At 63.1% G+C, this 56,335-nt stretch carries 50 protein-coding genes and 4 tRNA genes (2 of these 54 running past the window's edge); 25 read left to right on the top strand and 29 right to left on the bottom strand.

The annotated features are described in order from the left end of the window. From NFX52_RS00835 to NFX52_RS00860, 6 genes are all read right to left on the bottom strand, one after another. On the bottom strand, positions 1–596 hold the 5' portion of the coding sequence (locus NFX52_RS00835) for a 50S ribosomal protein L25/general stress protein Ctc (protein WP_055399069.1). 40 nt of this gene lie to the left of the window's left edge; 596 of the gene's 636 nt are visible here — the first part of the coding sequence; its start codon is at positions 594–596; its stop codon lies beyond the left edge, outside the window. A 171-nt stretch (positions 597–767) separates the two neighbouring features. Beyond that, the gene (locus tag NFX52_RS00840; RefSeq protein ID WP_055399067.1) at positions 768–1,742 is read right to left on the bottom strand and encodes a ribose-phosphate pyrophosphokinase; all 975 of its coding nucleotides are present in this window, start codon (positions 1,740–1,742) and stop codon (positions 768–770) included. Positions 1,743–1,788: 46 nt separating this feature from the next. Continuing rightward, positions 1,789–1,865 (bottom strand) — tRNA-Gln (locus NFX52_RS00845). 30 nt (positions 1,866–1,895) lie between these two features. Continuing rightward, entirely contained in the window at positions 1,896–2,753 is an 858-nt protein-coding gene (ispE, locus tag NFX52_RS00850) for a 4-(cytidine 5'-diphospho)-2-C-methyl-D-erythritol kinase (RefSeq protein WP_055399064.1), read from the bottom strand. Positions 2,754–2,783: 30 nt separating this feature from the next. Beyond that, entirely contained in the window at positions 2,784–3,275 is a 492-nt protein-coding gene (locus NFX52_RS00855) for a lipoprotein insertase outer membrane protein LolB (protein ID WP_055399062.1), read from the bottom strand. Between the two features lie 44 nt (positions 3,276–3,319). Next, entirely contained in the window at positions 3,320–5,098 is a 1,779-nt protein-coding gene (locus NFX52_RS00860; protein ID WP_055399060.1) for a tetratricopeptide repeat protein, read from the bottom strand. A 29-nt stretch (positions 5,099–5,127) separates the two neighbouring features. Between NFX52_RS00860 and mutM the strand changes: the two genes are divergently transcribed. From mutM to mutY, 3 genes are all read left to right on the top strand, one after another. After that, a complete protein-coding gene (gene mutM, locus NFX52_RS00865; RefSeq protein WP_055399058.1) occupies positions 5,128–5,943 on the top strand; it encodes a bifunctional DNA-formamidopyrimidine glycosylase/DNA-(apurinic or apyrimidinic site) lyase in 816 nt (271 codons plus the stop codon). 193 nt (positions 5,944–6,136) lie between these two features. Further along, positions 6,137–8,011 carry a dynamin family protein gene (locus NFX52_RS00870; protein WP_242701024.1) on the top strand — a complete coding sequence of 625 codons (1,875 nt, stop codon included), beginning with the start codon at positions 6,137–6,139 and terminating at the stop codon, positions 8,009–8,011. Next, positions 8,008–9,078, top strand: a complete 1,071-nt coding sequence (mutY, locus tag NFX52_RS00875) for an A/G-specific adenine glycosylase (RefSeq protein WP_055399055.1) — start codon at positions 8,008–8,010, stop codon at positions 9,076–9,078. The genes NFX52_RS00870 and mutY overlap by 4 nt, the downstream gene beginning before the upstream one ends. 27 nt (positions 9,079–9,105) lie before the next feature. Here the strand turns inward: mutY and rapZ are convergent, their stop codons facing one another. The 3 genes from rapZ to NFX52_RS00890 are packed head-to-tail and all read right to left on the bottom strand — an operon-like array spanning position 9,106 to position 12,538. Continuing rightward, positions 9,106–9,969, bottom strand: a complete 864-nt coding sequence (gene rapZ / locus NFX52_RS00880) for an RNase adapter RapZ (protein WP_055399053.1) — start codon at positions 9,967–9,969, stop codon at positions 9,106–9,108. Continuing rightward, entirely contained in the window at positions 9,969–11,639 is a 1,671-nt protein-coding gene (gene recN / locus NFX52_RS00885) for a DNA repair protein RecN (protein WP_055399051.1), read from the bottom strand. The genes rapZ and recN overlap by 1 nt, the downstream gene beginning before the upstream one ends. Positions 11,640–11,641: 2 nt before the next feature. Beyond that, positions 11,642–12,538 (bottom strand): NAD kinase, encoded by an 897-nt coding sequence (locus NFX52_RS00890; protein ID WP_055399049.1) that lies wholly within the window; start codon positions 12,536–12,538, stop codon positions 11,642–11,644. A 28-nt stretch (positions 12,539–12,566) separates the two neighbouring features. Here NFX52_RS00890 and hrcA point away from each other — a divergent pair, with 28 nt between their 5' ends. The 4 genes from hrcA to greB all read left to right on the top strand — a co-directional run bounded on the left by hrcA (position 12,567) and on the right by greB (position 14,627). Then, a complete protein-coding gene (gene hrcA / locus NFX52_RS00895) occupies positions 12,567–13,571 on the top strand; it encodes a heat-inducible transcriptional repressor HrcA (RefSeq protein ID WP_055399047.1) in 1,005 nt (334 codons plus the stop codon). A gap of 51 nt (positions 13,572–13,622) precedes the next feature. Beyond that, positions 13,623–13,699: transfer RNA gene (locus NFX52_RS00900), tRNA-Ile, on the top strand. 206 nt (positions 13,700–13,905) lie between these two features. Continuing rightward, positions 13,906–13,982: transfer RNA gene (locus NFX52_RS00905), tRNA-Arg, on the top strand. A 78-nt stretch (positions 13,983–14,060) separates the two neighbouring features. Next, a complete protein-coding gene (gene greB, locus NFX52_RS00910) occupies positions 14,061–14,627 on the top strand; it encodes a transcription elongation factor GreB (protein WP_055399045.1) in 567 nt (188 codons plus the stop codon). 71 nt (positions 14,628–14,698) lie between these two features. Here the strand turns inward: greB and NFX52_RS00915 are convergent, their stop codons facing one another. From NFX52_RS00915 to NFX52_RS00930, 4 genes are all read right to left on the bottom strand, one after another. After that, positions 14,699–16,981 (bottom strand): RelA/SpoT family protein, encoded by a 2,283-nt coding sequence (locus NFX52_RS00915; protein ID WP_055399042.1) that lies wholly within the window; start codon positions 16,979–16,981, stop codon positions 14,699–14,701. A gap of 96 nt (positions 16,982–17,077) precedes the next feature. Next, positions 17,078–17,281 carry a DNA-directed RNA polymerase subunit omega gene (rpoZ, locus tag NFX52_RS00920; RefSeq protein WP_005794722.1) on the bottom strand — a complete coding sequence of 68 codons (204 nt, stop codon included), beginning with the start codon at positions 17,279–17,281 and terminating at the stop codon, positions 17,078–17,080. A gap of 17 nt (positions 17,282–17,298) precedes the next feature. Further along, on the bottom strand, positions 17,299–17,919 hold the full coding sequence (gmk, locus tag NFX52_RS00925; protein WP_055399040.1) for a guanylate kinase: 621 nt from the start codon (positions 17,917–17,919) through the stop codon (positions 17,299–17,301). A 36-nt stretch (positions 17,920–17,955) separates the two neighbouring features. Then, positions 17,956–18,873, bottom strand: coding sequence for a YicC/YloC family endoribonuclease (locus NFX52_RS00930; RefSeq protein WP_082437490.1), 918 nt, complete (start codon positions 18,871–18,873; stop codon positions 17,956–17,958). A 75-nt stretch (positions 18,874–18,948) separates the two neighbouring features. Here NFX52_RS00930 and NFX52_RS00935 point away from each other — a divergent pair, with 75 nt between their 5' ends. The 5 genes from NFX52_RS00935 (at position 18,949) to hemW (ending at position 23,766) form a co-directional block, all read left to right on the top strand. Then, complete coding sequence (locus NFX52_RS00935) at positions 18,949–19,965, top strand: serine/threonine protein kinase (RefSeq protein WP_008905072.1); 1,017 nt, start codon at positions 18,949–18,951, stop codon at positions 19,963–19,965. Positions 19,966–19,993: 28 nt separating this feature from the next. Further along, positions 19,994–20,896, top strand: a complete 903-nt coding sequence (locus NFX52_RS00940) for a PP2C family protein-serine/threonine phosphatase (RefSeq protein WP_055399036.1) — start codon at positions 19,994–19,996, stop codon at positions 20,894–20,896. Between the two features lie 192 nt (positions 20,897–21,088). Beyond that, the gene (rph, locus tag NFX52_RS00945) at positions 21,089–21,823 is read left to right on the top strand and encodes a ribonuclease PH (RefSeq protein ID WP_055399034.1); all 735 of its coding nucleotides are present in this window, start codon (positions 21,089–21,091) and stop codon (positions 21,821–21,823) included. 76 nt (positions 21,824–21,899) lie between these two features. Beyond that, on the top strand, positions 21,900–22,499 hold the full coding sequence (gene rdgB / locus NFX52_RS00950; RefSeq protein ID WP_055399032.1) for an RdgB/HAM1 family non-canonical purine NTP pyrophosphatase: 600 nt from the start codon (positions 21,900–21,902) through the stop codon (positions 22,497–22,499). A 16-nt stretch (positions 22,500–22,515) separates the two neighbouring features. Continuing rightward, positions 22,516–23,766, top strand: coding sequence for a radical SAM family heme chaperone HemW (hemW, locus tag NFX52_RS00955; RefSeq protein ID WP_055399030.1), 1,251 nt, complete (start codon positions 22,516–22,518; stop codon positions 23,764–23,766). A gap of 80 nt (positions 23,767–23,846) precedes the next feature. Here the strand turns inward: hemW and NFX52_RS00960 are convergent, their stop codons facing one another. Continuing rightward, complete coding sequence (locus NFX52_RS00960) at positions 23,847–24,176, bottom strand: I78 family peptidase inhibitor (protein ID WP_082437489.1); 330 nt, start codon at positions 24,174–24,176, stop codon at positions 23,847–23,849. Positions 24,177–24,493: 317 nt separating this feature from the next. On the opposite strand from NFX52_RS00960, the gene NFX52_RS00965 reads away from it, so the two are divergent. Continuing rightward, positions 24,494–26,245 carry a GGDEF domain-containing protein gene (locus NFX52_RS00965; RefSeq protein ID WP_055399028.1) on the top strand — a complete coding sequence of 584 codons (1,752 nt, stop codon included), beginning with the start codon at positions 24,494–24,496 and terminating at the stop codon, positions 26,243–26,245. A 357-nt stretch (positions 26,246–26,602) separates the two neighbouring features. Next, positions 26,603–26,785: a hypothetical protein gene (locus NFX52_RS00970; RefSeq protein ID WP_082437488.1), complete on the top strand. Its 183-nt coding sequence runs from the start codon at positions 26,603–26,605 to the stop codon at positions 26,783–26,785. Between the two features lie 63 nt (positions 26,786–26,848). Here NFX52_RS00970 and NFX52_RS00975 read toward each other — a convergent pair. The 9 genes from NFX52_RS00975 to NFX52_RS01015 form a co-directional block, all read right to left on the bottom strand. Further along, a tRNA-Ser gene (locus tag NFX52_RS00975) sits at positions 26,849–26,936 on the bottom strand. A gap of 19 nt (positions 26,937–26,955) precedes the next feature. After that, complete coding sequence (ureG, locus tag NFX52_RS00980; RefSeq protein ID WP_055399026.1) at positions 26,956–27,636, bottom strand: urease accessory protein UreG; 681 nt, start codon at positions 27,634–27,636, stop codon at positions 26,956–26,958. Further along, entirely contained in the window at positions 27,633–28,343 is a 711-nt protein-coding gene (locus NFX52_RS00985; protein WP_055399024.1) for an urease accessory protein UreF, read from the bottom strand. Before NFX52_RS00985 ends, ureG begins: the two co-directional genes overlap by 4 nt. Before the next feature lie 11 nt (positions 28,344–28,354). Further along, positions 28,355–28,993 (bottom strand): urease accessory protein UreE, encoded by a 639-nt coding sequence (gene ureE / locus NFX52_RS00990; protein ID WP_055399022.1) that lies wholly within the window; start codon positions 28,991–28,993, stop codon positions 28,355–28,357. A gap of 70 nt (positions 28,994–29,063) precedes the next feature. Then, on the bottom strand, positions 29,064–29,552 hold the full coding sequence (locus tag NFX52_RS00995) for a GNAT family N-acetyltransferase (protein WP_055399020.1): 489 nt from the start codon (positions 29,550–29,552) through the stop codon (positions 29,064–29,066). 12 nt (positions 29,553–29,564) lie between these two features. Next, positions 29,565–31,283, bottom strand: coding sequence for an urease subunit alpha (gene ureC / locus NFX52_RS01000; protein WP_055399018.1), 1,719 nt, complete (start codon positions 31,281–31,283; stop codon positions 29,565–29,567). A 112-nt stretch (positions 31,284–31,395) separates the two neighbouring features. After that, complete coding sequence (locus tag NFX52_RS01005; RefSeq protein ID WP_055399016.1) at positions 31,396–31,701, bottom strand: urease subunit beta; 306 nt, start codon at positions 31,699–31,701, stop codon at positions 31,396–31,398. A gap of 25 nt (positions 31,702–31,726) precedes the next feature. Next, entirely contained in the window at positions 31,727–32,341 is a 615-nt protein-coding gene (locus NFX52_RS01010; protein ID WP_055399015.1) for a HupE/UreJ family protein, read from the bottom strand. Positions 32,342–32,382: 41 nt separating this feature from the next. Continuing rightward, positions 32,383–32,685 carry an urease subunit gamma gene (locus tag NFX52_RS01015; protein ID WP_055399013.1) on the bottom strand — a complete coding sequence of 101 codons (303 nt, stop codon included), beginning with the start codon at positions 32,683–32,685 and terminating at the stop codon, positions 32,383–32,385. Positions 32,686–32,971: 286 nt separating this feature from the next. On the opposite strand from NFX52_RS01015, the gene NFX52_RS01020 reads away from it, so the two are divergent. After that, positions 32,972–36,613 carry a hybrid sensor histidine kinase/response regulator gene (locus NFX52_RS01020; RefSeq protein WP_238385644.1) on the top strand — a complete coding sequence of 1,214 codons (3,642 nt, stop codon included), beginning with the start codon at positions 32,972–32,974 and terminating at the stop codon, positions 36,611–36,613. Then, positions 36,613–37,683, top strand: a complete 1,071-nt coding sequence (locus tag NFX52_RS01025; protein WP_055399009.1) for a response regulator — start codon at positions 36,613–36,615, stop codon at positions 37,681–37,683. The genes NFX52_RS01020 and NFX52_RS01025 overlap by 1 nt, the downstream gene beginning before the upstream one ends. A 91-nt stretch (positions 37,684–37,774) precedes the next feature. Here the strand turns inward: NFX52_RS01025 and NFX52_RS01030 are convergent, their stop codons facing one another. Continuing rightward, positions 37,775–38,101 carry a hypothetical protein gene (locus NFX52_RS01030; protein ID WP_055399007.1) on the bottom strand — a complete coding sequence of 109 codons (327 nt, stop codon included), beginning with the start codon at positions 38,099–38,101 and terminating at the stop codon, positions 37,775–37,777. Between the two features lie 361 nt (positions 38,102–38,462). Continuing rightward, positions 38,463–39,149, bottom strand: coding sequence for a DUF3334 family protein (locus NFX52_RS01035; protein ID WP_055399351.1), 687 nt, complete (start codon positions 39,147–39,149; stop codon positions 38,463–38,465). 268 nt (positions 39,150–39,417) lie between these two features. On the opposite strand from NFX52_RS01035, the gene NFX52_RS01040 reads away from it, so the two are divergent. Together NFX52_RS01040 and NFX52_RS01045 are read left to right on the top strand one after the other, a co-directional pair. Beyond that, positions 39,418–40,602 carry an S-methyl thiohydantoin desulfurase domain-containing protein gene (locus NFX52_RS01040; protein ID WP_055399005.1) on the top strand — a complete coding sequence of 395 codons (1,185 nt, stop codon included), beginning with the start codon at positions 39,418–39,420 and terminating at the stop codon, positions 40,600–40,602. A gap of 22 nt (positions 40,603–40,624) precedes the next feature. Continuing rightward, entirely contained in the window at positions 40,625–41,689 is a 1,065-nt protein-coding gene (locus NFX52_RS01045; RefSeq protein ID WP_055399003.1) for a sensor domain-containing diguanylate cyclase, read from the top strand. Between the two features lie 14 nt (positions 41,690–41,703). On the opposite strand, the gene NFX52_RS01050 is transcribed toward NFX52_RS01045, so the two are convergent. Further along, positions 41,704–43,005 carry a UDP-N-acetylglucosamine 1-carboxyvinyltransferase gene (locus tag NFX52_RS01050; protein WP_055399001.1) on the bottom strand — a complete coding sequence of 434 codons (1,302 nt, stop codon included), beginning with the start codon at positions 43,003–43,005 and terminating at the stop codon, positions 41,704–41,706. Positions 43,006–43,224: 219 nt separating this feature from the next. Between NFX52_RS01050 and NFX52_RS01055 the strand changes: the two genes are divergently transcribed. Continuing rightward, the gene (locus NFX52_RS01055; RefSeq protein ID WP_082437487.1) at positions 43,225–44,319 is read left to right on the top strand and encodes an IS5 family transposase; all 1,095 of its coding nucleotides are present in this window, start codon (positions 43,225–43,227) and stop codon (positions 44,317–44,319) included. Positions 44,320–44,435: 116 nt separating this feature from the next. On the opposite strand, the gene NFX52_RS01060 is transcribed toward NFX52_RS01055, so the two are convergent. Continuing rightward, a complete protein-coding gene (locus tag NFX52_RS01060; RefSeq protein WP_055398999.1) occupies positions 44,436–44,894 on the bottom strand; it encodes a (2Fe-2S)-binding protein in 459 nt (152 codons plus the stop codon). 13 nt (positions 44,895–44,907) lie between these two features. Continuing rightward, complete coding sequence (locus tag NFX52_RS01065; protein ID WP_055398997.1) at positions 44,908–47,178, bottom strand: xanthine dehydrogenase family protein molybdopterin-binding subunit; 2,271 nt, start codon at positions 47,176–47,178, stop codon at positions 44,908–44,910. A 337-nt stretch (positions 47,179–47,515) separates the two neighbouring features. On the opposite strand from NFX52_RS01065, the gene urtA reads away from it, so the two are divergent. The 5 genes from urtA to urtE all read left to right on the top strand — a co-directional run bounded on the left by urtA (position 47,516) and on the right by urtE (position 54,179). Next, positions 47,516–48,787: an urea ABC transporter substrate-binding protein gene (urtA, locus tag NFX52_RS01070; protein ID WP_055398995.1), complete on the top strand. Its 1,272-nt coding sequence runs from the start codon at positions 47,516–47,518 to the stop codon at positions 48,785–48,787. A 176-nt stretch (positions 48,788–48,963) separates the two neighbouring features. After that, positions 48,964–50,544 (top strand): urea ABC transporter permease subunit UrtB, encoded by a 1,581-nt coding sequence (gene urtB / locus NFX52_RS01075; protein WP_055398993.1) that lies wholly within the window; start codon positions 48,964–48,966, stop codon positions 50,542–50,544. A 15-nt stretch (positions 50,545–50,559) separates the two neighbouring features. After that, the gene (gene urtC, locus NFX52_RS01080; protein WP_055398991.1) at positions 50,560–51,708 is read left to right on the top strand and encodes an urea ABC transporter permease subunit UrtC; all 1,149 of its coding nucleotides are present in this window, start codon (positions 50,560–50,562) and stop codon (positions 51,706–51,708) included. Continuing rightward, entirely contained in the window at positions 51,705–52,580 is an 876-nt protein-coding gene (gene urtD, locus NFX52_RS01085; protein ID WP_055398989.1) for an urea ABC transporter ATP-binding protein UrtD, read from the top strand. Before urtC ends, urtD begins: the two co-directional genes overlap by 4 nt. 906 nt (positions 52,581–53,486) lie before the next feature. Continuing rightward, on the top strand, positions 53,487–54,179 hold the full coding sequence (gene urtE / locus NFX52_RS01090) for an urea ABC transporter ATP-binding subunit UrtE (RefSeq protein WP_055398987.1): 693 nt from the start codon (positions 53,487–53,489) through the stop codon (positions 54,177–54,179). An 18-nt stretch (positions 54,180–54,197) separates the two neighbouring features. Here urtE and NFX52_RS01095 read toward each other — a convergent pair whose 3' ends face one another. Continuing rightward, the gene (locus NFX52_RS01095; RefSeq protein WP_238385642.1) at positions 54,198–55,058 is read right to left on the bottom strand and encodes a phosphatase PAP2 family protein; all 861 of its coding nucleotides are present in this window, start codon (positions 55,056–55,058) and stop codon (positions 54,198–54,200) included. Positions 55,059–55,348: 290 nt separating this feature from the next. Here NFX52_RS01095 and NFX52_RS31460 point away from each other — a divergent pair, with 290 nt between their 5' ends. Further along, a protein-coding gene (locus NFX52_RS31460; protein ID WP_242701019.1) for a diacylglycerol/lipid kinase family protein crosses the window boundary here: on the top strand, positions 55,349–56,335 show its 5' portion. 81 nt of this gene lie beyond the right edge of the window; 987 of the gene's 1,068 nt are visible here — the first part of the coding sequence; it begins with the start codon at positions 55,349–55,351; its stop codon lies beyond the right edge, outside the window.

The raw sequence follows: 56,335 nt of genomic DNA on the forward strand, positions 1-56,335 counted from the left end.
GGAGCTGCTTCGGCAGGGGTCTCAACGACCACCACTGGAGGCACCACGGACACCAGCACGGGGTTGTTGTTCTGACCGCCACGGATCTTGGCCGTCACGCCCTTGGGCAGCTTGATGTCCTTCAGGTGCAGGGATGCGCCCTTTTCCAGCTTGGACAGGTCCACAGCGATGAACTCAGGCAGGTCCGAAGGCATGCAGGTCACGTCCAGCTCGTTCACGATCGGGTTGACCATGCACTTGTCGACCTTGACGGCGTTGGACTCGTCAGCACCGCTGTAGTGCAGTGGCACCTTCATGTGCAGCTTGGTCTTTTCGTCCACGCGCTGGAAGTCGATGTGCAGCACGAGTTGCTTGTAGGGGTGGTATTGCACGTCACGCAGCAGAACCTTGGAGGTCGTGCCGGCAACTTCCATGTCCAGCACGCTGGAGTGGAAAGCTTCCTTCTTGAGGGCGTGCCACAGTGCATTGTGGTCCACCTCGATGAGTTGGGGTTCGGCGGTGCCACCGTAGACGATGCCAGGCGTCTTGCCCGAATTGCGCAGACGGCGGCTCGCACCCGTACCTTGCTTGGCGCGCTCAAAAGCGACGAAGTTCATAACTAGCTCCTGAAAAGGACAGACCGCGACCAGTCTTGCCCTGTTTTAAAAAGGCCTGCGATAGCAGGCCACACTTCGTTCCCGAACCAACAGACAAGCCTCCCGAAGGAGGCTTGGTGTCCTGTTCAACCGTCTTTCCAAGCCGAAGGCCTCTTGCGAGCCCCGCGTTTGTCAGAACAGGTTGTCTTGGTCCGAGAACAGACTCATCACCGACTCACCCTTGGCAATGCGCTGGATCGTCTCTGCGATCAGCGGGGCCACGGAAAGTTGGCGAATCTTGGCGCATCCCCGGGCGTTGTCGCTCAGCGGGATGGTGTTGGTCACCACCACTTCATCGAGGGCCGAGCCCTTGGCGATGCGTTCGATGGCAGGACCCGAAAAAATAGGGTGCGTACAGTAGGCGTACACCTTCTTGGCCCCACGCTCCTTGAGCACTTCAGCGGCCTTTACCAGCGTGCCGGCGGTGTCGATCATGTCGTCCATGATCACGCAGTTGCGGCCTTCGATTTCGCCGATCACGTGCATGACTTCGGACACGTTGGCTTTGGGGCGGCGCTTGTCGATGATGGCCAGGTCGCAGTTGAGCTGCTTGGCCAGTGCACGGGCGCGCACCACGCCACCCACGTCGGGCGAGACCACAATCAGGTCTTCATAGTTCTTCTGACGCAGGTCGCCCAGCAGCACGGGCGACGCGTAGATGTTGTCCACCGGGATGTCGAAAAAGCCCTGGATCTGGTCGGCATGCAAGTCCATGGTCAGCACGCGTGCCACGCCCACGGCTTGCAGCATGTTGGCCACCACCTTGGCGGTGATAGGCACGCGCGTCGAACGCGGGCGGCGGTCCTGGCGGGCATAGCCGAAGTAAGGGATCACGGCGCTGATGCGCTCAGCCGATGCACGCTTGAGCGCATCAACCATGATCAGCAGTTCCATGAGGTTTTCGTTGGTGGGGGCGCAGGTGGACTGCACCACGAAAACATCGCGTGCGCGCACGTTTTGCTTGATTTCAACGGTGACTTCACCGTCGGAGAATCGACCCACATCAGCCGCACCGAGGGTGGTGCCGAGGTGTTGGGCAATTTCAGCTGCCATGCCAGGATTGGCATTGCCGGTGAAAACCATGAAGTCGGGGTGGTTGGCTTGCATGAGCGTCCCAGCAGTCTGAAATAAAAGCCCGTACGCGGAAAGCGTTTGGCAGGGGAAGAAGGATTCGAACCTTCGCATGCCGGAATCAAAATCCGGTGCCTTAACCAGCTTGGCGACTCCCCTACACAGGTCAACTACCGAAGGCAGCTAACCTTAATTCTTGCCTGATGCCCAACCTGCCAGAGGATGGACCATCAGATTTTCACATTCCTTGACTTGCCAGCCCTGTGGGGCTCCACTCAAGTCAACTGCATGTGACATATGCGCAAACACTGCACTTCCTGAGCCTGTCATCCTGCCTTGCAATCCTCGGACATCGAGCCATTCAATGGCTTCGGTAACCTCGGTGCAAAGTGCCTGGGCAACTGGCTGCAAGTCGTTTCGACCGAAGTCAAAGTGTGCTGCAGCAAAGCCTAAGATTGTAGCACTATCTGAATCGCGTTTCAAACTTGGTGACGAAAAAATTGCTTTTGTCTCCAAACCTGCAGCGGGCTTCACTATGGCAAAGCGCGCTTGCGGTAGTTGCTGTGCTTTCTCAAGCGGCGTGATTGTCTCACCAATTCCTTCGACCCAGGCGTTGTGGCCGCGTAAAAAAAATGGAATGTCTGCACCGAGCTTCAGGCCAATAGCTTCCAGTGCCGATTGCGACAGGTTCAGACCCCACAACCTGTTAAGGGCAAGCAGGGTGCTGGCTGCATCGGAAGAGCCACCACCCATGCCCGCCTGGGAGGGGATGGTTTTCACGACGCCAATGTGTGCACCCTGGGTGCAGCCGGTGGCTTGCTGCAGTGCGAGCGCGGCCTTGATCGTCAGGTCTAGCTCTGGCAGTGCCGTGCCCAGGTCTTCGCGTGTGATAGCGCCACCGGCGCGGCGCTCGAAATGGAGGGTGTCGCACCAGTCGATCAACATGAAGACCGACTGCAGCAGGTGGTACCCGTCCGCGCGTTGGCCTGTGATGTGAAGGAACAGGTTGAGCTTTGCCGGAGCCGGCACGTCATACAGGGATTGCATGGCAACGAATAGGGCGCGTGAGGAGGGCGGCTAGCGGGTCAGTGCAATGCGCAAAGTGGCCTGGGGGGCGGGGTCGTCGCGGTGTGCCACCAGCCGCCCCTGTTCCAGGGCCGAAAGATCGGCCCTCCAGCCTGGCACGGTGGTTTGTACACCCTTGAGCCAGGCGAACAGGGCGGCCACGGGGATGCGCGTGCCCGTCACATCCTGCAGCAGTGCGTCGAGTGAATCAGAGGTCCGCGATTCCTGCGCGCTGGTCAGCTGTGCATGGCCATCTTTCCATTCCAGCTGTGCGATGCGGCTGCCGAGCGGGCTGATCAGTGCAAGCCCCCCGGCCTGCGCATTGCCCCGCAGTTCAAATATTGCAGAGAACGACTGCGATGCCTGTCCTTCCACCTGCAGGGCGATACGCCCATTCCAGGCATCTTCTTCGCCTGCAGGTACCTGTGGCGGCTGCGCGCAGCCGATCAGCCACAGTGCGCAGGCCACCCACAGCAGCAGCCCGGCGACACGTGGGCCGACCATGAGGCGCGCAACGCGTTGAAAAGGAGTTCCTGAAACTCCGTACATCAAAGGCTCACCCCAAGGCGCTTCAGCGTTTCTTTCAGCGTTTCATTGTCAGGGCTTGTCCGTGCGCCTTCTTTCCAGACCTTGAGGGCAGCTTCCTTGTCACCCAGGTTCCAAAGCACCTCACCGAGATGCGCTGCGATTTCTACATCCGGGCGAGCTTTGTAGGCGGTTTCCAGGTGCCGCTTGGCCTCTGCCTTGTTGCCCATGCGAAATTCCACCCAGCCCAGACTGTCGGTAATGAAGGGATCGGAGGGGGCGAACTCCAGTGCTTTCAGAATCAGCTGTTTGGCTTCGTCCAGTCGCACGCCCCGGTCTGCCAATGAATAACCGAGGGCGTTGTAAGCATGGTGGTATTGAGGCTTCTGGGAAATCACCTGCCTCAGCAGCTTCTCCATAGTCTCCGGGTGACCCGCTTTTTCGGCCAGCATGGCTTGGTCATACACCAGTTCGGCGTCATCAGGTGCGAGCGCCACAAGCTCGCTCTGGACTTGGTAGGCTTCCTGGTAAAGCCGCAGGTCACGCAGTAGCTGCACCTCGGCCAGCAGCTTCATGCGTTTGTCGTCAGCAGAGGTTCCTGGCAGGTTTCGCAGCAGTTCCCGCGCCTGGGCCACTTTGCCCTGCCGTGCCAGCAGGGACGCGCGGCGGCTTTGCGCACTGAAGGCTTCGTCCACGTTGTCGATGCGGTTGAGCCACGCTTCTGCAGCGGCAAAATCGCCCTTCTTCTCTGCGAGCTGTGCGGACAGCAAATAGGCTTGCGTAAGCCCTTTCTGACGCACTTCAGGATCGGTCGCGGCGGAGGTGAGCTCCATGAAGCGCTGCAGCGCATTCTCTGCAGCGGAGAGCCTGTTGTCTTGCAACTGCAGGGTGGCCAGCACCAGCCAGGCCTCTACCAAGTCCGGTTTCTCTTTGGTGACGTATTCCAGTTGACGGGCAGCATCGGGGTAGCGCTGCAAACCCAAAAGAACCCGCGCATAGCCCATCCGCAACTCTGGCACGGGTTGTTTGGCAAGTGCTTGTGTTACCAGTGGTTCGGCCTCGGGCGTGTTCTCTTCCATCAGCTCCAGCGCCAGCCTGGCGGCCCCCTCGTTAGCGTCGTCAAGAGCCTGCGCGCGCCGAGCGGCATCCAGTGCCCCCGATTTATCGCCCGCCGCGAGGCGAAGGCGACCCAGGGATACCCAGGCCACAGGGCCGGTGGCAGGGTGGGAAAGCTCGTCCACGAGGGCGGCTTCCACCACCTTCGCCGCCAGCGCCTTGTCGCTGGCACGCCCGTACATCTGGGGCAGTGCAGACAGGGTCGAAGCCTTTGCGCGGGGGGATGATTGGGCGAGTTCCTGGCGCAGCAGATCGGGTGTTTCGCCAATACGGTTCAGTGCAACAAGAATTTGCAGTACATAGCGATTCGCCTCGCGCGACTGTGGCAGGGCCTCTTTCCATGCCTTGGCAGCTGCCAGTGCATATTCACCCGATCGTGACTGCAAGGCGATATCTGCGGCCCTTTGGTAGAGTTGGCCATCTGCACTGCGGCGTGCAGCCTCCAGCATGAAGGCATAACCAGCACCGGGGTCGCCTGTTCGGGCGCTGATTTCGCCCAGGAAAATCTCGTAGAACAATTCAGCATCCAGTGCCGGGTTGGATACCACTGGAGATTCATCTGTGGCGGGGCGGCTGTCACTGCCGGTCTGTTGTGCCCATGCTGAGTGGGCGGATACCGCGATCACGGTCGTCAATGCGGCAATCCGAAAGCTGTGAAATAGCACCATTGGGTCATAATAATCCATGCCTGTTAACCCATTGCCGGGGTCTTTGTATGCCTGAGTTGCCCGAAGTGGAAGTGACCCGCCGCAGTTTGGTTCAGGCCATCACTGGCGCCCGCATTGAGGCGGTCACGCTCGGCAAACCCTTGCGCTGGCCTCTGGGGTGTGCGCCACAGACTTTGGTGGGGCAGCAGGTGATGGGCCTGCGCCGCCGCGGAAAATATTTGCTGGCCGATACCAGTCGAGGAGTTCTGCTCGTGCATCTTGGGATGTCGGGCAGCCTGCGCTTCAGCCAGGGGTTACCAGCGGCCGGAGTCCACGATCACTTTGACATGCTGACAAGCCAGGGAACGCTGCGGCTGCACGATCCGCGCCGATTCGGTGCCGTGGTGTACGTTCATGGGGAACAAGACCCTGTTGCAACCAAGCTTCTGGGCGGGCTGGGAATGGAGCCGCTGTCTGACGGATTCTCTCTTGCTGTTTTCCAGGCTGGTCTGAAAAAGAGCCAGATGCCCATCAAACAGTTGCTCCTGGCTGGCCGAGTGGTGGTGGGGGTTGGCAATATCTATGCGTCAGAAGTGCTTTTTCTGGCTGGAATCCGTCCCACAACGAGTGCGTCTCGTATCGGGCCTGCGCGGGTGCTCAAATTGCACGCTGCCATTCGGTCTGTATTGGCGCGGGCCGTGGATATGGGGGGCAGCACGTTACGCGATTTTTCCAATGCAGATGGAATGGCAGGCCACTTTCAGACCCAGACCAACGTTTATGGACGCGATGGAGCGCCGTGCCATGTTTGTGGCACTTCGGTAAAGGTGCTGCGCCAGGGGCAGCGGAGCAGCTATTTTTGCCCTATGTGCCAGCGGCCTTGAATCAGGTCAAGCACCAATTCGCCGTGGCATGACGGCCCGCGAGCGGTCGATGCTATATTTTGTGTATGCCTGCCCTGCAGGCCATTCTTAGATCTCTGGGAGCAAAGTGGGACCTTCATTCAACGAACAGTTCGACCAGCATGGTGCCTGGCGGCGTGAGTTCGCCCAGCAACTCAAGCGGCTGGCCGAGTGGATGTCCTCGCACGAACTCATGGACGCAGCAGTTCAGGAGCGGCTGCAACGCCTGGAGGAGCAGGTTCGCAGCGACAAGGTCATGGTGGCGTTTGTTGCCGAATTTTCGCGCGGCAAATCTGAGTTGATCAACGCGATCTTCTTTGCAGACTATGGCCGCCGCATCATGCCTGCGAGTGCAGGGCGCACCACCATGTGCCCCACCGAACTTGGGTACGACGCCAGCGTGGCGCCCAGCCTTCGTCTGCTGCCCATTGAAACCCGACTGCAGATGCAGAGCTTGGCGGAGTGGCGGGTTAAAACGGACCGGTGGCAGGAGATCCCCCTGGATGTCGGAAACGCGGACCAGATTGCCAAGGCGCTCGAAAAGGTGGCCGAAGTACGAAAGGTCAGCCTGGACAATGCGCGGGCATTGGGCTTTTGGCACGATGATCTGACCGATGAAAACCCTGTGCCTGATGCCCAGGGCTTGGTGGAGGTGCCCATGTGGCGCCACGCCCTCATCAATATTCCCCATCCTTTGCTGAAACAGGGGCTGGTGATTCTGGACACGCCAGGGCTGAATGCCGTGGGCGCTGAGCCTGAACTGACCGTCAACCTGATTCCGCAGGCGCATGCGGTGGTCTTCATTCTGAGCGCTGATACCGGAGTTACCCGCTCTGATTTGTCCATCTGGCGCGAGCACCTGGCCATTTCGGCGGACAGCATGGATGCCCGGCTGGTGGTGCTCAACAAGATAGACACCTTGTGGGACACGCTCAATTCTGCAGAGCAGGTGCAGGCGCAGATGGAGCGCCAGTGCAGTACGTCTGCAGAAATGTTGGGTGTTCCGTTGGATAGGGTTGTGCCCGTGTCTGCGCAGAAAGGGCTGGTCGCCAAGATCACTGCTGATGATCTGCTGCTGGAGACCAGCGGCCTGCCTGTTCTGGAAGAGGCGCTGGCCAAAGGAATCATGGGGCGGCGGCAGTCTATTTTGCGGGCGGCTGTGGCCAACGGCGTGGCCAGTTTGCGCACTGAGACTTCTCGGGTCATCAATATCCGGCGCCGAGATCTTGACGACCAGATGGCCGAATTGCGAAGCCTGCGCGGCAAGAATGCGTCTGTGATCGAATCGATGCGGCACCGCATTGAGCAGGAACAGCGGGAGTTTGACCTGAGCACTTCCAAAATCCAGGCAGTGCGTGCGGTCCACCTGAAGCTGCTTCGAGATGTATTTCAGCAGTTGGGCGCCAAGGCGCTCAAAGTCGAGCTTTCTGAATTGGCGCAGACCCTGCAGCAAAAAGGGCTCAAGCTGGGTGTGAAGAAAATCTATCTTCAGACTTTTGACAAGTTGCGCGGTACGCTGGACAAAGCACAAGCGTCAGGCACTGAGATTCAGGCCATGTTGGGTGGCACCTTCAGGCAACTCAATGCCGAGTTTGGCTTTTCTCTGCAGGTCCCTTCGCCTCCGCAACTGGAGCACTTTACGCACGATCTGAATCAGATCGAACAGAGCCATCTCCAATACCTCGGCATGGGTAACGCGCTCAAGCTGGCCCAGCCCGAGTTTGCGGAACGTCTGGTCCGGGCCCTGGCCATGCGTTTGCGTACCGTGTATGAATCGGCCGCGAACGATCTTGAACTGTGGAGCAAATCTGCTACGGCCCAACTGGATGCGCAGCTGCGTGAGCGTCGCCGTAGTTTTGCGCGTCGCATCGAGGCTGTGGATCGCATTCAGCAGGCTGCCAGCGGTTTGGTGGAGCGCATTGCGGAAATTGAAGCGAGTGAGGATGAGTTGGTCCAACTGGAGCAAAGGCTGCAGGAGCTGACCTCCCAGCTTGTTGCTCTGCCCGGTCTTGACTCCGTGACCTCGGGTAGCCATCTGGTATCTGCATGAGCGACGGTGGGCGGGAGGATGTGGCTGGGCTCGTGGTCGCATGGCAGGCGTCTCATGGCCGCAATCACCTGCCTTGGCAACAGACGCGCGATCCGTACCGGGTCTGGCTGTCCGAGATCATGCTGCAGCAAACGCAGGTTACGACGGTGCTTGACTACTACGGGCGCTTTCTGGAGCGTTTTCCCGACGTAGTGGCCTTGTCGCTGGCAGAGCAGGACGAAGTGATGGGTCTCTGGAGCGGGCTGGGCTACTACACCCGGGCCCGCAACCTGCATCGCTGCGCCCAGCAGGTTGTGGCAGAGCACGGAGGCACCTTTCCTCGCACCGCCGAGATGCTGGCTACCTTGCCGGGGATTGGTCGCTCCACCGCTGGAGCGATTGCCGCATTCTGTTTCTCTGAACGCGTGCCTATTCTTGATGCCAACGTGCGCAGGGTTTTGACGCGTTTGCTCGGCTTTGAAAAGGACCTCGCGTCGTCGGGAAACGAGCGTCTGCTCTGGAAGGAGGCGGAGTCACTGCTGCCGCAGAAAAATCTGCTTACGGCCATGCCCCGCTATACCCAGGGACTCATGGATCTGGGAGCGTCGATTTGTACGCCACGATTGCCACGCTGCGACCGGTGTCCTTTGGCGGGCCGCTGTGTGGCATTCAAAGACGGAGATCCACAACGCTACCCTGTCAAGACGCGCAAGCTGGCACGCCGGTCTGAATCCTGGCAGCTTCTGGTTCTTCGAAATCCTGCTGGGCAGGTGTGGTTGCAACGTCGCCCCTCTGCTGGGATATGGGCTGGCATGCATTGTGTGCCGGTCTTCGCCGACGGCGCCTCTTTGAACGGATATGTCAAATTCCTAGGTGATGCTTCTCGCATTGCCTGCAACGAGCTCCAGCCTTTTCTCCATGTGCTGACACACAGGGATTTGCATCTTCACCCCGTGTTGGTCACGGGGGAGGTTCCGGATCAGCCCACTGAAGAAGGGGCGTGGTTTGGGGTCAATGAGTGGTCCTCTATCGGCCTGCCTGCTCCCATCCGCAAGCTGCTTGATTCGACCCAAGCTCAGTTGTGGTGAGCGTACCAGGGCTTTGTTGCGTAGATATCAACGTCCATCCAGCTCTCGGTGTCTCTTCAGGGTTGCCCAACGGCTGCTCAAAACATCGGCAAGTCGTTCCACCAAGTAGACCGAGCGGTGCTGGCCGCCAGTGCAGCCCACCGCGACCGTGACATAACTGCGGTGGTTCCGGTCAAGCATTTCCAGCCAGTGCGCGAGAAATTGCTCAATATGCGCCTGCATCAGCGACACATCGGGTTGCTGGCGCAGGAAATGGGCTACAGGTTCGTCCAGCCCCGTCAGATCCCGCAGCGCAGGTTCATAGTGTGGGTTCGGCAACATTCGCACATCAAAGACGTAGTCAGCGTCCATCGGTATGCCACGCTTGAATGCAAAAGACTGGAATACCAGGGTCATCTGTCCCCGGGTGGTGACAAGCAAACTCTTCACGTAGCTTTGGAGCTGTGAAGCCCGTATGGTGCTTGTGTCGATCACATGCGAATGTTCTCGCAGTTCCGCCAGCAGCTCGCGCTCCAACTCGATAATCTGCACGAGCGCTTTTCGACCCTGTTGGAGATCGTCGTGCGACAGCGGGTGGCGTCTGCGTGTTTCTGAGAAACGCCTGACAAGCGTATCGATGGTGGCGTCGAGGAAAACCGATTGCACCGAAACGCCCTCGCTCCTTAGCCGACTCAGCTCCTGTGGAACCTGATGCAATGAGGTGGCACTTCGAACGTCCATCGCGATAGCAACGCGGTTGCCGTGGTGACGGTGTTCCAGCGCCACAAAAGCTGGCAGCAGTTCTGGGGGCAGGTTGTCTACGCAGTAATACCCTGCGTCCTCCAGCGCATGCAGCGCCACGGACTTTCCTGATCCCGACATACCCGTGATCAAAACGATTTCAAGTGCCATCAGCCATGTCCTTCTCGTGCAACGGCCGCGAGATCCAGCATCTCGCTCGCGTGGGCGAGCGTAGTCTGGGTGGATCGTTCGCCGCCCAGCATGCGGGCAATTTCTGCCACACGGTTCTCGCCCTGTACCGTCGATACGGCGCTGGTGGTGCCATTCGGGCTCTTGCGTTTGGCCACCTTGAGGTGGTGGTGTGCGCAAGCCGCCACCTGCGGCAGGTGGGTGACCGCGAGCACCTGACGGTCGCTGCCAAGCTGCTGCATCAGCCGCCCCACTGTTTCAGCCACCGCCCCACCTACGCCAGAGTCCACTTCATCAAAGATGAGCGTGGGAGCCATACCCAATTCACTGGTTGTTACAGCGATGGCCAGCGAAATGCGGGAGAGTTCGCCGCCCGATGCGACTTTGCCGATGGGTTTGGGTGTCATCCCGGGATGGCCCGCGACGAGGAATACCACGTCATCGATACCGTGGTGCGAGGGCTCTGAGGCCTTGGTCATGGAAACCTCGAATTTTCCTCCCTCCATGCCCAGGCCCTGCATGGCTTGGGTAATGGCGTGAGACAGTTTCGGGGCGGCTTTGGCGCGACCCAGAGACAGCACGCGTGCCGACGCGTGGTAGGCCTTGGCACTGGCGGCCTCGGCGGCCTCCAGTCGTTCCAGATCTGTCGCTGCGTCCAGCCGGCGCATCTCCTCCTTCCAGCTCTGGTGTAGAGCCGGCAGCTCTGCTGGCGTGCGCTTGTAACGGCGTGCCAAGGTCATCCAGAGCGAAATGCGGGTGTCGAGTTCGGCCAGGCGCTGTGGATCTATTTCCACGTGCCTCAAATACAGCTGCAGCGAGTGGAGCACGTCGCTGGCTTGTGCGAGGCTGGAAGAAAGTATGTCTGCGAGCGGTGCGAACTCGGGCTCAATATGCTCATGGCTTTGGAGAAGATCGTGCGCGCGTGCAAGCCCAGTCAGTGCACCAGCATCTTCATCTTGGAGGGCTTGGATGGCGCCCTCGGCCCCTTCCAGCAGCGCCTGTGCATGTGAGAGGCGTTTGTGTTGTGCGTCGAGTTCTTCCCATTCGCCATCAATGGGTGCGAGCTTGTCCACCTCGTTGATCTGCCATTGCAGACGCTCACTTTCCTGCTGCAAATTAGCCTGGGCCAGGCGTGCTTGCTCCAGGGCTTTTTGATCCTTTCGCCATTGGGTCCAGAGCGCTGCGGTTTCTGCTGTGTGCACCCCTGCAAATGCGTCCAGCAGGCCGCGTACCGAGTCTGGTCTTGTAAGGCTTTGCCAAGCATGCTGCCCGTGGATGTCTAGCAGGCTGTCTCCTAATGCCCGCAGCTGGGCAGCAGTGGCTGGGGTGCCATTGATCCAAGCCCTGCTTTTGCCCTGAGAGTCCACGGTCCGACGCAAAAGCAACAGCTCATCAATGTCAAAACCCGCTTCCTCCAGCCATGGCTGGAGATGGGGTGGGCAATCGAACTCAGCGCAAAGATCCGCTTTGTCAGCGCCTTCGCGAACCACACCTGCATCGGAGCGTGCGCCCAGAACGAGTTGCAGTGCATCAATCAGGATGGATTTTCCAGCGCCTGTTTCTCCCGTCAGCACGGTGAAACCGGAGCTTAGTTCAAGTTCAAGCGCTTGAACGATCACAAAATCGCGCAGGGTAATCCGCCGGAGCGCCATGGTCAGGAGCCCCCTTCATTCCAGCGCAGCTTTTTGCGCAGGGTGGCAAAGTAGTTCCAGCCTTGAGGATGGAGAAACCGCACGCAGTGCTCTGACCTTTTCACCAGAATGCGGTCGCCATGCAGCAGTGAGGCCAGTGACTGCATGTCAAAGTTGGCACTGACATCCCGACCACTCACAACCTCAACCGCCACCTCGGTGGCATCCGACAGAACAATCGGTCGGTTGGAGAGCGTATGAGGGGCGATGGGCACCAGCACCCATCCGGGAATGGAGGGGTGAAGCATGGGACCACCGGCTGACAGCGAATACGCCGTTGACCCTGTGGGTGAGGCGATGATGAGTCCGTCTGCGCGTTGGTTCGCCACAAATCGGCCGCCGACCTCGACCCGCAATTCCACCATGCCTGAAGTCGCGCCTCGGTTCACAACGACATCGTTCATCGCGAGGGCTTCGAAGACGACGCGCTCGTCGCGCACGACCGTAGCGTGCATCAGCGGTCGCAAGTCTTCCTCGTATTCGCCCTGAAGCATGGGGGGAAGAGTGGCCTGATAGGTATCGAAAGGAATGTCGGTGATGAAGCCAAGCCGTCCCTGGTTGATGCCGATCAGGGGCGTCCCAAACCGGGCGAGCCGCCGACCTATGCCCAGCATGGTGCCGTCACCCCCGACCACCAGGCCCAGATCGCATCGACTGCCTATCTCGTCTACATTCAGGACTGGATAGTGTGTGAGCCCGGTGTTGCTTGCGGTCTCAGCTTCCAGCATCACTTCGCAACCCTGGCGTTCAAGAAAATGGGCGATGTCTTCCAGGGCCTGGCGGGAGCTTTCACCGATGGAGCCCGCCGAAGAAGCTTGGTACTTGCCTATCAGTGCGACATGGCGGAAATTGGACGTCATCGCGAAATTACATCATTAAAATCATTCCATGCTCGATGACCGTGCCAAGTTGTTGCTCAAAGCGCTGGTCGAGCGCTACATCGCCGATGGGCAGCCCGTCGGATCCCGCACGTTGTCGCGCGCGTCTGGGCTGGATTTATCTCCAGCCACTATCCGTAACGTCATGGCGGATCTGGAGGAGTTAGGGCTGATCGCGAGTCCCCACACCTCAGCCGGTCGCATTCCTACTGCACGAGGTTATCGGCTGTTTGTGGACACCATGCTGACAGTGCAGCGGGACCCTCTGACCCCTCCCCAGCTTGCGCCCGAACAGCCGCAAAAGGTGATCGCCAACGCTGCCCAGTTGCTATCCAATCTTTCGCAGTTCGTCGGTGTCGTTATGGCACCACGCAGAACATCGGTGTTCCGCCATATTGAGTTCTTGAGGCTGTCCGAGCGGAGATTTTTGGTCATCATCGTTTCGCCCGAGGGCGACGTTCAAAATCGCGTGATCTTCACGGACGTGGACTACTCCCAGTCACAACTCATTGAGGCTTCCAACTTTCTGAACGCGCATTACGCGGGGCTTGCGATGGAGCAAGTGCGTGAGCGCCTGAAATCTGAGGTGGATGTGCTGCGCGGCGAGATCGCTTCGCTCATGCAGGCTGCGGTGAATGTGGGGTCTGAGGCTTTGTCCCAAGCGCAAGACGAGGTCGTGATTTCTGGTGAGCGCAACCTGCTGGCGGTCAGTGATTTCTCCAGCGACATGGGTAACTTGCGACGTGCCTTCGATCTGTTCGAACAGAAAACCCAGATTCTGCGGTTGCTGGATATCTCCAGCCAGGCCGAGGGAGTGCGCATCTACATTGGTGGTGAAAGCCATGTCGTGCCTTTTGAGGAGCTGTCCATCGTCAGTGCTCCGTATGAGGTAGACGGCAAAGTGGTCGGGACGCTAGGCGTGATCGGCCCCACGCGCATGCCATACGACCGGATGATTCAGATCGTGGACATCACATCAAAGCTGGTGTCCAACGCACTCAGCCATCGCAAGTAAAGCCCCTACAATACGGCGCTTGCCCCGTTGTATAGCGCTGGAGCATGGCCTGGGGCGTTAGCTCAGTTGGTTAGAGCAGAGGACTCATAATCCTTTGGTCGTTGGTTCAAGTCCAACACGCCCTACCACCCATCCATTCGAATGGGCGATCATCACGATCACGGCCAGTTTTCTTGTCGCAATGTGCGCCTTTCTTCTTTTGGAGTCTCTGGAGTGCATTACAATTGGGGCTTGCGTTGAGTTGAGCTTTTGCTGATCAGGCCCATGCGGCAGGTTACAGTAAAAAAGTTGATTTCAAAGATTGCCAAGAAATCATGCTATAATTCAAAGCTTAGCGGCTGTAGCTCAGCTGGATAGAGTACTTGGCTACGAACCAAGGGGTCGTGGGTTCGATTCCTGCCAGCCGCACCAATGTTTAAAGCCTGCAATCGCGAGATTGCAGGCTTTTTCATTTGTCAAAGCGTTTCTCGCTGACGGGGGAGATCTTCCATGAGCAAGGCCTTTACCAAAGAAACCGATGCTTCCGATGAGGATGAATTGGTGTTGCCTGCGTTGCCTGCGGGCGGTAAGAACTACATCACTCCGGCAGGATACGCGCGCCTGCGTGATGAGTTGCTGGACCTGATTGACAACGAGCGGCCCAAAGTGGTCGAAGCCGTGCACTGGGCTGCCAGCAACGGAGATCGGTCTGAAAATGGCGACTATCTCTACGGCAAGAAACGTTTGCGAGAGATTGATCGGCGCATCCGCTTTCTCACCAAGCGGCTCGAGATTGCCGAAGTGGTGGATCCCAGCCTGCATGCGGGCAGCAATCAGGTGTTTTTCGGCTCCACAGTCACGTACATCGATGATGAAGGTATAGGGCGCACGATCACCATCATGGGCATCGATGAGGCAGACAGCCGGGAATCGCAGGTGAGCTGGATCTCGCCGGTGGCGCGTGCGCTCTTGAAGGCCCATGTGGGTGACGAGGTGCTGCTGCCTACGCCAGGAGGCGTGCGAAGCCTTGAAGTGGTGGCAGTGCAGTATCCGCAGCGCGCCGCGCATGCGGACTGAGCGGGGTCCGCGACGCCGCTTTACGCCAAGCCCAGCATGGGTTGATGGCGCCGCTCAGCGCTGTGAAGTGCTTACGTGGCCTGCGGGGTGATGCGTGCAGCGCGAATGACGGCCTGGGTGCGCCGCAAGTTGCGCAGTGCGGTTTCGAGGTGGGTCTGATCTCGCACCGCCACAATGAAGCGCAAGTCCGTGGTGTCGAGGGCCGCCTCGTCATCCATATCCACATGGGTGATGTCAGCTTCTGAATTGGCCAGTTCAGCGGCCACGCGGGCGAGCACACCTTTGCCGTTGGTGACAGTCACCACGACCCCGGTTTCGAACATGCGCGTGGGCTCGTCCGACCAGTCCACCGCAATGAAGCGCTCGCTGTCCTTGTGCTGCAGCCGCTTGGCCACCGTGCAGTGGGCGTTGTGAACCACCAGGCCCTCGCCACGGCCCAGATAGCCCACGATGCTGTCGCCAGGTACTGGGCGGCAACAGGATGCGTACTGCACCGAGGCATTTTCGCTGCCATCCAGAGTTACCGCTCCTTGCGAAAGCGTCTCGTGGGATGTGTAGCGCTCCCGTGTCATGAGCAGCGCATCAGGACGATGGCCGTGTTCGGACATCAGCACCATGAGTCGCTTGGCCACGATGCTGGCGATGCGCTTGCCCAGGCCCAGGTCCGTCATCAGTTCGCTGCGGGTGCGGTTTCCTGTAAAGCGCAGCAGTTTGTCCCACATCGGTTGGGTCTCTGCGTCCTGGGGAGGGAGCTGCTCCAGGCCTTCCGCCCGGATGGCCTGGGTCAGCAGCTTCTCGCCCAGGCCTTCCGATTCGGTCTGTGCCAGCGTTTTCAGGTAGTGCCGGATCTTGGAGCGTGCGCGGCCCGTGCGCACAAAACCCAGCCAGGCCGGATTGGGCGTGGATACCGGGGCTGTGATGATCTCCACCACATCGCCATTCTTGAGTTCGGTGCGCAGGGGCACTTGCTCATTGTTGATTTTTGCCGCCGTGGTGCGGTCGCCAACGTTGCTGTGGATGGCGTAGGCAAAGTCCACCACGGTAGCTCCGCGAGGCAGGGCCATGATCTGGCTCTTGGGGGTGAAAACGTAGACAGCGTCCGGGAACAGGTCCACCTTGACATGGTCCCAGAACTCGGCGGCATCGCGGGTCTCGTTCTGGATGTCCAGCAGGGACTGCAGCCACTTGGTCCCTAGTCGCTCGGCCGATGTGCCATCGCCGTCCTGCGCCTTGTACAACCAGTGTGCGGCCACACCAGCCTCGGCGATGACATGCATCTCGTCCGTACGCATCTGGAATTCGATGTTCACGCCGGAAGGGCCCACCAAGGTGGTGTGCAGGGATTGGTAGCCATTGAGCTTGGCGATGGCGATGTGGTCCTTGAACTTGCCAGGAACCGGCTTGTACATCTGGTGGAGCACGCCCAGGGCGGTGTAGCAGTCTGTCACCGTGGGTACGATCACCCTGAATCCGTAAATATCGGTGACCTGGGCAAAACTCAGGTGCTTGAGGTCCATCTTCTGGTAGATGGCATACAGCGTTTTCTCGCGGCCGGCAAGGCGGACCTTCATACCGATCTTGGAGAAGGCGGTGTCCACCTCGGCCTGAACCTTTTGCACCAGATCGCGCCTGCGGTTGCGTGATTTGTTGACTGCCTTGGATAGCGTGGCGTAGCGCCATGGGTGCAGGTGCCGAAAGGCCAGATCCTGCAATTCCCGGTAAGTCTGGTTAAGGCCCAGGCGGTGGGCAATGGGTGCATAGATCTCCAGCGTCTCCGAGGAGATGCGGCCCCATTTGCTGCGCGGCATGTCCGACAGCGTGCGCATGTTGTGCGTGCGGTCCGCCAGCTTGATGAGGATGACGCGCACGTCGCGCGCCATGGCCAGCAGCATCTTGCGGAAAGACTCGGCCTGGTTCTCTTCGCGGGTGTTGAACTGCAGCTTGTCGAGCTTGGTCAGCCCATCTACCAGTTCAGCCACGGGGGCGCCAAAGCGGTCTATTAGGTCTGCTTTGGTGACGCCACAGTCTTCCATGGCATCGTGCAGCAGTGCGGCCATCAGCGCCTGGGCGTCCAATTTCCAGGTGGCGCACTGTGCAGCCACGGCAATGGGGTGCGTGATGTAGGGCTCACCGCTGTTGCGCAACTGACCCAGGTGGGCCTCGTCAGCGAAGCGATAGGCTTGGCGCACCTGTTCGATGCTGGTCGCGTCCAGGTAGTCGAGGCTGTCTGTCAGCGCAGCAAAGCTGGCCGCAGCCGCATTGGCTGCCGCTGCGGCTGCCGACAAAGTTCCCGCCGTTGGTACTTCGCCGGGGCGGGCTTGCGTTGCAGAAGGTGAGTTGAGCACCGCGTTCATGCCTTAAATGTAGCGCGGGAGCGCATCAGGAGACTTTGGGGCAAAAAAAAGCACCGCTGTCGCGGTGCTCTTTGCGGGCTGCGCCCAGAAAAAAGCTCAACCAGGAACCTTCTTGAGCATTTCCAGGCCAACCTTGCCTTCGGCGATTTCGCGCAAGGCGGTCACGGCAGGCTTGTTGCGGCTTTCGATGCGGGGGGCGTGGCCCTGGCTCAGCATGCGGGCACGGTACGTGGCGGCCAACACGAGCTGGAAGCGGTTGGGGATCTTTTCCAGACAGTCTTCTACAGTGATGCGTGCCATCGTTTTACTCCGGGGATTCAGGTGATATTGAGCGACTGGAAGGTGTCAGCACGGGCGCGGCGCTGGGCGGCGTACTTGAGTCGCTGGGCGTGAACTACGGCTTTCAGGTCGAAAAGCGCGCGCTCAAACAACTCATTGATTATAACGAAGTCAAATTTGCTCACCTGGGCCATCTCGGTAGCCGCGTTCTTGAGACGGACTTCGATGACATCGGGGGAGTCTTCGCCCCGTCGTTCCAGGCGCGAACGCAGTTCTTCCCAGCTGGGGGGCAGGATGAACACGAGGATGGCATTCGCGAAGGCTTCCTTGATCTGCAGCGCGCCCTGAAAGTCGATCTCCAGGATCACGTCCGAGCCTTGGGCAATGCGCTCCTCGATCGCCTTCTTGGAGGTGCCATAGCGGTTGCCATGTACATGCGCCCATTCCACGAAGGCGTTGCCTTCCACCATGGCATCAAACTCGGATTGCGACGCAAAGTAGTAGTCGCGGCCATGTTTTTCTTGCCCGCGCGGAGCGCGGGTGGTGTGGGAGATCGACAGGTGGACGTGGGAGTCCAGTTCCAGCAAGGCCTTGACCAGGCTGGATTTGCCTGCGCCGCTGGGGGCCGCAACTACGATGAGATTTCCGGGATAGTCCATAGTTGATGTGCGCGAAGCGCTATCAAAAAATGAGTGTTATTCGATGTTCTGTACTTGCTCGCGCATCTGCTCGATCAGCACTTTCATGTCCACGCTGATGCGGGTCAGGTCAAGGGCGGCAGATTTGGAGCCCAGCGTATTGGCCTCGCGGTGGAGTTCCTGGATCAGGAAGTCCAGGCGCTTGCCCACCTCGCCGCCCTTCTTGAGCAGGCGTTCGATCTCGTCCAGGTGGGAGTCCAGCCGGGTGATTTCCTCGGCCACATCAATGCGGATGGCAAACGCCGTGGCTTCGGTCAGGGCGCGGTCACGGGCGGCCTCGGGCAGGGTGGCACCGTCGGTCAGCGCCATGGCTTCCTTCCAGCGCTCCATGAAGCGCAGCCGTTGCTGCTCGACCAGCAGCGGCACCATGGGGACGGCCTGTTCGGCCAGGGCGCGCAATTGCTTGACCCGGTCCAGCAGAATGGTGGCCAGGCGCTTGCCCTCCCGTTCGCGGGCGGCCATCAGGGCGGTCAGGGCTTCTTCGGCCAAAGCAGGAACGGCATCGCTCCAGTCCTCAGAGCCCGATGGGGCGTTGGCGCACAGGCGCAGGGCGTCGGCTACCGTGAGGGGCGCCGCGGTCGGCAGCCATGCCTTGACGGAATCTTGCAAAGAATTGAGCCGTTGCAGCAGCCGCGCGGGCGGGTCTTGCAGGGTGTTGCTGTCCTCGTTCTCCAGGGCGGCGCGGACTTCAACCTTGCCGCGCTTGAGGCGGGCGGTCAGCAGGCTGCGCAGCGCGGGCTCCATGGCACGCAGTTCATCGGGGAGGCGGAACGAAAGGTCCAGGAAGCGGCTGTTGACCGAGCGGATTTCCAGCCCCAGTCTGCGTGATTGGGGCGCGCGGGTGTCGTTTTCAGCGCCAGTGGCAGATGCGCCATGCTGTGCGCTGGCGTATCCGGTCATGCTGTAAACTGGCATTGGACTTTTTGATGGTTGCTTGCGATCCGGCGATTATCCGGGTTCCGCTCCACCCCCGAGTCATCTTCGCAAAATATGTCAAAAATCAAGCCGGCTCCTTTGCCGCCCGATACCGCAATTGGCGGCTACCGCGTGGTGCGCCGGTTGTCTTCTGGCGGCTTTGGTGTGGTCTATCTGGCCCTGGATGCCGAAGGGCAGCAGGTCGCCATCAAGGAATACCTTCCTTCGTCGCTGGCCACGCGTGCACCGGGCGAGCTGCTGCCCAAGGTTCAGTCCGAAAAACTCTCGCTCTACCGCCTGGGGCTCAAGAGCTTCTTTGAAGAAGGCCGGGCGCTGGCCCAGATCTCGCACGCCTCTGTGGTGAGCGTGCTCAACTTCTTCCGCGAAAACGAAACCGTCTACATGGTGATGAACTACCTGGAGGGTGCGACCCTGCAGGACTTCATCATCACCGCGCGCGACCTGAAAACGCAGAAGGTCTTCCGCGAATCCACCATCCGCTCGCTGTTCGACGAGGTGCTGCGCGGGCTGCGCATCGTGCACCAGCACAAGATGCTGCATCTTGATATCAAGCCGGCCAACATCTTCATCACCGACGACAACAAGGCCGTGATGATCGACTTTGGCGCTGCGCGTGAGGTGCTGTCCAAAGAGGGCAATTTCATCCGCCCGATGTACACGCCCGGCTTTGCCGCCCCCGAGATGTACCGCCGCGATTCGTCCATGGGCCCCTGGACCGATATTTACGCGATAGGTGCCTGCATCTACGCCTGCATGCAAGGCTTTCCGCCCAACGAGGCGCCCCAGCGCATCGAAAAGGACCGCCTCTCGCTGGCCTTGACCAAGCTGCGTGGCGTGTACTCCGACAACCTCATCGAGGTGGTGGAGTGGTGCATGGCGCTCGATCCGCTGTCGCGCCCGCAGTCGGTGTTTGCTCTGCAAAAGGAACTCAGCCGCGAGGGCGAGCGCCGCTACACCAAACTGACGGTGGCCGAGAAGATGCGCCTGCAGCTCGACACCCTGGTGTCCGACACCAAGAAGAATGTGCAAAAGGTGGGTGAAGCCACCGGTATCGGAGCCAAACCCAAATGAACCCGAAGCCCTCTTTGCGTGAGTCGCTATGAAATTCTCGGTTTTCCAGATCAGCCGCCGTGGTGGCCGCGAGAAGAACGAAGACCGCATGGGCTATTGCTACACGCGCGAATCGGGCCTGTTTGTGTTGGCCGACGGCATGGGTGGCCACCCGGAAGGCGAAGTGGCTGCACAGATTGCACTGCAGACCATCTCGGCTTTGTTCCAGCGCCAAGCCAAGCCGCAGCTCAAGGATGTGCAGGAGTTTCTGTCGGGCGCGCTGCTGGCGGCGCACCACCAGATCCTGCGCTACGCCACCGACAAGGGCATGCTCGACACGCCGCGCACCACGCTGGTGGCTGCTGTTTTGCAGGGCGGCACGGCCACCTGGGTGCATTGTGGCGATTCGCGGCTGTACATGGTGCGCGACGGTGATTTGCTCACCCGCACCCGCGACCACTCCTACATGGAGCTGCGCAATTCCCCACCGCCGGGCCTGGAGCGCATCAATCGCAACGTGCTGTTCACCTGCCTGGGCTCGCCCACCAAGCCCATTTATGACATCACCGGCCCGGTTTACCTGGAGCAGGGCGACCGCATTCTGCTGTGTTCGGATGGGCTGTGGGGCACCCTCAGCGACGAGGAGATTGCCACCCAACTCGGCCGCAACACCGTGTCGCATGCTGTGCCCGAGCTGGTGGAAGACGCACTGCGCAAGGCGGGGGACAGCAGCGACAACGTGACCGTGATCGCTCTGGAGTGGGAGACGCCCGACGCGTTCGAATCCACCCAGGGCGTCTCGACCGACAGCATCAGCGACGACGTGTTTGCGTCCACTATCCAGGCAGGGCCACTCGATGGCCTGGTGGATGACCTGGACGATGCCGCCATCGAGCGGTCCATCGCCGAAATCAACGAAGCCATTCGCCGCTCGGCCGCACGGAAAGCATGACACCCCCCTGAGTCGCTGCGCGCCTTCCCACTTCTCTCAAATCGCTGTGCGATTCGGGAAAAGGGACACTGCCAGTGCACGCAAGGGAGACACAGCTGCGGCTCTCGCACGGCGATCGCTGACCTTGGCCGCGCGTTTCCGGCGAGCCTTTGGTCATGCATGAGGCACGCCCATTTTTCTACTGAAAATTCTATGACCACCTTCACCCGCACCGGCGACCGAGCCGCCCACCAGCTGCGCCCTGTGCGCATCACCCGCCACTACACCATGCATGCCGAGGGCTCGGTGCTGATCGAGTTCGGCAACACCAAAGTGCTCTGCACCGCTTCGGTGGAAGAGCGCGTGCCGCCCCACAAGCGCGGCAGCGGCGAGGGTTGGGTCACGGCCGAATACGGCATGTTGCCCCGCGCCACCCACACCCGCAGTGACCGCGAGGCCGCGCGGGGCAAACAGACCGGCCGCACGCAAGAGATCCAGCGCCTCATCGGCCGCAGTCTGCGCGCGGTGTTTGACCTCAAGCTGCTGGGCGAGCGCACCATCCAGCTCGACTGCGACGTGATCCAGGCCGATGGCGGGACCCGCACCGCTGCCATCACCGGCGCCTGGGTCGCGGCGCAGGATGCGGTCAACCAGCTGCTGGCTAGTGGCAAGATCACGCAGTCCCCCCTGGTGCAGCCCGTGGCCGCCATCTCGGTCGGCATTGTGCAGGGCACGCCGCTGCTGGACCTGGAATATGTGGAAGACGTGGACTGCGACACCGACATGAACGTCGTGATGACGGGCGCAGGCCACTTTGTGGAAGTGCAGGGCACGGCCGAAGGCGTGGCGTTTACCCGGACGGAGATGGACCAGCTGCTCGCGCTGGCCGAAAAAGGCATCGCAGAGCTGGTGCAGTTGCAGCAGCGGGCGCTGCTGCAAACCCCCTAACCCTCTAACCTGATATTGCTCACTAATTGATAGCTGTTTGCGCTTGCTGGATAAGCGCTAGATGCCAATTTGAATCATGAAAATCGTTCTAGCATCCAACAACCGTGGCAAGCTGGCCGAGCTGCAGTCCATGTTCGCGCCACTCGGGGTCGAGCTGGTTCGCCAGGCCGACTTGGGCGTGGGTGAGGCCGAAGAGCCATTTCGCACCTTTGTCGAGAATGCCTTGGCCAAAGCCCGCTTTGCCTCGGCCCACACCGGCCTGCCCGCCTTGGCGGATGACGCCGGCATGTGTGTGGATGCCTTTGGCGGCCTGCCGGGCGTCGATACCGCCTACTACTGCACCCAGTTTGGCTACGAGAAAAGCGACGACAACAATGTGCGCGCCCTGCTGGAGCAGTTGCACGGCGTCGCCAACCGCCGCGCCGCCATGGTCAGCACCCTGGTTGCCGTGCGCAGCCCGCAAGACCCCGAGCCGCTGATTGCCGTGGGCCGGGTGGTGGGCGAGATCACCACCGAACCCCGGGGCAGCAACGGATTTGGTTTTGACCCTGTGATGTTCATCCCCGAATTCGGTAAGACCTTTGCCGAGCTGCCTGTGGAAGTGAAGAACGCCCACAGCCACCGGGGCCGCTCGGCCGCGCAGATGCTGGCGCTGATGCGCGAACGCTGGCTGTAGAAGGGACGACAAGAACGTGGCCCACATCCCGATCACGCCGCAGGCTGAGGCCGAACCCGCCGTGGTGCGCGACATCCAGCACTACATGCGCCCCGGCCTGCTGCAGCTGCCCAGCCTGCCGCCCCTGTCGCTGTATGTGCACCTGCCCTGGTGCCTCAAAAAATGCCCGTACTGCGACTTCAATTCGCACGAGGCCCGTGGCGACGGAGCGGGTGACAACGGGGTGCCCGAGCAGCGCTACATCGACGCGCTGATGGCCGACCTGGAGGCCGCGCTGCCGCTCATCTGGGGCCGCACGGTGCACAGCATCTTTATCGGTGGGGGCACGCCCAGCCTGTTTTCACCAGCCGCCATTGACCGGCTGATCGGCGACATCCGCGCCCGCCTGCTCCTTGCGCCCGACTGCGAGATCACCTTGGAGGCCAACCCCGGCACGTTCGAGAAAGACCGCTTCCGCGCCTTCCGCTCTGCGGGCGTCACGCGCCTGTCGGTGGGGGTGCAAAGCTTCAACGACCAGCACCTCAAGGCCCTGGGCCGCGTGCATGACCGCAGCCAGGCCTTGGCGGCGGTGGAAGAGGCTGCCGCGTCGTTTGACACCTACAACCTCGACATCATGTACGCGTTGCCGGGCCAGACGCCGCAGGAGCTGGAGCAGGACATGTTGACGGCATTGGCCTTCAAGCCGCCGCACATCTCCATCTACCACCTCACCATCGAGCCCAACACCTACTTCGCCAAGTTTCCGCCAGCCATCCCCGAGGACGACCAGGCCTACGCCATGCTCGACCGCATCACCGAGATGACTGGCCAGGCGGGCATGGCGCGCTACGAAATATCGGCCTATGCGCAGCCCGGCCACCAGTGTTTCCACAACACCAACTACTGGCAGTTTGGTGACTACCTGGGCATTGGCGCGGGCGCACACAGCAAACTCAGTTTTGCGCACCGCGTGGTGCGCCAGGTGCGCTTTCGCGACCCAGGCCGCTACATGGACAACGCCCTGGCCGGCAGGGCTGTGGCGCAGGATGAAGACGTGCGCCGGGCCGAACTTCCGTTTGAATACATGCTCAACGCCCTGCGCCTGCGCGGTGGTTTTGCGCTGCAGGATTTCATGGATCGCACGGGTTTGCCGCTGACCACCATCGCCAAGGGGTTGAAGGCGGCCGAAAGCAAAGGTTTGATCGAGCGCGACCTGACCCATGTTCGCCCGACAGAGCGGGGCTTTGATTTTCTGAGCGACCTGCAGGAGCTGTTCCTGGCGGACTGACCGGGGCTACCGCCGATGCCGTGGCGCCGCCGCACCTGCCTATGGTTGGCGCTGTGTGCAGCGCACCGTCCCCCGCGTGGTCAGCCGCAGCGCACCGCCACAATGCGGCCGTTGGCATCCACCTCCAGATTGAGCCGCTGGGCATTGAATTCCTTGGTGATGATCTGGCCGGGGCGCAGGACGCGGGCCATTTGTGCGCCCGACCGCACCCGGGCCAGTTCCACCACCGATGCCGTGCTGTTCTGCCCCACCGCCGACTGGGCCGGCTGGGCGTTGCACAGGCCGCCTGGCGCGGGCTCTGCCGGCGCCGGGCTGCCAGAGGGGGCCGGGGGCTGGCCTTGGCTGGCGCAACCCGTCATCAGCGCCGCAACCACCAGGCTGCCAGAGATGCCAAAAGGGATTTTCGTCATGGGTGAGGCTCCAGAAAACAAGACCCTCACCATACCGGAAGCCCTGTGAGCGCGGGTGTCCACGCGTAACACGGGGGGAGGGCGGTTGTCCCTCCAGCTGGTTGGATGACTTGATGAGGGTCAAGAAAATGTTGACTGAATGCGACAGGCAGTGCGCCTCCCTTGCACGAAGGGTGCCCGGCGATGGTTTGCCGTAAGGCCCTGTCCGCACAATGGACTGTTGGTGGTCTGCGCCCCGCACTGGGTAGGCAGAACACCGGGGCCAGTGTGGAGCGCACGGGCTTCTGGCAACCGAGTTTGTGCATCCCCGAACCACCATGTCCGACGATCCCATCTTCAGCCTCATCCACTCTCTCGGCGACACCCTGGATGGTCTGGACGTCGCCTTGTGCGCGTTTGACGAAAACGATTGCACGCTCGCATGGAACCGTACGTTCTTCAAGTTCTTCCCGGAGCATGAGGGGCATGTCTACGTGGGCGAGCCCTACCACGCCAATCTGCGGCGCTTTTACACCGAGCGGCTGGATGCGCAGGAGCTGCCCAATATCGACCGCTACATCGCGGCAGGCGTGGAGCGGCACCGTGCACAGACGCGCCCCTACAGCTTTGAGCACCGGGGCCTGCGGGTCCACGTATCGTCGTTGCCGATCGCCGGTGTAGGGCGCGTGCGGGTCTGGCGTGCAGAGGCGGTCCAAAGTCCACAAGAACAGGAAAAGCTGGAGAAGGTGGGCGATGTCAACATCCACGAGCCCGGCTATCCGCGCAGCCCCATGGTGGAAAGCACAGAGCTTTTTGACCGCATTCCCGATGGCTTGATGATCTGTGGGGAGGACCAGCGCATTCAATGGGTCAACGAGCCGTTCATGCAGATGTACAGCCTTGTTGATCGCGCCGCTGCAACGGGCCTGAGCTTTGAGGACATTTACCGGGGGGCCTGGGCTGCGGATGGGCCGGGTGACATGGCGCCCTTTTACGAGGGGCTCACCATCCTGCACGAACACATGCGGTTTGCAGGCGCACCGTTTGAGGTGCCCTTGCCCCGCAACCGCTGGAGCCGCGTGATCGCCAAGCAGGGCTTGGACGGGACCGTGTTCTATGCACATGTGGATATCACCGAGTTCAAGCGCCAGCAACGTCGGCTTGCCCAGGCAGAGCGCAGTGCCCGCGACAGCGAGGCACAACTGCGTGAGAAGTCCATCCTGCTGGAGGCCACGTTGGAAAACATGGACCAGGGCGTGGCCAAGATCAGTGCCACGGGCATTGTGGAGCTGTGCAATCGTCGCGCGCTAGAGCTGCTGGATTTGCCCGTCGAACTGATGGCCTCCAAGCCCTCGCTGGTGAATGTACTGGCCTACCTGCGCGCACGGGGCGAGTTTGACGGGGCCTCGCAAGAGATCCAAGACATGCTGCTGAACAGTGACGGCGGGGTCGATCAGCAGCAGGTCTATGACCGCCCCCGGCCCGACGGGCGCATCCTGGAGGTCCAGACCGTGCCCATCAAAGGTGGAGGTGCGCTGCGCACCTTCACCGACGTGACGCAGCGCAAACAGGCCGAGCACCGCATACGGCATGTTGCCGAACACGATGGACTCACGGGGTTGCTGAACCGCTCGGCCTTCCTGCAAACCCTTCAGGCGGCGGTGCCCGATGCGCGGCGCCAGGGCCAGGGCTTTGCCGTGTTGTATGTGGACCTGGACGGCTTCAAGCCCATCAACGACCGCTTCGGACATGCTGTGGGCGACCAATTGCTGGCGTGGGTGGCCCGGCAGCTCGCCCAGGCGGCGCGCGAAAACGACGTGGTGGCGCGGCTGGGGGGCGACGAATTTGCCCTGCTGCAGCGTGGCGTCTCTGACCGCGACAGCGCTCTTCGGCTGGGCGAGCGCCTGGTGCAGGCCATTGCCCAGCCGACGGAGATTGAATCGCATTTCATCCAGATCGGAGCCTCTGTAGGCATCGTGATGTCGTCCGCCGACGCCACGAACGCCGAAGAGCTGCTGCGCAAGGCCGATTCCGCGATGTACCTGGCGAAAGCCTCTGGGCGCGGTTGTGTGCGGATTTATGGTGCGTGACCGTTCAGCGTGTACGCGCCGGGTCAGCGGGCCTGGAAGACGTCCTTCAGAAAGTCGAAGATGTCCTACACACCTCGGTCACGGGGCGGCCTATTATTTGTCCGTCGATACCCCGTCGACATCCCTCCCGCTTGCACAAGCAAGTGTTCAGCCCGCACCCAGCGGGCTTTTTTTTGCCCGTTTCCCGTCCTGCCAGTGCCTGCACCGCTAACCGCAAGACATGGGACTTGTCATGAATGAGCAGGTGAATACTGGGTTCTTTGACTCCATCCTCTGCACGTTGCGCTAGGGGGCTGCATCATTCACAGCCAGGTGGGGTGTCATCGTGGGGCCACCGCTTTTGATTACAAAACCAGAATGATTCTGTACAAGCCCGGGGCGCAATTCATCTACAAGGGCCGACGTGTCAGCGTGGACTACGTCATCATCCGAAGAACGGGCCTGTGGGTCCGATTGGCTGGCAGTGATGAGGTGTGCCGACCAGAAGATCTGACACCCATTTCGCCCCATGCTTCTGGCTTGCCCGAAGGCCGCCACTGACGGCGGGAAGGGGGTGGCGCACAAAGCACAACGGGCCGTGAAGGCCCGTTGTGCAGGATGTTTTGGCGGAGACTGTGAGATTCGAACTCACGGACGGTTGCCCGTCGGCAGTTTTCAAGACTGCTGGTTTAAACCACTCACCCAAGTCTCCGGGAGGGAAGGCGCGAATTCTAGCCGACTGCGGGTGCTGATTTTTTCAGCATGCCCCGGGTCTCGATGAACTTCACCACATCGGCCACGCCTGCCAGGGTTTTGAGATTGGTCATCACAAACGGCTTGAGGCCCTGGGCGTTGGTGCGCATGCGGGTGGTATCGGCGTGCATCACGTCCAGGTTGGCGCCCACGTGGGGGGCCAAGTCGGTCTTGTTGATGATGAACAGATCGCTCTTGGTGATGCCGGGGCCGCCTTTGCGGGGGATTTTCTCGCCGGCGGCCACGTCGATCACGTAGATGGTGAGGTCCGAGAGCTCAGGGCTGAAGGTGGCGGCCAGGTTGTCGCCGCCGCTTTCTACAAACACGATGTCGGCGTTGGGGAACTCGCCCAACATGCGGTCGATGGCTTCGAGGTTGATGGAGCAATCTTCGCGGATGGCGGTGTGGGGGCAGCCGCCGGTTTCCACGCCCAGGATGCGTTCGGCGGGCAGGGCACCGCTCACTGTCAGCAGGCGCTGGTCTTCCTTGGTGTAGATGTCGTTGGTGATGGCGATGAGGTCGTATTCATCGCGCATGGTCTTGCACAGCATTTCCAGCAGCGTGGTCTTGCCGGAGCCCACGGGGCCGCCGATGCCGACGCGCAAAGGGGGCAGTGGTTTGGTGCGGTTCGGGATGTGGTGCAGGGTGCTGGTGGTCATGATCGGAAGAGGCGGGAGTATTGGGTTTCGTGCTGTGCCGACAGGATGGCGAGCATGGGCGAAAAGGCCTGGCGCTTGCTGTCCATGAGGCCGATGGCGTGGTCTGCCGCAGGGGGAATGGCGTCGGCCAAGCGCGCCAGGATGCGCTGGCCTGCGCTCTGACCCAGCTGCATGGACTTGAGCGCGGCCTGCACCATGTTTTCGGCCCAGCCGAAGGCGTAGGCCAGCAGAACATCGCGCACGGGCGCCTGGGTGGTGGAGGCGGCCAGTGCAAATGCCACGGGGTACGTGGGGGGCAGGGCGGCCAGGTGGCGGATGGTGGACAGGGACTCTTCGTCACCCTGGTGCTGGTTGCGCAGCCAGTCGGCCATCGAGCGGCCCATTTGCTCGGTCTGTAGGCGCAGTTCGCTGGTTTCGCGGGTGTGCAGCACCCAGTTGTTGAGTTCGCGAACATGGTCCCAGTCGGCGCGGCGCCAGGCGCCCACGGCTTTGGCGATGAGGGCCATGTCGCCGCGCGCCTGCGTGATGTGCAACTGGTCAAGCAGCCAGTCGCCCACGGCGGTTTCGCTGGCGAGGCCCGCGTTTTCAATGGCGCTTTCCAGCCCTTCGGAATACGAGAACCCGCCCACGGGCAGCGCGGGGGAGGCGAGCCACATCAGCTGCAGGAAGCTGGCGGCGGGCAGGGGCGCGGGGCGGTCCAGGCGCATGGAGCGGGGAGTCAGTGGTCGTGGTTGCAGTGGGGGCCGTGCACATGACCCTGGGCCACCACGGGGATGGACACGGTGCGCCCGGGGCCTGGGGCTGCGGTGTTTGCTGCTGCGTGGCTGTGATCATGGCTGTGATCGTGCCCATGGTCATGTCCATGGTCATGCCCACCATGGTGGTGGTGCCCGCCACCGTGTCCCGCCGCATAGGCCCCGCCTTCGGGTTCAAAGGGCAAGTTCTGCTCGGTCACGATCAGGTGCATCGCGTGCAGCATGTCGGCCAGCACGTGGTCGGGTTCGATCTTGAGGTGGTCGGGCTGCAGCTCGATAGGCACGTGCCGGTTGCCCAAGTGGTAGGCGGCGCGGGTCAGGTCGAAGGGGGTGCCGTGCTGTGTGCAGTGCGTGATGACCAGCACGGGCTGCGGTGCGGCGATGACGCGGACCATGGAGCCGTCTTCGGCCACCAGCACGTCACCGCCGCGCACCAGCGTGCCGCGCGGCAGGAAGATGCCCAGCTCGCGCCCGGCAGAGTCGGTGGCGGCAAAGCGGCTTTTCTGGCGCACGTCCCAGTCCAGCTCGATGGTGGTGGCGCGCTTGACCAGTACGGGCGCAAGGCTCTTGCCTTGGGGGATCAGTTTGGAGGCTTGGATCATGGAGACTCTTTGTTGCAGCGGGCAAACGCGCATTGTGTGCCAGGGGCTCAACCCTGGGCAGCGCGTTTGTTTACAGCGTACGGGTCATGAAGAAGCTGTAAGGGTCGAGGCAGTAGTCGGCAAAAGGGCCGCATTCGACGAAGCCTTTCTGCAGGTAGAGCTGCCGCGCGGGTTCGAAGAAGGGTTGCGTACCGGTCTCCAGGCTCACGCGGGCAAAGCCGCGTGCGCGGGCCTCTTGCAGCAAATGGTTCAGCAGCTGGCGCGCAATGCCCTGGCCGCGATGGCGGGTGCTGGTGCGCATGGATTTGAGTTCAGCGTGGCCTGCATCGAGCCGCTTGAGCGCGCCCGTGCCCACCAGCATGTCGCCATCCGCTCCGGTCAGCCAGGCAGACCAGAACGCGATGTTCGGCTGGCGCAGCTGGTCCATGTCCAGCGCGTGCACGCTTTCAGGCGGTGAAACGGCGCGCATGTCCACCAGGTGCTCTTGCATGAAGGCTTCAATGCGCGGGTCGCTCAGGTCGTCCAGGCGGATCATCAGGTCTTGCAATACGGCGCTCATGGGACGTGGGCCTCAGAACAAAAAGTAGCGCTGCGCCATGGGCAGCACGGTGGCGGGCTCGCAAGTGAGCAGCTGCCCATCAGCGCGTACCGAATAAGTCTGCGCGTCGATTTCCATCTTTGGGGTGTAGCTGTTGTGCACCATGTGCTGTTTGCGCACGCCCCGGATGTTGCGCACGGCGCTCAGCGTTTTGCGCAGGCCGAAGCGCTCACCGATGCCCGCCGCCAAACCCGCCTGCGAGACAAAGGTGAGGGAGGTCTTGGCAATCGCTCCGCCAAACGCGCCAAACATCGGCCGGTAGTGCACGGGCTGGGGCGTGGGGATGGAGGCGTTCGGGTCACCCATCGCCGCCATGGCGATCAGGCCGCCCTTCAGGATCAGCGCGGGCTTCACGCCGAAGAATGCGGGCTTCCAGATGACGATGTCGGCCCATTTGCCCACTTCGAGCGAACCCACTTCATGGCTGATGCCGTGCGCAATGGCGGGGTTGATGGTGTACTTGGCCACGTAGCGCTTGATGCGCGTGTTGTCGTTGCGGGCGGTGTCACCTTGCAGGCTGCCGCGCTGCACCTTCATCTTGTGCGCGGTTTGCCAGGTGCGCAGGATGACTTCGCCCACGCGGCCCATGGCCTGGCTGTCGCTGGACATCATGCTGATGGCGCCCAGGTCGTGCAGGATGTCTTCCGCGGCAATCGTCTCCTTGCGGATGCGGCTTTCGGCAAAGGCCAGGTCTTCGGCAATGCTGGCATCGAGGTGGTGGCACACCATGAGCATGTCCACGTGCTCGTCGAGCGTGTTGTGCGTGTACGGCATGGTGGGGTTGGTGGAGCTGGGCAGGAAGTTGTCCTCGCCCACCACGCGCAGGATGTCCGGTGCGTGTCCTCCCCCCGCGCCTTCGGTGTGGAAGGCGCAGATGCCGCGCCCACCCACGGCGGCAATGGTGTTCTCCACAAAGCCCGATTCGTTGAGCGTGTCGCTGTGGATGGCCACCTGCGTGTCGGTTTCTTCGGCCACGTCCAGGCAGTTGCTGATGGCCGACGGCGTGGTGCCCCAGTCTTCGTGCAGCTTGAGGCCGATGGCGCCTGCGTTGATCTGCTCATGCAGGGCATCGGGCAGGCTGGCGTTGCCTTTGCCGAGAAAGCCCAGGTTCATCGGGAAAGCGTCGGCCGCCTGCAGCATGCGCTCCATGTTGAAGGGGCCTGAGGTGCAGGTGGTGGCCAGCGTGCCCGTGGCGGGGCCGGTGCCGCCGCCCAGCATGGTGGTCACGCCGCTGGCCAGGGCTTCCTCGATCTGCTGCGGGCAGATGAAGTGGATGTGGCTGTCGATGCCGCCTGCGGTGACGATGTTGCTCTCGCAGCTGATGACCTCGGTGCCGGGGCCGATGATGATGTCCACGCCGGGCTGCGTGTCGGGGTTGCCGGCTTTGCCGATGGATGCGATGCGGCCTGCGCGCAAGCCGATGTCGGCCTTGAAGATGCCGGTGTGGTCCACCACGAGGGCATTGGTCAGCACCGTGTCCACCGCCCCCTGGGCGTTGCTGCGCTGGCTTTGTGCCATGCCGTCGCGGATGGTCTTGCCGCCGCCAAACTTCACCTCTTCGCCATAGCTGCCTGCGCGCAGCGTGTGATCGGCCTCGACTTCGAGGATGAGTTCCGTATCGGCCAGGCGCACGCGGTCGCCCACCGTGGGGCCAAACATTTCGGCGTAGGCGCGTCGTCCAATGGTTGCCATGGTGGGGTGCTCCGCTTTCCGGTGGGCGATAAATACTATTGTTTTAATAGCTGCTAGCGCTTATCCATAAAGCGCTAGAAGCCAATTTGGCTAAAATCTTGGTGGCCCAGTGCTACAGCGCACCCTGCGTGAGGCCCTGAAAGCCGAACACGCGGCGGTCGCCGGCGTAATCCACCAGCTCCACGGTGCGCTCCTGGCCGGGCTCAAAGCGCACGGCGGTGCCCGACGCAATGTTCAGCCGCATGCCGCGCGCAGCCGCGCGGTCAAAGCCCAGGGCGTTGTTGGTTTCGGCAAAGTGGTAGTGCGAACCGACCTGGATGGGTCGGTCGCCGGTGTTGCGCACCACCAGTGTGAGGGTGCGGCGGCCGGTGTTGAGCAGGTGTTCACCGGGTTCGGTGAAGAGTTCGCCTGGGATCATTGCGTGCTCCTGGTGGGTCAACGGGTCAGGCCATTTGCGCGAGCAGCGCACCACCGAACACTGCCACGCCCGCACCTGCGGCGCGCGCCAGCCACACATGGCGGTGGCGCAGTGCCCAGCCCGCCGCGAGGCCCGTGCCATGCAGCAGCACGGTGGCGGTCAGCATGCCCGCCAATGTTTGCCAGGCGCTGTCGCTGCCTGCCAACTCGTAGCCATGGGCCACGCCGTGGAAGACAGCGAACACGCCCACACCCAGCGCCGCCAGCAGTCCGGGCACGCGCAGGCGCGACACGACCAGCAGGCCTGTGACCAGCAGCGACGCAGCAATCATCGGCTCCACCGCAGGCAGTGCCACACCTTGCAGGCCCATCACCGCGCCCGCCAGCAGCATGGCTGCAAAACCGACGGGGCCCCACAGCAGTTCGCGTCCTGCACTGCGCGCGGCCAGGGCGCTCCACAGGCCCACGGCCACCATGGCGGCCAGATGGTCCAGGCCGAACAGGGGGTGGGCAAGGCCGCTGAAGAAACTGTTGTGGATGTGGGATTCAGCGCCTGTATGGGCGTTGGCGCACGTGCTGATTGCGCTGGCAGCTATGAAAAGGAGAGCGGCTGTGTGGCGGTGTGAGAGTGCGATGCGCATGGGGGCTCCACAGAGAGAACGAGGGACAGAGAGAAAGGGGGTCAGACGATCGGCTGATGGACGGTGACGAGCTTCGTGCCGTCGGGGAAGGTGGCCTCGACCTGGATGTCAGGAATCATCTCGGCGATGCCGTCCATCACGTCCGCGCGGGTGAGCACGGTGCGGCCCTCGCTCATCAATTGCGCCACGGTCTTGCCGTCGCGCGCGCCTTCCATCACAGCGGCGCTGATCAGGGCCATGGCTTCGGGGTAGTTGAGCTTCAGGCCCCGGGCCTTGCGGCGCTCGGCCAGCAGGGCGGCGGTAAAGATCAGCAGCTTGTCTTTTTCGCGAGGAGTTAATTCCATTTCGTTTCACTCATTGCTGGGGTCGTTAGCTCGCGCGGCCGCGGCGCGGCCGAGCGCGAGGGGTGAGTTCCATGGTGTACCGGGTGATCTAGTGGAAGCAAGCCCATCTTAGGCAGCAAGCCCCGTGCCCGCCATACGTCATCTGGCGCAGGGGCTGTGCTCATGTGGGTTGGCAGTGGCATGGAAACTGCACCGGAAGGGGTTAACGCCGCCATTGCCCATGCCTCCTCACGCCGCCTCTATCGCCCCCGCTGACGCCGCACCGTTGCAGCCGACAGAGCCGGGCATGGCTGCACATGAACCCCAGCAGGCCCCGCAACAGGTGGTCAAGGTCCGGCGCGACTACAACAGCTGGGTCGCCACCGAGACCATGGAGGACTACGCACTGCGCTACACCCCCCAGCGCTTTCGCAAATGGTCTGAATGGCGGGTGGCCAACACCGCGTTTGGCGCGGCCTCCTTCCTGATCCTGGAAGCCGTGGGCGCCACGCTGCTGGTGCAGTACGGCTTCATCAATGCCTTCTGGGCCATCGTGGCCACGGGGCTCATCATCTTCCTGGCGGGGCTGCCCATCAGCGTGTATGCGGCGCGCTATGGGGTGGACATGGACCTGCTCACGCGCGGCGCGGGGTTTGGCTACATCGGCTCCACGCTCACCTCGCTGATCTACGCGAGCTTCACCTTCATCTTCTTCGCGCTGGAGGCCGCCGTGATGGCCTACGCGCTGGAGCTGGCGCTCGACATCCCGCCCACCTGGGGTTACCTCATCTGCGCCATTGTGGTGATTCCACTGGTCACGCATGGCGTGTCGGCCATCAGCCGCCTGCAGGTGTGGACACAGCCGCTGTGGCTGGTGATGCTGGTGGTGCCGTTTGTGTATGTGATCGTGCGCGATCCTGGTGCGTTTTCTGGCATCGTGCACTATGGTGGTGAATCAATGCGGGGCGCCACATTCCAGTTGCCCTTGTTTGGTGCGGCGCTCACGGTCGGTATTGCGCTCATTACCCAGATGGGGGAGCAGGCCGACTACCTGCGCTTCATGCCCGCATCCACCCCCGCCACACGTGGGCGCTGGTGGCTGGGCGTGCTGGTGGGCGGGCCGGGCTGGGTGGTGCTGGGCGTGCTCAAGATGCTGGGCGGCGCGCTGCTGGCTTATCTGGCGCTCACGCACATGGTGCCTGCCGAGCGTGCGGTGGACCCCAACCAGATGTACCTGGCCGCGTATGAATACGTGTTCCCCCACTACGGCTGGGCGGTGGCGGCCACGGCGTTGTTTGTGGTGGTCTCGCAGCTCAAGATCAATGTGACCAACGCCTACGCAGGCTCGCTGGCGTGGTCGAACTTCTTCTCGCGCCTTACCCACAGCCACCCGGGGCGTGTGGTGTGGGTGGTGTTCAACACCCTCATCGCCTTCATGCTGATGGAGATGAACGTGTTCCGCGCCATGGGCGAGGTGCTGGGGCTGTACTCCAACATCGCCATCGCCTGGATCATGTCGGTGGTGGCCGACCTCGTCATCAACAAGCCGCTGGGTCTGTCGCCCAAGGGCATCGAGTTCAAGCGCGCGCACCTGTACGACATCAATCCAGTGGGCGTGGGCTCGATGGCGCTCGCGTCCATCCTGTCCATCAGCGCGCACCTGGGCCTGTTCGGACCGCTGCCGCAGGCGTTCTCGGCGGTGATTGCGATGGCGGTGGCCTTTGTCACCGCACCGCTCATTGCCTGGGCCACTGGAGGGCGCTACTACATTGCGCGCCAGCCCGATCCCACTGCGGTGACCGATGTGGTGGCGGTGCCCATGCACGGTCCGGTCAGCGGCAAACAAGGTGCTGACCTGGGCAGCTATGTGCGCTACACCGTGCAGCGCTGCGTGATCTGCGAGCGCGAGTACGAAGCCCCGGACATGGCCCAGTGCCCTGCTTACCGGGGGGCTATCTGCTCGCTGTGCTGCACGCTCGATGCGCGCTGCGGCGACCTGTGCAAACCCCACGCGAGCATGGCGGTGCAGTGGTCGGCCGCGCTGCGCTGGGTGCTGCCGCGCGCCATGTGGCGCTACCTGGACACGGGCCTGGGTCACTTCCTGCTGCTGATGCTGGTGATAGCGCCGCTGCTGGCCTCGGTGATGGGGCTGCTGTACCACCAGGAGCTGAACACCATCGCCCAGGCGGCCACTGACACCGAGGTGATGGCGGCACCCGAAGTGGCGCTGCGCTCGGGCCTGCTCAAGGCCTATCTTGCACTGCTGGTCATTTCGGGCATCGTGGCCTGGTGGCTGGTGCTGGCGCACAAAAGCCGCCAGGTGGCGCAGGAGGAATCCAACCGGCAGACGGGCCTATTGGTGCGCGAGATCGAGCTGCACCGCCAGACCGACGAGGCCCTGCAGACCGCGCGCAGCGTGGCCGAGCAGGCGCGCCAGGTGGCCGAAGAAGCCAAGCGTGCTGCCGATCAGGCCAACCACGCCAAGAGCCGCTACATCAGCGCCATCAGCCACGAGATCCGCACGCCGCTCAACTCCATCCTGGGCTACGCGCAGCTCATGGGCGAGGACGCGGGCGTGCCCCCGCACCGCAAGCAGGCGGTGCATGTGATCCGCCGGGGCGGCGAGCACCTGCTCTCGCTCATCGAGGGCACGCTCGATATTGCGCGCATCGAATCCGGCAAGCTCACGCTGGACGTGACGCCCATGCGTTTTGCCGATGGCCTGCACGAGATGGCCAGCCTGTTTGAACTGCAGGCCGCGGCCAAGGGCCTGGCCTTCCAGTTTGATGTGCTGGGCGTGATTCCGGAAGTGGTGCGTGCCGACGAAAAGCGCCTGCGCCAGATCCTCATCAACCTGCTGGGCAACGCCGTCAAATTCACCGCGCACGGCACCGTCACGCTGCGCGTGCGCTATGCACGCGAAATGGCGCGCATCGAGGTGCAGGACACCGGACCAGGCCTCACGTCCGAGGAGATCGAGCGCATCTTCGAGCCCTTTGCGCGCGGCGGCTCGGGCGGTGGCAACACCGCGGCCGCGCCGGGCGCAGGCCTGGGCCTGACCATTGCCAAGATGCTCACCGCGCTCATGGGCGGCGAGCTGACGGTGAGCAGCACCCCAGGCGTGGGCTCGGTGTTCCACGTCAAGCTGTTTCTGCCCGAGGTGCATGGGGATGCGCTGGGCAAGGCGGCGGCGCCTGTGGCTGTGCGAGCCCAGCGCGCGCGCAGAGGGTATGCCGGCGAGCGCCGCCGCATCCTGGTCGTGGACAACGAAGAGCCTGACCGCGAACTGCTGGTGCAACTGCTCGAACCCCTGGGCTTTGAGCTGCGCCAGGCGGCCAGCGGCCACGATGCGCTGGACCTGCTGGCCACCGGCTACCGGCCGCACGCCATCTTCATGGACCTGGCCATGCCGGGCATTGATGGATGGGAGACGCTGCGGCGCGTGCGGCAGATGCGGTTGGCGGATGTTCGTTCGGCGACGGGCCGCCCCAAGCCGGACGGAGCCCCCTCGGGGGGCAGCGACGACACGCAGTGCGGAGCGTGGGGGTCAATCCATTGCGCCATCGTCTCCGCCAATGCCTTCGACAAGGCGCTGGACAATGACGTGGAGATCAGCCCCGAAGACTTCATCGTCAAGCCCGTGCGCCACAGCGAGCTGCTCGACTGGCTGGAGCGCCGTTTGGGGTTGCAGTGGCAATACGGCGAAGCCGATATGACCCCCGCCTTGCCTGCGGCAGCGGATGCGCCCCTCACATACCCCGACACCACCGCCCTTGCCGCCTTGGCCCAGGCGGTGGCGCTGGGCTACTACCGTGGCATCCTCAACACGCTGGACGACATTGAACGCAGCCAGCCCGCGCACAGCGCTTTTGTGGGCACCATGCGGCAGCTGGCCAAGCAGTTCCAGTTCGATGCCATGGGCCAGATCCTGGAGCAGGCACCCTCGTGATGACCACCGCCAACCCATCTTCCTTGCACGCGTCTGCAGCGCCCGGTGCAGCGCTGGACCGCACCGACAGCGACGTGGTGCTGATCGTGGACGACGTGCCCGACAACCTGGCCGTGCTGCACGACGCGCTGGATGAATCGGGCTACACCGTGCTGGTCGCCACGCATGGCGAGGCGGCCTTGCAGCGTGCCGCGCAGGCCCTGCCCGACATTGTGCTGCTCGACGCCATGATGCCCGGCATGGACGGTTTTGAAGTGGCGCGGCGCCTGAAGGCATCGCCCGCCACGGCGCACATCCCCATCATCTTCATGACCGGCCTGACCGAGACCGAGCACCTCGTGGCCGCGCTGGAGGCGGGTGGCGTGGACTACGTCACCAAGCCCATCAAGCCCCGCGAGGTGATGGCGCGCATGGGCGTGCACCTGGGCGCAGCCCGCAAGGCCCGGCAGGACGCCCGCCAGGCCCGCGAGGCGCGCAACGCGCTCGATGCGTTTGGCTACGCCAGCATCACCGTGCGTGCGTCGGACGGCCGCATCGTCTGGCAAACCCCGCTGGCGCGCGAGCTGCTGCAAAGCTACTTTGGCGAAGTGAGCCCCGATGGCACGCCCACCGCCTTTGGCCAATGGGCGCCCGAGCCGGTGCAGGCCTGGCTGCGCCGCCATGTGCTGGCCGACAACGCCGCCGAGCTGCTGGCCGCATCGCTGGCCGAACCGCCACGTCTGGCGGTGGAACAGGGCGCGCGCCGCCTCACCTTCCGCCTGCACCAGCAGGCGGGGGACAGCGCCGGCGGCGGCGACTGGCTCATCGTGATGCGCGAGGTGTCGGACGCGAAGATCATCGAATCCATGAGCCTGTCCTTCAAGCTCACCGCGCGCGAGGCCGAGGTGCTGTACTGGGTGGTCAAGGGCAAGATCAACCGCGACATCGGCGACATCCTGGGCGCGAGCCCCGCCACGGTGAAGAAACACTTGGAGCGCGTGTTCGCCAAGCTGGGGGTGGAGACGCGCACTGCGGCGGCGGCGATGGCGATGAACCGCATCCGGCAGCTGCACCCGCAGTTTGAGGGATAGATTTTTGGTGTTTTTGGCCGCTAGCGCTTGTTGCTAAAGCGCTGGTAGCTATGAATTTTGAAGAGCCAGTGTGACCGCCGTAGGCCGCGCGTCAGCGGCCCACAGCCTTCTCCAGCTCTTGCTTGTTCATTTTTGAGCGCCCCTTGATCCCCTGCCGTTTGGCGTCTTCGTAGAGCTGATCCCGGGTGCGCCCCTGCGGGCCACGGTGCGAGTTCCTGCCTCCGCGCACGGGCGCAGGTGTGGCATGCAGGGTCTGGGGGGTTGCGGTTTTACTTTCGCCGTGCTGTGCGCGTTCCTTGTTGACCGTGCGGGCCGCGATTTCCTCGGCCGTGTCTTCGTCCTTGCCGCGTTCCAGCAGGCTGTCCTTGATGTGTTCGTACTGGCGCTCGCGTTTGGCGCTCCAGGTTCCGCGTGGCATGGTGGGCTCCTTCGAGTGGCAGGGTGATGAGCGTTTCAGCTTAGGCCCTGGCCCGGCGGCCCCGGTCAGTGTTGCGCGGGGGCGGGTGTAGGACGCATGCCCCGCATGTCTTCTGAAGGGAGTGATAGCCCTAGTCCACTGAAACCGAGAAATCGGCTGTGTGTGAGGGTCTGGCAGCAGGCGCATCGCGACGTTGCGGACTTTGCCAAGGCGGTCAGCCTTGGCCGCAGCCCGCGCCTTGCGCTGCACCCGCTGCCACCTCGGCGCACAGCCGATTTCTCGGTTTCAGTGGACTAGTTGGGTCAAAAAACGGCCATAGCACTTATTTGACAAGCGCTTATAGCTATTATTTTTGAATCAACTACATCCCCAGCGACTTCAGCAGCGCGTCTGTGTCGTCCTGCCCCGCAGGCGGCGGCGCGGGCACGGGAGGGGCTTCTTGCGACTGGGCCATCAGCGCGTCGGCATCCGGCACTTCCTGCGCCTCGAAGTCGTAGAGCTTGATGAACTCGGTGCGGTCGATGGCCAGTTCCAGGTAGAAGATGTTGTTGTTGCTGGTGTAGAAGGTCACACGCCGGGCTTCGGGCTTGTCCAGGTTGGCGTCCACGCTCAGCATCACCTGCTTGTTCAGCACCAGCATCTTGGGCTGGTTCTGGGTGATGTGGGTCTGCAGCTCGCGGCGCACCTTGCCGGTGAAGTCGCCCACCACCTGGTTCATCAGCTCGCCCATCACGTTGCTCACTTCGTCCGACGTGTAGGAGCTGACCAGATCGTCCTTGGACATGCCCATGTTCAGCAGGTAGTTGGCATACAGCTCCATCGCGGCCTGGGCCGAGAAGTTGATGATGACCAGGCCCGAGAAGCCGCCATCGAACAGCACAAAACAGCCGATGTCGGGCTTCAGGCACGTCTTGCTGATGCGCTGCACCATGCCGGAGTAGTGGATCTGGCTGTGGGTGGCCACGTTCAAGACCCGGGTGACGGAGTTGCACAGGCTGATCAGCAGATCTTCGGTGCCGTAGACGGGGGATTTATCGGTGAGGCTCATGGTGTGGGTAGGCATCTGCCAGGAAAAACAACAACAAAACTGCAACGCAGACAGAGCATAGGCGATGGCGCACCGCGAGGCCAGAGTGCTTTCCGCCCTGGTGCGCTCTGCTGTGGGTATTGGCCGTGCGGTTCTTGGGCGCAGAACTTGCGTGCCCTTGATCCGGGTCATACCACGTTGGTGCCCTGGCCCCGCATGGGATGCAGCGGATTGACAACCAACCGGGCAGGCGTATCGTGCCTTCCATACCAAAAGAGAGGGGCGCCAGATGGGTGTTGTCTATAACTATGGGTTGGCCGATTTCCAGTCGATCGCGGCGGGTGCTGCCGTGCTGGCCAGCGGAGGGGGCGGCAGCTACCACGACGCTTGTTCGATCCTTCAGGAGCTGGCTGGTCAGGGCTGGAGCGGCACGGTCACGGTGCAGGACTACGACGGCGCCACCAACGCCTGTGTGCTCGCCATCATGGGCTCGCCCGATGCGGCCGACAGCCTCACTCTGGCGGCGGTGCAAAACTCGGTCAGCAACACCGTGGCCGTGATGGAGGCCAGTACCGGTGCCCTGCTGGGCGCCTTGATCCCCGTGGAGATCGGGCCCATCAACTCGCTGGTGCCGCTCATTGGCGCGGCCATGTCGCAGGGCGCGGTCTGGGTGGTCAACGGCGATGGCGCCGGCCGTGCCGTGCCCGAGCTTCCCCAGACCACCTTCACCGGCGGTGTGCAGCTGGCGCCGTGCCCCGCTGCGCTGGCCAGCGACGCCTCTACGCTGGTGGATCTGGAATCCGCCGTGCTGGGTGCTTCTACCGCAGCGCGCGTGGAGACCCTGGCGGGTGGCGTGGTGGCCGGGTTTGGGGGGTATTCGGGCATTGCCATGTGGCCCTCCAACGCGGGCAACGGCTTTGCGTTGTCGGGCAGCTACATTCCGGGCACGCTGGAGCAGGCGCGGGGGCTGGGGCAGTTTCTGCTGCAGGCCGCCACGCCGCCCGCCACTGCTGCCGTGGCGGACGTGATCACCATGATCACCGGCCGCCCAGCTGGCGCGGTGGTGACCAATTTTTTCATCACCTCGGTCACGCAGTCCACCTCCAGCGCGTCGCTGGATTCGGGCATCATCCGCCTGGACAACACACGGGACCCGAGCCTGAGCACCGAGACGCACTATCTGTACAACCTGAACGAGAACCTCATGATGTACTCGTCTGCGAGCGTGGCGCCCGATGTCATCGCCCCCGACTCCATCTGCTACTACTCAGAAAGCACGGGCCGCGGCTTCTCCAACGCCAGCGACGACCTGGCCCTGTACTTCGATCCCACCACGGGAAAAAGCACGGGCCAGATGGTCAGCGTGATCGCCGTACAGACAGCGCCCCAGCTTTACAACACCCCGGGTGTGGTGGCGTCGTTTGCCGGTTTGCTGCGCAATATGGGTTACGCCGGGGCCATGCCGTCGGCCTGAAGAATCAAGGGTTTTTGCCGCCATGGGTGATGAAGCAGACCTGAACAAGGAGCGGCTGGAGCTGGTGCTGGAGGCCGCCGGGCTGGACCTGTGGGAGAACGACCTGGTCAGCGGCCAGGTCACCCACAAGGCCAGCAAGACCTTTGAGGAGCTGGGTTTTACCCAGGACGAAATCGTGACGGGCGTGCAGGACATCTTTGGCCTGTTCCACCCTGGCGACCTGGACAAGGTCAAGCAGGCGGTAGCCGACCACGTGGCGGGCATCACGCCGCAGTACCGTGCCGAGTTCCGGCTGCGCTCCAAGGCGGGAGAGTGGATCTGGTTTGCCAACTACGGCCGCATCATGGACCGCAGCAGCGCCACCCCCGGCAAGCGGCTGATAGGTGTCACCTTCAACATCCATGACCGCAAGCAGAAGGAAGACGAGATTGCGCAGATCAACCAGCAGCTGCTGGAGCAGAACAAGCTGCTGCAAGAGCTCAATACCGCGCTGGAGCTGCTGGCCGCCAATGACTCGCTGACGGGCCTGGCCAACCGGCGCACGCTGATGGAACTGGGCGCGAACGAATGCAAACGCACCGAGCGTTTTGACCACCCGCTGTCCCTGCTGGTGGTTGATATTGACCTGTTCAAGACGGTCAACGACGCCTGGGGGCACCTTGCGGGAGACCGCGTGATCTGCGCCGTGGCCCAGGCCTGCGCGGCGCGCAAGCGCAGCGGTGTGGACATCGTGGCGCGGTTCGGGGGCGAGGAGTTTGTGATCGTATTGCCCGAAACCGATGGCGTCAGCGCCTTGCGTGTGGCCGAATCACTGCGCCACGATGTGGCCGCGTTGAGCGTGCCCGTGAATGAGCAGGGTGCGAGCGCTTCGGTCACCGTGAGCATCGGTGTGGCCACGATGCACAAGGGCTCGGGCATCGGCTTTGAAGAGCTGGTCAACCGTGCCGATAAGGCCCTGTACCGCGCCAAGGGCACGGGGCGCAACGCCGTGTACTGCGCCGATGTGCAGCAGGGTGGGGCCCCTGCGGTCCATGTACTCATCGAGCCGGACGAAGACGCAGACGCAGACGGCGTTGTCACCGCCTGAGCACCGTCCGCTCCTCACTCCTCGCTCGTCCACTCCACCTGCACGCCCAGGCTGCGCAGGTTCTCCACGAAGTGCGGGTGGGCGCGGCGGATGGGTGTGGCGTTGCGGATCTCCGAGCGCCCGGGGGTGCTCGCCGCCACCATGAAGAGCGCAATCGCCACGCGGATGATGTAGGGGCTCTCCACCACCGCAGGCGTCAGCGGGTTGCCGCCAAAGGTCACCAGCCGGTGCGGGTCGGACTGGAACACATGCGCGCCAAACTTCGACAGCTCGCCCGCCCAGCCCAGGGCGCCGTCGTACACCTTGTTCCAGAACAGCGCATTGCCCTGTGCCCGCACACCGAGGGCGATGAAGATGGGCAGCAGGTCCACCGGAAAATACGGCCAGGGCGCGGCCTCCACCTTGGTCAGCACGTTGCTGGTGAACGGCGTCTGCACCTTGAGCGGGCCCGCGCAGTGCGCGCGCGACCAGCCGTCTTCGTGTGTGATGGTGACGCCGAACTTGGCAAACGTGCGGTCGATGAGCGGGAAGTTCTCGGGCGCACTGTTCTTCACCACCACGTCGCCGCCGGTGATTGCACCCAGCGCGAGGAAGGTCGTGATCTCGTGAAAATCTTCGTCAAAGCGAAACTCGCCACCGCGCAGCTGCGTGCCGCCATGGACCGTGATGCGCGAGGTGCCCATGCCCTCGATGCGCACGCCGATCAGCGCCATGAACCGGCAGAACTCCTGCACATGCGGCTCCGACGCGGCATTGGTCAGCACCGACGTGCCCTCGGCCGTGGCGGCGCACAGCACAAAGTTCTCGGTGGTGGTGACCGATGCGTAGTCCAGCCAGTGGTGGTTGGCCTGTAGGCGGCCTTCGCAGCGGATCAGCAGCGAGCCCTCGGCCCGCTCCACGCGGCCACCAAAGCGGTGGAAGACCTCCACATGCGGGTCGATCTCGCGCACACCCAGGGTGCAGCCCTTGACGTTGTCCTCCAGCCGCGCCACGCCAAAGCGCGCCAGCAGCGGCGGCACCAGCATGATGGAGGAGCGCATCTCCTCGGGCAGGCGGTGGTGGGCCGCGTCGAACGTGGTGGCGTGGTGGTGCAGGTCCAGCGTGCCGGTGGCGTGGTCCATCTGCACATCGCTGCCCAGCGTGCGAAAGATGTCGAGGATCTTGCGCACGTCGGTGATGTCGGGCACGCCCAGCAGGCGCAGCGGCTCGTTGGTGAGCAGCGTGGCGCACAGCACGGGCAGCACCGCGTTCTTGTTGGCAGAAGGAATGATGCGGCCCCGCAGCGGGGTGCCGCCGTGGACGACGAGGTTGGACATGGGGAGGGAGGCTGAAGAGGCCTGGGCGGGCCAGGGGTTGCGCGAGGTCGATACTCTAACTGGGTTGGGGTTTTGGTGTGTTTGGGGGCGGTGTGCTTGTGTTGAGTGCGGAGGCCGGGTTGTCGCCCCGGCAGGCGACTCACTTTTCTTTGCTTCGCCAAGAGGGTGTAGAAGAAATAAATTAAAATCCTGTCGCACTGACCAAGCAGGAGCAATGCAATGGCAAAGACAGGCCGACCGCCCGTGATATCCACTGGGGAGTACGCAGCCTTGCGTGAGGTAGTGCGCGACAACCCCCAGGCGACACTGCCGGAGTTGGCCCTGGTCTGGGGCGAACGCATGGGCCGCAACGCCCCCAGCACAGTGACCCTGCGTGCAGCGCTCAAGGCCGCTGGGTTACAGCGGACACGACCCAAGCAGCAACTGGCACGCGCCAACCCCCAGCAGCCTGGCACCCGCTACGGCTACACCGCCCTGCATCGCCCCAGCAGCGACTCGGGCATGGCCCTTGCCCTCACAGACGCTGAATGGGCACTGGCCCAGGACTTGTTCGAACCAGAGCCCGGCGCGCGAGGTCGGCCTGCAACGTACTCTCGACGCAGCGTGGTTGAAGCGTGCTGCTACGTGCTGCGCACCGGCTCGTCCTGGCGCAACCTGCCCACCCAGATCTATCCTCCCTGGCAGTCGGTGCAAAAAGCCTTTGTACGCTGGGCCCGTCAAGGCAAGTTTGAAGCGCTGCACGAGCGTCTGCGCCAGCAGTGGCGTCAACGTGTGGAGCGCGCAGAGCAGCCCAGTGAAGCCGTGATCGACTCCCAATCCAACCGTGGCTGCCCTCAGGGCGGAACGCTGGGCTTTGATGCGGGCAAGAAGGTTCAAGGGCGCAAGCGCCATCTGGTCGTGGATACGCTGGGATTGCTGCTGGCGGTGGTGGTCACCAGCGCCGCTGTACCGGACCGCGCAGCGGCTGGGCAAGCAGTGGCACAGGCGTGCGCACGCACAGGCGGGTCGTTGAAGGTGTTGTGGGCCGACAGTGCATATGCCGGGCAATGTGCTCAGGAGATCGAAAAGGTGCACCGGGTGCAGGTGCAGATAGTGCGCAACAGTGGCCGTCACCGTTGGGATGACGCTCAGCAATCGTTGTGGAGCGAAGAGCAGCCGGTGGCCATGCCCAAGAAGCGTTGGGTGGTGGAGCGCACCCATGCATGGCTGGAGCGTAACCGAAGGCTTGTGATGCACCATGATCGCAAGCCGTTCTATGCGCAGGCATGGGTGTGGCTGGCGCAGGCGCGGATGCTGCTGGGGCGGTTGAAATAGATTTCTTCTACACCCTCTCGGCGACGCAAGAGAAAGTTACTGCGCCGCCGGGCGCACACCCCGGCCTCTGCCCTTCAAGTAGGCATGCAGCTCAGATCAGCGAGCGAAACCAAAAATCAACCCCGCCCCTCAGCGGCCCGATGAATCGCCGCCCGTATTCGCGGATACGTCCCGCAGCGGCACGCATTGCCACCCATCGCAGCATCAATGTCCGCATCGCTGGGCTTCGGGGTTTTCTTGAGCAGCGCGCAGGCCGACATCAGCTGCCCGCTCTGGCAGTAGCCGCACTGCGCCACATCCAGCACCGTCCATGCGGTGCGCAGGGCCGTGGCCTCGGGGCCTTGCAGGCCTTCAATGGTGGTGATATCGGCATCGCCCACGGCCGACAGGGGCGTGATGCATGCGCGCACGGGTTCGCCGTTCAGGTGCACGGTGCAGGCGCCGCACAGCGCCATGCCGCAGCCAAACTTGGTGCCGTTCATGTGCAGTTCGCCGCGCAGCACCCACAGCAGGGGCGTGTCGGGTTCGGCGTTGACGGAGATGGCTTTGCCGTTGATGCGCAAGGTGGTAGGCATGGTTTCAATCCAGTCAGGCAAGTTTCAGAGGCAGGGCGCGCAGGCGCTGGCCAGTCAGGGCGAACAGCGCATTCGCCACCGCAGGCGCAATGGGCGGCACGCCGGGCTCGCCCACGCCCTCGGGCGGTTCGGCGCTGTCGATGATGTGGGTCTCCACCTGCGGGCAGTCGGCCATGCGCAGCAGTGGCACGTCGTGAAAATTGCTCTGCTGCACCTGTCCGTCCTTCAACGTGATCTCGCCATACAGCGCCGCCGTGAGCCCAAACACCACGCCGCTTTCCATCTGCTGCGCAATCAGGTTGGGGTTGATGGCCGCGCCGCAGTCGACAACACACACCACGCGGTGCACGCGTATGGCCTTGTCCGCCCCCACCGACACTTCGGCCACCTGCGCCACGATGGAGCCGAACGACTGGTGCAATGCCACGCCGCGCGCACGCTTCTCGCCCGCTGCACCCGGTGCCAGCGGTTTTCCCCAGTCCGCCAGCTCGGCCGCCTTTTGCAGCACCTTCAGATGGCGCAGGTGCTTTTGCAGCAGTGCGGCGCGAAACGCCACCGGGTCCTGCTTGGCCGCTGCTGCGGCCTCGTCCACAAAACTTTCCTTGAAAAACGCCTGGTGCGAGTGCCCGACCGAGCGCCAGAAGCCCACCGGCAGCGGCAGGTCGACGATCTCGTGCGCAATGCGCGCATGGGGCCATTCGTAGGGCTGGTCGAACGCGCCTTCGGACGTGGTCTTGTCCGGCCCCGCGCCTGCGAGGCCAAAGGTGCGCACCAGCACCTGCGGCACGATGGCTTGGCCGACCGAGATGTTGTGCCAGGCCACCAGCTGGCCCTGTGCATCAAACCCAGCCTTGGAGCGCGCCAGACACGCAGGACGGTAGAAGTCGTGCTGCGTGTCCTGCTCGCGGCTCCACAGCGTCTGCACGGGTGCGCCGCCGGCCACCTTGGCTATGGCGGCGGCCTGGGCCACGTAGTCGGCCTCCAGTCGGCGGCCAAAGCCACCGCCCAGCAGCAGCTGGTGCACGGTCACTTTCTCGTCGTCGATGCCTAGCGCCTTGGCCGCCGCGCGGCGCGCCAGGCCCGGCACCTGGGTGGATGTCCACACGGTGGCAGCGCCGTCTTTGAATTGCACCGTGCAGTTGATCGGCTCCAGCGCGGCGTGGGCCAGGTAGGGCGCGCGGTAGTCGGCGGTGATGGTGGTCGCAGCGCCTTGCATGGCCGCGTCCACATCGCCCGCGCTGTGGTAGCCAAAGCCTTTGGCCTGGTCCAGCGCCTGGGCCAGTCGCGCCATCACGGTTTCGCTCGACAAGGTGGCGGCGGGGCCGTGGTCCCATTCCACGGTGACTGCGGCGGCGGCCTTTTTGGCGTGCCACGGCGTGTCGGCAATCACGGCCACGCCGCCCGTGCCGCCGTGGTAGGGCGCCACTTCGAGCACGTGTTTCACGCCGGGCAGTTTCTGGGCGGCGGCTGCATCAAAGCGGGCCACCTTGCCGCCGCGCGTGGGGCACATCACCAGGCTGGCGTGCAGCAGGCCGGGCGGGTTGGCGTCGATGCCGAACACGGCCGTGCCGTCGAGTTTGGACGGCGCCTCGATGCGCGTGAGCGGCTTGCCGATCAGCTTGAACTGCGCGGGCTCTTTCAGCGTGACCTTGCCCGGCATGGGCTGCTGCGCGGCCATTGCCGCCAGCTCGCCAAAGGTGGCGCGCTGCCCTGCGGTGTGTTCCACCCAGCCTGCGTTGGCCGTGCACTCGGTCGCTTGCACGCCCCACTGCGCAGCGGCAGCGCGGATCAGCATCGCACGCGCATGGGCGCCAGCTTCGCGCATGGGCAGCCACAGGTCCTTGATGCTGCTCGATCCGCCCGTCATCATCACGCCCACCTCGCGCATCGTCTTGGCAGTCAGCCAGCCGGCCACGGCCTTCATCGAGCCATCGTTGTCGGGGTGAAAGGGCAGGCCGTCCACCACCGTGGCGAGGTTGTTGTAGATATCGTCGATGGGCGTCATCTCCAGCCGCACCTGCGCCCAGTCGGCGTCCAGCTCTTCGGCCAGGATGGCGGCCAGGCCCGTGTGTGCGCCCTGGCCCATTTCGGACTTGGCCATCATCACCGTCACGGTGTTGTCGGCCCCCACTTTGACCCAGCCGTTCAACGCGGCCTGTCCGCGGGTCTGCGGCAGCGGGTCGGACGGGTGCAGGCGCTGGCGCGGCGGCATCACGCCCCAGCCAATGACCAGCGCGCCCGCTGTTGCGGCGCCGCCGAGGAGCACTGTGCGTCGTTTCACCATGGGTTCATTCCTTATTGGGGCCTTAGCTGCCCATCGTAAATCCGAGGGGCGTTTCTCCACCACCGGGATTGCCGCAGATTTTGAGTGTTTTCGGCCTCTAGCGCTTATCCATAAAGCGCTAAAAGCTATTAAATGCATAGCGTTTCGCCTACCCGACACAACTGATTGACCCGGCCATTTACCTATGCAGCCGTGCCGCCGTGTACGCCACCCGGCGTATTTCCCAAGCAGGCCCCGCTCTCCAGAATCCATTCCATCGCTCGATCACCCAGTGCCCCGCAAGGGACCGGCGAGCGAAGCGGCTTGATTGATTGAAACCACCACCGGAGAAGCACACATGCAACGTCGTTATTCCCTCAAGGCCTTCGCGGCCGTCGCTACGCTCGCTGGCCTGTCTGCGCTGCCAGCCCACGCACAGGAGACCATCAAGGTCGGCATTCTGCACAGCCTGTCGGGCACCATGGCCATCTCCGAGACCGTGTTGAAAGACACCGTGCTCATGGCCATCGACGAGATCAACGCCAAGGGCGGCGTGCTGGGCAAGAAGCTCGAACCCGTGGTGGTGGACCCGGCCTCCAACTGGCCCCTGTTTGCCGAAAAAACCAAGCAGCTGCTCGGCCAGGACAAGGTCTCGGTCATCTTCGGCTGCTGGACCTCGGTGTCGCGCAAGTCGGTGCTGCCAGTGGTTGAAGAAATGAACGGCCTGCTGTTCTACCCCGTGCAGTACGAAGGCGAAGAGCTGTCCAAGAACGTGTTCTACACCGGCGCCGCGCCCAACCAGCAAGCCATCCCTGCGGTGGACTACCTGATGAGCAAGGACGGCGGCAGCGCCAAGCGCTGGGTGCTGCTGGGCACCGACTATGTGTACCCCCGCACCACCAACAAGATCCTGCGCGCCTACCTCAAGTCCAAGGGCGTGAAGGACAGCGACATCGACGAGAAGTACACCCCGTTCGGCCACTCCGACTACCAGACCATCGTGGCGGACATCAAGAAGTTCAGCCAGGGCGGCAAGACGGCGGTGGTCTCCACCATCAACGGCGACTCGAACGTGCCCTTCTACAAGGAACTGGGCAACGCAGGCCTGAAGGCCAAGGATGTGCCTGTGGTCGCCTTCTCGGTGGGCGAGGAAGAACTGCGCGGCGTGGACACCAAGCCGCTGGTGGGCCACTTGGCCGCATGGAACTACTTCCAGTCCATCAAGAGCCCGGCCAACACCGAGTTCATCAAGAAGTGGAGCGACTACGCCAAGGCCAAGGGCATTGCCGGCCACAAAGACAAGCCGCTCACCAACGACCCGATGGAAGCTACCTACATCGGTATCAACATGTGGGCCCAGGCCGTGACCAAGGCCAAGAGCACCGACACCGACAAGGTGATTGCCGCCATGGCCGGCCAGACCTTCAAGGCGCCCTCGGGCATCGTCAGCAAGATGGACGAGAAGAACCACCACCTGCACAAGAGCGTGTTCATCGGAGAGATCAAGGCCGACGGCCAGTTCAACGTGGTGTGGAAGACCCCCGGCCCGGTAAAGGCCAAGCCATGGTCGCCTTACATCGAAGGCAACGACAAGAAGAAGGACGAGCCGGACGGCAAGTCGAAGCTGTGATTCGGTACACCCCCCTGAGGCGCTAGCGCGCCTTCACCCCCTCTCTCGCCTCGCTGCGCGATGCGGGAGGGGGGACGATGCCAGCGGCCCGGCAAAGCCGGTTCCGCGGCATCCCTGGCCTGGGTTCGCGCATGTTCCGCGGCCCGCTGCTTCTTCAGACGCCACCGGCTTGTGCCATGCTTTCATCCATCTTTTCCCGCCTGATCGCCTGCCTGCTGCTGTGTGCAGCCGTGCAGGCGCACGCACTCACGGCCGAGGCGGCGCGGGCCATGGCCAGTGGCGATACCGACGAGCGCATCGCCGCGCTGCAGCAGGCCATTGCCACCCCCGACGACGCCACGCTGGCCTTCATTCGCGCCATGGGCGAAGACGCCGTCAAGATCGCAGGCGGCAAGGCCATCGTCATGAAGGACGACAAGGGCTACGACCCGGTGAGTGGCGCCGAGGTGCCTGTGCCCGACGATGCCGAAGATATCGTCAACAACAACCGCATGCGGGGCGAGTTCGACGCAGCGCTGGCTTCGCTGCAACTGCTGTCGCCCGATGTGGCCCAGCGCCGCACCGCCATCGACGCGCTGCGCGAAGAGACCGACGAGGCGCGTCTGCCTCTCATTGAAAAGGCCCTTGCCGCTGAAAAGGACGTTGCCCTGCAAGCCCGCCTCGAAGCCATCCGCGCACGCATCCTGCTTGCCAGCAGCGACGCGTCGCAGCGCCTGAAGGCCGCGCAGTATCTGGCCACCAGCGGCAACCCCGGCACGCGCACCGTGCTGCTGGAGCAGCTGCGCAATGAACAGGATCCTCAGGTCAAAGCCGCCATCCAGGCCGCGCTGACAGCGGTGGAAGGCCGCCTGCAGTGGGGCGAGAAGCTGGCCGCGCTGTTTACTGGCGTCAGCCTGGGCTCCATCCTGCTGTTGGTGGCGCTGGGCCTGGCCATCACCTACGGGCTGATGGGCGTGATCAACATGGCCCACGGTGAGCTGATGATGATCGGCGCCTATGCCACCTATGTGATGCAGGGTGTGTTCCAGCGGTACTTTCCGGGCGCGTTCGACTGGTACCTGGTCGCGGCCGTGCCGGTGGCGTTCATGGCGTCGGCCCTGATGGGTGCGGTGCTGGAGCGCAGCGTGATCCGCTTCTTGTATGGCCGCCCGCTGGAGACGTTGCTGGCCACCTGGGGCATCAGCCTGATGCTGCAGCAACTGGTGCGCACCGTGTTCGGCGCGCAGAACGTGGGCGTGGAAAACCCCGCGTGGATGAGCGGCGGTGTGCAGCTCATGGAGAACCTGCAACTGCCCTGGAACCGCGTGATCATCGTCGCCTTCGCGCTGGCGGTGCTGGCCGGTGTGGCCTTCCTCATCAGCAAAACGCGCCTTGGCCTGTTTGTGCGCGGTGTTACGCAGAACCGGCCCATTGCCTCGTGCATGGGCGTGAACACGGCGCGTGTGGATACCTATGCCTTTGCACTGGGCTCGGGCATCGCGGGCCTGGCGGGCTGCGCATTGAGCCAGGTGGGCAACGTGGGGCCCGACCTGGGGCAGAGCTACATCGTGGATTCGTTCATGGTGGTGGTGCTGGGCGGCGTGGGCCAGCTGGCCGGCACCGTGTATGCCGCGCTGGGCCTGGGCGTGCTCAACAAATTCCTCGAAGGCTGGACGGGCGCCGTGCTGGCCAAGATCGCCGTGCTGGTGTTCATCATCATCTTCATTCAGAAGCGGCCGCAGGGCATCTTCGCCGTGAAAGGCCGCACTGCGGACTGAAGGGCGATCCACACCATGACCACCAAGCTTTCCAATCTCCAACTGCCCGCACCCGCACCGCTGCTCACACGCGGGGGCTGGTCGGCCTTCATCGTGGCGCTCATCGTGGTGTGTGCCGTGGCCCCCGTGCTCAACCTGTGGGTGCCTGCAGGCAGCGCATTCCACCTCAGCGACTACGCTGTAGCGCTGCTCGGCAAGATCATGTGCTACGCCATCTGCGCGCTGGCCATGGACCTGATCTGGGGCTACACCGGCATTCTGAGCCTGGGTCACGGCCTGTTCTTTGCGCTGGGCGGCTACGTGATGGGCATGTACCTCATGCGCCAGATCGGCCGCGACGGCAACTACAAAAGCGACCTGCCCGACTTCATGGTGTTCCTCGACTGGAAGGAGCTGCCCTGGCACTGGGCGCTGTCCGACAGCTTTGTGGCGACGTTGATCCTCATCGTTGCGGTGCCAGGTTTCATTGCCTTTGTGTTCGGCTACTTTGCCTTCCGCTCGCGCATCAAGGGCGTGTACTTTTCCATCATCACGCAGGCCATGACGTATGCGGCCATGCTGCTGTTCTTTCGCAACGAGACGGGCTTTGGCGGCAACAACGGCTTCACGGATTTCAAGCGCATTCTGGGCATGCCCCTGGCCACGCAGAACATGCGCATGACGCTGTTCGTGCTCACGGGCGTGACGTTGCTGGTGTTCTTTTTGCTGGCCCGCTGGCTGGTGCGCAGCAAGTTCGGCCGTGTGCTGCAGGCGGTGCGCGATGCGGAGACGCGCGTCATGTTCTCGGGCTACTCGCCGCTGCCCTACAAGCTCACCATCTGGACCATCAGCGCCATGATGTGTGGCGTGGCGGGTGCGCTGTATGTGCCGCAGGTCGGCATCATCAACCCCGGCGAGATGAGCGCCGCCAACTCCATCGAGATCGCGGTGTGGGCCGCAGTGGGCGGCCGCGCCACGCTGATCGGGCCCATCGTGGGGGCGTTCATCGTCAACGGTGCCAAAAGCTGGCTCACGGTGACGGCGCCGGAGTTCTGGCTGTATTTTCTGGGCGCATTGTTCATAGCCGTCACGCTGTTCTTGCCCGATGGCGTGGTGGGGCTGGTGAAGAAGCTCAAGGCCAAGACCCAGGCAAAAACAAGCACGACGAAGGGAGCCGCGCAATGACGCCCGATCTGATGGAAGAAGGCGCGCGGCGTTTTCAGGAAAAGCTGGCGCCTGCTGCCCTGGGCCAGACCGAATCCGGCGGCCGCACTGCAGGCTTCTCGCGCATCGCCACGCCGGGTGAAGTGGATGTGACCCACGGCCGCATCCTGTACCTGGAAGACGTGAACGTGAGCTTTGACGGCTTCAAGGCCATCAACAACCTGAGCCTGGACATTGCGCCCGGTGAGCTGCGCTGCATCATCGGCCCCAATGGTGCGGGCAAGACGACGATGATGGACATCATCACCGGCAAGACGCGGCCGGACAGCGGCACGGTGTACTTTGGCTCGACCATCGATCTGCTGCGCCACAACGAGCCGGAGATTGCGAGCCTGGGCATCGGCCGCAAGTTTCAAAAGCCCACGGTGTTTGAGCAGCTCAGCGTGTTCGAGAACCTGGAACTGGCTTTGAAGACGCACAAGGGTGTCACGTCGAGCATGTTTTTCCGGCTGGACTCCATGCAGTCGGATCGGCTGGCGGAGATCCTGCACACGATTCATCTGGCCGATAGCGTGGCGCGTATGGCGGGGAACCTGAGCCACGGGCAAAAGCAGTGGCTGGAGATCGGGATGCTGCTCATGCAGGACCCGAAGTTGCTGCTGCTGGACGAGCCTGTGGCGGGGATGACGGATGAAGAAACTGCGCGCACTGCGGAGTTGTTTTTGACGCTCAAGGGCAAGCATTCGCTGATGGTGGTGGAGCATGACATGGGGTTCATTCGCACCATTTCGGAGATCGTGACGGTGTTGTGCGATGGGTCTGTGCTGGCGCAGGGGACGCTCGATCAGGTGCAGGCGGATGAGCGGGTGATTGAGGTTTATCTGGGGCGGTGATGGTGGCTGCTCGCTCTTTGCTCTGTGGCCGTGCAGCGGAACCTCGACGGTTCGGGCTGAGCTTGTTGAAGCCTGGGCTTGCGTGCTGGTTTGGGCGGTGTGCTTGTGTTGAGGGCGGAGGCCGGGTTGTCGCCCCGGCAGGCGACTCACTTTTCTTTGCTTCGCCAAAGAAAAGTAAGCAAAAGAAAGGCGACCCCCAGTCTGCGACCCCTGCGCTGCGCTACGGGGCGACCTGCGTCGGGGCGGTTGCGGGGTGCGCCGCGGAACTCGCTTTGCTGCTGTGCAGCGCCGCTCGGACAACCACGGCGAGTCAGATCACGAAGCACGCGCGCTCCGACGCGCGTGCCACCCCGCAACCGCCCCGCCGCAGGCGCAGCCAGCAGGGGGTGGGCAGCCGAACAGCCAAACAGCCATACGGGCCTTTGCTTCGCTCGGCCTCACCTCGCGGGCGCAAGCGCCACGCGCTGCGCAAACTGGGCCGAGCGAAGCAATGGCCCGTGTGGATGTCCGGTTGCGGGTTCCCTTCAGGATGCGCCGAGGAGCGCAGCGGCCAGCGGATCAGGGCTCGCGATTGTTTGAGCGCAACGCAGTGGAGCGAGTTGGAGCGAGACCCCGCTGGACGCGAGCACCGCAGGTTGCCCGCAGCGAAGCGAAGGGACGCAGCGTGTAGGGTCGCCTTCTCTTTGGTGACTTTCTCTTGGCGAGGCAAGAGAAAGTTACTGCGCCGCCGGGCGCACACCCCGGCTCCCGCCCTCAAACCAGGCACATCGCACAGATCAGCGAGCTTGCCTGCCCTGGCTTCGACAAGCTCAGCCCGAATGGGCAGGGGATGCCAGATACTATAAAAACAATAGCTGCTTGCGCTTGAAGGACAAGCGCTAGAGGCCAAAAACACTCAAAACCACCATGCTCACCGTCCAAAACATCAACCAGTACTACGGCGGCTCCCACATCCTGCGCGACGTGAGCCTCACCGCCCAGGCCGGCAAAGTCACCGTCCTCCTCGGCCGCAACGGTGTGGGCAAAACCACGCTGCTCAAAAGCCTCATGGGCCTCGTCCCCATCAAAAGCGGGGGCATCACGTTCGACGGCAAACCCATCGACAAAACGACGCCGTACGACCGCGCCCGCGCCGGCATCGGCTTTGTCCCCCAGGGCCGTGAAATCTTCGGCCGCCTCACCGTGGAAGAAAACCTGCGCATGGGCCTGGCCTACAAAAGCGGCTCCACGCCCGTGCCCCCGCACCTGTACGAGCTGTTCCCCGTGCTTAAGCAAATGCTCAAACGCCGGGGGGGAGACCTATCCGGCGGGCAACAGCAGCAGCTGGCCATCGCCCGCGCCCTGGCCCCCGGCCCACGTTTGCTCATCCTGGACGAGCCCACCGAAGGCATCCAGCCCAGCATCATCAAAGACATCGGCCGCGTCATTCGCATGCTGGCAGACAAGGGAGAAATGGCCATCCTGCTGTGCGAGCAGTACTACGACTTCGCGCAGGAGCTGGCCGATGACTACCTGGTGATGGAGCGCGGCGAAGTGATTGCGCGCGGCCCGGGCAGCGAGATGGAAGCCAAGGGAATTCGCAATCTGGTCGCCATCTGAATGAAGGCGACAAGACGCTCAGGCCTGGGCCTGCACCAGGCGGTTTTGTGAACCACGCCAGCGCGACACACTTTCCATGATCAGCACCGTGCACAGCACCCAGGTGCCCGCCAGCAGCCAGCCCGCCAGCACATCGCTTGCGTAGTGCACCTGCAGCACCACGCGGCTCCAGCCAGTGGTGAAGGTGAGCGCGCCCGCTGCCAGCACCGCAGGCAAGTGCCAGGGCCTTGGCAGCAGGCGGGTAGCCAGGTAGGCCAGCATGGCGAAGGCCGCCATCGACGCGCTGCTGTGCCCGCTTGGAAAGCTGAAACCGTGGGCCTGTGCAATGCCATGTTCGTATTCCGGCCGCACGCGTTCGAACAGTTTTTTCAGGATCTTGGTCAGTGCACCATTGCCCGCCAGGGCCACCAGCCAGCCGGTGGCCAGTAGGCGCTGCTGGCACGCCCACAGCAGCGCCGCCACCACCACGGTGCACCCAGTCAGCACCCACGAATCGCCCAGGTGCGTTAGCACTGCAAACCACTGCAGCACGGCCGTGTCGGCGTGCGTGCGCAGTCCTTGCGCAATGGCATCGTCCAGTGTTCCCCAACGGCCGCCCCCGCTCCAGCTTTCGGCCAGTTCGGCCATCGTGGCGCCCGCCAGCACCAGTGCGAATGCGCTGGCTCCCATGGCGGCCAGCACCACCCCATACGCCTGCGCGGGCAAAAACCTGCGCAGCGGCGGGCTGTGGTGCTGCGCGGTGCGCAAGCCGACCAAGGCCAGCGCGCCCACCAGGGCCGAGGCCACCATGCCTGCCACCCACCATTCCATCGGGTAGCGCGCCAGCAGCGCCCCCAGCGCGGCAAGGTCCATCGGGGTCGTGAGTGTCGTTGTCGTCATCGGGTGCTGGTGGCTTTCTGCGTTTTGTTTTGGAAGTCAATATGAGGGAGCCGGGCGTTGTAACCGAGTTCCCTACACCCCGCCACAGCGAAGGTGTATGCCCCCTTGCCATGGGCCGTCTGTCGGCAAACTCTGACAGGGCAAGGGCGCAGCTGCTGGCTGCGGCAGGGGCGCGGCGGGGCGATCATTCAGGTCACCGCATTACACAATTCAGGATGGCTGCAGGGGGCTCCCGGGCACAATCCGTGCCCGACGCTCCAGGCGTTGCCTCCTGACGCAGCCGTCGAACCATGACCCCTTCCGAGCATCCCCATCCTGTCCGTCCCCACGGGCCCATCCACCTGGTGGTGCCCAAGCGCCCCGGGGCCGACCTGGACCTGCTGCGCGCCAAGCTGGAAGGCGTGCCCGCCTTGCAGGAGCACGACGTGGTCTGGCATGTGCCCGACCAGCGCGGCGACATCGTGCAGCTGGCGCGCGATGCCGCGCAGGCTGCGCTGGCCGATGGCGGGCTGGTGGTGGCGGCAGGGGGTGACGGCACCATCAACGCCGTGGCCTCGGCGGCGCTGCTGGCGGGGGTGCCACTGGGGGTGGTGCCCATGGGCACGTTCAACTACTTCAGTCGCGAACACGGCCTGGCGCTGGACCCCGAAGCCGCCGTGCAAGACATGCTGCAGGCGCTGCGCAACGGCGACCTGCGCCCCGTGCAGGTCGGTTTTGTCAACCGGCGCATGTTTGTCGTCAACGCCAGTGTGGGCCTGTACCCCAAGATGTTGGCCGACCGCGAAATGGCCTCGCGCCGCTTTGGTCGAAAGCGCTGGGTGGCCGTGGCGGCTGCGGTTTGGAGCATGTTCCGCCCCTCGGCGGGCCGCCGCTGGCGCGTAGTGATGAAGACCGACCGTGGTGCCCAGGCGCAGCAAGAGGAGCACCTGGTCACCACGCTGTTTGTGGGCAACAACCCTTTGCAGCTCGACCGCATGGGCCTGCCGCAGGCGCAAACCGTGGCCGACGGCGGCAAGCTGGCCGTGGTCATGCTCAAGCCCCAAGGCCGCTGGGCCATAGCGCGCACCGTGTGGAACGCGGCCACCGGGCAGTTGCACAAAGACAATGCCGTGGTCAGCATGGCCTGTACCGAGCTGACCGTCACCCCCGCCAGTTGGCGTCCACCGCAAGTCAAGCTGGCGTTTGATGGCGAGCGCGAATGGATGGTGCCGCCCCTGCATTTCCGCCTGAGCGAGCGCCCGCTGTGGCTGGTGGCGCCCACCACCTTGATGCGTGAT

It is taken from the genome of Acidovorax facilis (assembly GCF_023913775.1).
Classification (GTDB): Bacteria; Pseudomonadota; Gammaproteobacteria; order Burkholderiales; family Burkholderiaceae_C; genus Acidovorax; species Acidovorax facilis.

Bases quoted from the DNA above. Each gene is read 5' to 3' on its own strand.
- recN (WP_055399051.1), bottom strand. From the start codon at position 11,639: ATGGCGCTCCGGCGGATTACCCTGCGCGATTTTGTGATCGTTCAAGCG.
- NFX52_RS01045 (WP_055399003.1), top strand. From the start codon at position 40,625: ATGGGTGATGAAGCAGACCTGAACAAGGAGCGGCTGGAGCTGGTGCTG.
- NFX52_RS01025 (WP_055399009.1), top strand. From the start codon at position 36,613: ATGACCACCGCCAACCCATCTTCCTTGCACGCGTCTGCAGCGCCCGGT.
- NFX52_RS01055 (WP_082437487.1), top strand. From the start codon at position 43,225: ATGGCAAAGACAGGCCGACCGCCCGTGATATCCACTGGGGAGTACGCA.
- NFX52_RS01020 (WP_238385644.1), top strand. From the start codon at position 32,972: ATGGCTGCACATGAACCCCAGCAGGCCCCGCAACAGGTGGTCAAGGTC.
- NFX52_RS01010 (WP_055399015.1), bottom strand. From the start codon at position 32,341: ATGCGCATCGCACTCTCACACCGCCACACAGCCGCTCTCCTTTTCATA.
- rpoZ (WP_005794722.1), bottom strand. From the start codon at position 17,281: ATGGCACGCATCACTGTAGAAGACTGTCTGGAAAAGATCCCCAACCGC.
- NFX52_RS01095 (WP_238385642.1), bottom strand. From the start codon at position 55,058: ATGACGACAACGACACTCACGACCCCGATGGACCTTGCCGCGCTGGGG.
- NFX52_RS00855 (WP_055399062.1), bottom strand. From the start codon at position 3,275: ATGGTCGGCCCACGTGTCGCCGGGCTGCTGCTGTGGGTGGCCTGCGCA.
- NFX52_RS00985 (WP_055399024.1), bottom strand. From the start codon at position 28,343: ATGCGCCTGGACCGCCCCGCGCCCCTGCCCGCCGCCAGCTTCCTGCAG.
- NFX52_RS01030 (WP_055399007.1), bottom strand. From the start codon at position 38,101: ATGCCACGCGGAACCTGGAGCGCCAAACGCGAGCGCCAGTACGAACAC.
- NFX52_RS00940 (WP_055399036.1), top strand. From the start codon at position 19,994: ATGAAATTCTCGGTTTTCCAGATCAGCCGCCGTGGTGGCCGCGAGAAG.
- NFX52_RS01005 (WP_055399016.1), bottom strand. From the start codon at position 31,701: ATGATCCCAGGCGAACTCTTCACCGAACCCGGTGAACACCTGCTCAAC.
- hrcA (WP_055399047.1), top strand. From the start codon at position 12,567: ATGCTCGATGACCGTGCCAAGTTGTTGCTCAAAGCGCTGGTCGAGCGC.
- NFX52_RS00840 (WP_055399067.1), bottom strand. From the start codon at position 1,742: ATGCAAGCCAACCACCCCGACTTCATGGTTTTCACCGGCAATGCCAAT.
- urtA (WP_055398995.1), top strand. From the start codon at position 47,516: ATGCAACGTCGTTATTCCCTCAAGGCCTTCGCGGCCGTCGCTACGCTC.
- NFX52_RS00970 (WP_082437488.1), top strand. From the start codon at position 26,603: ATGATTCTGTACAAGCCCGGGGCGCAATTCATCTACAAGGGCCGACGT.
- NFX52_RS00965 (WP_055399028.1), top strand. From the start codon at position 24,494: ATGTCCGACGATCCCATCTTCAGCCTCATCCACTCTCTCGGCGACACC.
- rph (WP_055399034.1), top strand. From the start codon at position 21,089: ATGACCACCTTCACCCGCACCGGCGACCGAGCCGCCCACCAGCTGCGC.
- NFX52_RS00915 (WP_055399042.1), bottom strand. From the start codon at position 16,981: ATGAACGCGGTGCTCAACTCACCTTCTGCAACGCAAGCCCGCCCCGGC.
- ureE (WP_055399022.1), bottom strand. From the start codon at position 28,993: ATGATCCAAGCCTCCAAACTGATCCCCCAAGGCAAGAGCCTTGCGCCC.
- NFX52_RS00935 (WP_008905072.1), top strand. From the start codon at position 18,949: ATGTCAAAAATCAAGCCGGCTCCTTTGCCGCCCGATACCGCAATTGGC.
- NFX52_RS01035 (WP_055399351.1), bottom strand. From the start codon at position 39,149: ATGAGCCTCACCGATAAATCCCCCGTCTACGGCACCGAAGATCTGCTG.
- NFX52_RS01060 (WP_055398999.1), bottom strand. From the start codon at position 44,894: ATGCCTACCACCTTGCGCATCAACGGCAAAGCCATCTCCGTCAACGCC.
- NFX52_RS01050 (WP_055399001.1), bottom strand. From the start codon at position 43,005: ATGTCCAACCTCGTCGTCCACGGCGGCACCCCGCTGCGGGGCCGCATC.
- NFX52_RS00930 (WP_082437490.1), bottom strand. From the start codon at position 18,873: ATGCCAGTTTACAGCATGACCGGATACGCCAGCGCACAGCATGGCGCA.
- ureG (WP_055399026.1), bottom strand. From the start codon at position 27,636: ATGACCACCAGCACCCTGCACCACATCCCGAACCGCACCAAACCACTG.
- urtD (WP_055398989.1), top strand. From the start codon at position 51,705: ATGACGCCCGATCTGATGGAAGAAGGCGCGCGGCGTTTTCAGGAAAAG.
- urtB (WP_055398993.1), top strand. From the start codon at position 48,964: ATGCTTTCATCCATCTTTTCCCGCCTGATCGCCTGCCTGCTGCTGTGT.
- urtE (WP_055398987.1), top strand. From the start codon at position 53,487: ATGCTCACCGTCCAAAACATCAACCAGTACTACGGCGGCTCCCACATC.
- NFX52_RS00870 (WP_242701024.1), top strand. From the start codon at position 6,137: ATGTCCTCGCACGAACTCATGGACGCAGCAGTTCAGGAGCGGCTGCAA.
- gmk (WP_055399040.1), bottom strand. From the start codon at position 17,919: ATGGACTATCCCGGAAATCTCATCGTAGTTGCGGCCCCCAGCGGCGCA.
- rapZ (WP_055399053.1), bottom strand. From the start codon at position 9,969: ATGGCACTTGAAATCGTTTTGATCACGGGTATGTCGGGATCAGGAAAG.
- rdgB (WP_055399032.1), top strand. From the start codon at position 21,900: ATGAAAATCGTTCTAGCATCCAACAACCGTGGCAAGCTGGCCGAGCTG.
- NFX52_RS00960 (WP_082437489.1), bottom strand. From the start codon at position 24,176: ATGACGAAAATCCCTTTTGGCATCTCTGGCAGCCTGGTGGTTGCGGCG.
- NFX52_RS01015 (WP_055399013.1), bottom strand. From the start codon at position 32,685: ATGGAATTAACTCCTCGCGAAAAAGACAAGCTGCTGATCTTTACCGCC.
- NFX52_RS00890 (WP_055399049.1), bottom strand. From the start codon at position 12,538: ATGACGTCCAATTTCCGCCATGTCGCACTGATAGGCAAGTACCAAGCT.
- mutM (WP_055399058.1), top strand. From the start codon at position 5,128: ATGCCTGAGTTGCCCGAAGTGGAAGTGACCCGCCGCAGTTTGGTTCAG.
- NFX52_RS01040 (WP_055399005.1), top strand. From the start codon at position 39,418: ATGGGTGTTGTCTATAACTATGGGTTGGCCGATTTCCAGTCGATCGCG.
- NFX52_RS00860 (WP_055399060.1), bottom strand. From the start codon at position 5,098: ATGGATTATTATGACCCAATGGTGCTATTTCACAGCTTTCGGATTGCC.
- NFX52_RS00995 (WP_055399020.1), bottom strand. From the start codon at position 29,552: ATGAGCGCCGTATTGCAAGACCTGATGATCCGCCTGGACGACCTGAGC.
- greB (WP_055399045.1), top strand. From the start codon at position 14,061: ATGAGCAAGGCCTTTACCAAAGAAACCGATGCTTCCGATGAGGATGAA.
- ureC (WP_055399018.1), bottom strand. From the start codon at position 31,283: ATGGCAACCATTGGACGACGCGCCTACGCCGAAATGTTTGGCCCCACG.
- NFX52_RS01065 (WP_055398997.1), bottom strand. From the start codon at position 47,178: ATGGTGAAACGACGCACAGTGCTCCTCGGCGGCGCCGCAACAGCGGGC.
- urtC (WP_055398991.1), top strand. From the start codon at position 50,560: ATGACCACCAAGCTTTCCAATCTCCAACTGCCCGCACCCGCACCGCTG.
- ispE (WP_055399064.1), bottom strand. From the start codon at position 2,753: ATGCAATCCCTGTATGACGTGCCGGCTCCGGCAAAGCTCAACCTGTTC.
- mutY (WP_055399055.1), top strand. From the start codon at position 8,008: ATGAGCGACGGTGGGCGGGAGGATGTGGCTGGGCTCGTGGTCGCATGG.